Source organism: Kineococcus sp. NBC_00420, assembly GCF_036021035.1.
Classification (GTDB): Bacteria; Actinomycetota; Actinomycetes; order Actinomycetales; family Kineococcaceae; genus Kineococcus.
In genome coordinates this window covers 2871265-2928049 of the sequence record NZ_CP107930.1, presented here as the reverse complement: position 1 = coordinate 2928049, position 56785 = coordinate 2871265, and the positions used below count along the sequence as shown (strand labels likewise).

Here is a 56785-nt window from a genome sequence, read left to right as displayed (position 1 = left end):
AGCCAGTCGCGCCAGGCCCCGGCCTCCTCGACGTGGCCGGAGAGCAGCATGGCCTGCAGGGTGTAGGTGGCGTCGCGCAGCCAGCAGTAGCGGTAGTCCCAGTTGCGGGTGCCCCCGATCTCCTCGGGCAGCGACGTCGTGACCGCGGCCACTATTCCCCCTGTGGGGGCGTAGGTCATGGCCTTGAGCACCACCAGCGACCGCGTGACGGCCTCTTCCCAGTGCCCCTCGACGGTCTCCGCCTGGCTCCAGTCCCCCCAGAAGTCGAGGGTGTCCTGCAGGGCGTGGAAGGGGTCCGGGCGGTGCGGCATCTTCTCGTGGCTCTTGCCCCACGTCAGGACGAACGGGACGCGCTCACCCTCGGTGATGACGAAGTCGGAGACGGACGTGAGGTCGCGTCCCTGGATGTCGGTGGTGCTCCAGAACCAGACCGAGTCCGGTCCGGCGACGGCCTCGAGCTCGTCGCCGCGCCGGCGGACCCACGGCACGATCGACCCGTAGTCGAAGCGGAGGGCGAGCTCGGAACTCATCCGGACCTCGCCCTCGAGGCCCTCGACGATGCGGATGACGTCGGGGTGGTTGCCGCGCGGCGGCATGAAGTCGGTGACGCGGACGGTGCCGTCCGGGGTGTCCCACTCCGTCTCCAGGATCAGCGAGCTGCCGCGGTAGCGGCGGCGACTGCACGTGGCCCCACCGACGGGTCCCAGTCGCCAGCGTCCCGCGTCCGGGGTGTCGAGCAACGCGGCGAAGCAGGCCGGGGAGTCGAACCTCGGGAAGCAGAGCCAGTCGATCGATCCGGTGCGGTCGATCAGCGCGGCGGTGTGGAGATCACCGATGAGCGCGTAGTCCTCGATCCTGGCCATTGGCCCATCTTCTCCCGAGCGGAGCACCCGGATGGACACAGGGCCCGGCGTGTCAGCGCAGGTGACCCGCGGTGATCGAGCGGAGGTGGCCGTCGGTGACGGAGCGCAGGTGGCCGTCGGTGGTCGCGGTGACCTTCGCGGCCGTCTTGACGGTGGTGACGGTGCGCAGGTGACCAGTGGTGCCGGTGGGGTTCCCGGCGGCCGACGCGGCGGGCGCCAGGGCTGCGCCGCCGGCGAGGAGAGCACCGGAGACGAGGACGGCGGCGAGCGTGCGGGGCATGGTCACGTCGAGCTCCAGTCAGTCAGGGCCGGGACTGAGTGTCACCGACAACCCGAGCATCGGCGGGTTCCTGAGCACGCTTGAGCACTGAGAAGTTGTTCTTGAGACTACTCTCCGTGACCTCCGGGAATCTGCGACGTCCTGGCCGGGACGATCAGGTCCCGGAGGGCCCCAGCACCACCTCGGAACCCGGGAACACACGCCGGGGAGTCAGCGGCCGGGGTCGGCGAACTCCAGGCGCATCTCCACCTCGTCCTGCGTCGGGTCGAGGTCGTAGGGAACCCGGACACCGGTGTCGCGGAAACCCCAGCGCCGGTAGAAACCCTGCGCCCTCGGGTTGTCCTCGTGGACGTGCAACGTCATGCGGGTGGCCCCGGGGCGACTGCGCGCCCAGCGCAGGACCTCGGCGAGCAACCGGTCCGCGAGCCCCGCACCCCGATGAGCGGGATCGACGAAGACGGAGACGAGGAACAGTCCCTCCTGCGGGTGGGTGAAGGCGCTCATGGTGCCCACCCACCGTTCGCCGGCCTGGGCGACGACGGTGGAACTCCCCGGTTCGCGGGTGCGGCGGACGCGGAAGCGCCACTCGGCCTCGTCGTGGTGGCGGGCCGTCTCGAGGGTCTCGGCGAAGGCCAGCGGGGTGTCCTCGAGCATGCGCAGACGCAGGTCGCGCCAGCGCCGCCAGTCGGCCTCGTCGACCCCCCTCAGCACCACGTCCACGTTGCCACACTAGAGGTGGCGATCCGTCGCACCGCGTGCCACGCTCGTTCGGAGCGTGATCCTCGGCGTTGAGGAAGGTGCACCGTGAAGGAACGACAGACGACCCGCGTGGCGACGGACGTCGCCACCGAGGCGGAGAACGTCCTGGAACTGCGCGAGGACGGACACCGGGTCGCAGCGGTCGCGGGGACGCGGGTGGCCGACCTGGACGTGCGACGCGTCCTGGCCTGGTGGCGAGGCTTCGAGGAGCAGGTGTCCTCCCGCGGGGAGGAACTGCGCGGCCTCGGCCCGGAACTCGAGGAGGCGGCCCGCGCCGCCGACGCGATCCTGGCGAAGACGCCGCCGGTCCTGGCCGCGGACGTGTTCGACGCCGTCGCGGTCGGGTTCGCCTCCGTCCCCGGCATCCCCACCCTGCTCGGGCCGTGGTTCGCGGAGTTCGCGCGGTCCTGCGGACGCGAGGCCGGCACCCACGAACTGGCCGACGCGGCCTGGGCCGGGATGTTCGCCGTCCAGCGCGCCGGGGCACCCGCACCGGGTGCCGGGTCGCTCGTCGACGCGATGGCGCCGGCCGCCGACGCCCTCGCCGGGGCCGACGTCGCGGACGTCCCGGCGGTGGCCGCTCTGCACGCCGCCTACCGCGCCGCGGCCGACGGGACCCGGCACACCGTGGTCGACGGGGTCGTGGACCCGGGAGCCCTCGTGGTGACCTGGTTCTTCGAACGGGGCACCGTCGTCTGAAGTAGTTGACGCTTGAACGACCTCCGTGTACCGTCACTGGTGAGCAGTTGAAGCTGCAAACACCTAGCGGAGGTCACCATGGGCTGGTTCGGCGGAAAGACCAAGGACGCGGAGTCCACCACCACGACGACGACGGGCGCACTGCCCGTCGTCCCCGGCTACCTGGCCGGGACGTGGACCATCGACGCCTCGCACTCCGAGGTGTCCTTCACCGTGCGCCACATGGCCGTCAGCAAGGTCCGCGGCCGCCTGGGCTCCGTGTCCGGCGAGATCGTCACCAGCCAGGACCCGGCCGGCTCGGCCGTCACCGCCGAGGTCGACGTCACCACCGTGACCACGTTCAACGAGCAGCGCGACGGTCACATCAAGAGCGGCGACTTCTTCGAGATCGAGAACCACCCCACCGCCTCGTTCCGCTCCACCTCGCTGACCCACGACGGCGACGACTTCGTCCTCACCGGCGACCTGACCCTCAAGGGCGTCACCCGGCCCATCACCCTCGGCCTCGAGGTCTCCGGCTTCGGCCCCGACGCCTACGGCGGCACCCGCGCCGGGTTCTCGGCCAAGGGCACCATCAACCGTCGCGACTTCGGCCTCTCCTTCGACGCCAAGCTCGACAACGGGGGCCTCGTCGTCTCCGACAAGGTCGACCTCGAACTCGACATCGAAGCCGTCCTCAACGCCTGACCCTCACCTCCCGCCCGTGATCCTGCGGGGAAACCCAGCGGGACCACGGGCGAGGACGGTGCGGAGCATCGCGGCGCGGGGGGACGTCGCCATCAGGCGGAGGTCCTCGACGGGGCTCGTGGAGCCGTCGAGGAAACCCAGCACGCGGTGGACCGGGTTGCGCCGGAACAGGTCCACGAAGAACCGGGCACCGTCCACCCGGCCGGAGGCCATCGCCTGCAGGACGAGGGAGTCCATGAGCAGGTGCCGCGGCCGGTGCGCCGGCGGCAACCGCAGTCCCTCCCCTCGCACCGCCTGCCGCGCGAGGTCGTCCGCCTGGCGCTGCAGAGCCGTGAACGAGTAGCCCGTCGAGGGACGGACCGAACCGGAGTTCGCCCCCCAGCGCAGCACCCGCGGGTCCCCCGACGTCGGGAACCGCGCGTCGGTCATCGGGATGACGCCCCGCTCCTCCCCCAGCACCTCGTGCGCACCGATCCCCGCGCGCTCCAGGTACGAACCCAGCCTCTCCCGGTACTGCTCGTCGGTGAGCAGGTCGACGGAGAACTCGGTGTACTCGACGAGTGCCTCCGTCGCCGACGTCGGCAGCACGTAGCCGAACGCGACCCCACCCGCGGGCTGCGGCGTGCGGAAGTCCATCAGCGTGACCGTGCGCGGGTCGAAGACCGGGCGGGCGGTGCGGACCCGGTGACCCAGGAAGTGCTGCCACAACAGCGTGCGACCCGTGCGCGGCACCGGAACGGGTCGGGTGTCGACGATGCGGCCCCCCAACGCGGCAGCGTCGTCGACGACCTCCTCCCGCACAGGGACCCCGCGAACCGCGAGGCGCTCGCGGACGGCCCGGTCGAGGTCGGTGGAGTGCAGCATCCGGTAGCGCCACGAGCCGAGGTCGGCGGTGACGGTCCCGTCCTCCCCGACGACGCGGACCCGGGGCCAGGACGCGGCGACGAGGTGACCGAACGGGCCGGGACCGCTCGCCCCCCAGGTGCTCCAGGTGCGGTCCTGGGTCCGCTGGATCGCGCCGCGGGGGGCCTCGACCACGTCGAAGGGGACGTCGGTGCCGGCCAGGCGCCAGGCCAGGCTCGAGCCCGCCGCGCCGAGGCCGACGATCGTGAGTCTGGTGCGGGTGTGATCCACGCCCCTAGGGTCGGTCACGGACCACTGAGCTCGAGAAGGGGACTCTCATGAAGATCGTCAACGGTTTCAAGGACTTCATCCTGCGGGGCAACGTCATCGACCTCGCAGTCGCGGTGGTCATCGGGGCGGCGTTCTCGGGGATCATCAAGTCCATCGTGGACAACCTCATCACCCCGCTCATCGCGGCCATCGGGGGCGCTCCCGACACCAGTCAGTTGTGGATCGTCGAACTCAACAACGCGGAGTTCCGCTTCGGAGCCATCATCGCGGCGATCATCAACTTCGTGGTCATCGCGGCTGCGGTCTACTTCGTGATCGTCCTGCCGGTCAACAAGCTCCTCGCCCTGCGCAAGCGGGGTGAGGTCGCGGAGCCCAAGGCGCCGTCCGAGGACGTCCTGCTGCTCACCGAGATCCGCGACCTGCTCGCCCGCCAGACCGGCGGGACCACGCCGACCCTGAACACCAGGGACTAGCGGGTCCCGGTGGGCCCGTCGTCGCCGGGGACGGCCTCGGCGAGGTCCTCCGCGGAGATCTGCACCCCGGCCGTCGGGTCGCCCGCACCGGTCCCGTCCGCGACGTCGTCCTCGAGGCCGAACGGGTCCTGGGGGTCGCGGGCAGGGCTGGGGATCGGGCCGGAGTCGGAGGAGCGGGCGTTCTCGCGGCTGCCGCCCTCCTCGACGGCGTGGACCTCGGCGTTGTCGAACACGTCGACCTGATCGGTGCTCTCGTTGCTGTCGGTGCTCTCGGTGCTCATCCGCCCACCCTGCTGGCTGGAGCGTGCCCCCGCACGCGGGAGTTCCCACCTCGTCCTGACCCTGTCCTGGGCGAGATCACAGGATCGGTGCCGAACGTCGGAGGACACCACCCGTTGTGGGCGGTGAGCACCGCGTCCGAGGAGTCCCCTGTGAGTGAGCCGTTCCCCCAGCCGATCGCCGGCCCCACCGCGCCGGGCCGGTCGCCGTGGTGGCAGAAGCCGGTCGTCGCGATCGCGACGGTCGTCGTCGTCACCAGCCTGACCGGCGGGGTCGCGTACGCCGCGACCCGCGGGGACGCCGCCGGCGGCACCACCCGGGAGCAGTCCGGGTTCCCGGGAGGTGGCCAGTTCGGTCGTCACCAGCAGGGTCAGACCCCGCGCGGCGCGGGCGCCCCCACGACCTGATCCCGCCGCGCTCCGGCCGCCAGCCAGGCCGCGAACTCCGCCGGCGGCAACGGCCGCGCGTGCAGGTAGCCCTGGGACTCGTCGACGTCGAGACCCCGCAGGACCGTCAGGGTCGCCTCGTCCTCGACCCCCTCCGCGACGACGCGCAGCCCCAGCCGGTGCGCGAGCGCCACGGTGGCCTCGACGATCTCGGCCGTGCGGGGCTCGGCGAGCACGCGCATCGTGAAGGCGCGGTCCAGCTTGAGCTCCGTCGCGGGGAGGTCGGTCAGGTAGGCCAGCGAGGAGTAGCCCGTCCCGTAGTCGTCGATGCTCAGCTGGACCCCGCGGCGGGTCAGCTCGTGGGTGACGGCGAGGGCCAGGTCGGGATCGGCCATGAGGGTCGTCTCGGTCACCTCGAGGACGAGGCGGCCCGGGGCGAGACCGGTCTGCTCGAGGATGCGGTCGACCAGGCACAGCAGGCCCGGGTGCGTCAGCGACGACGCGGACAGGTTCACCGAGATGCGCAGCGGCACGCCGCCGTCGCTCCAGGGCCTCGACTCCTCGACCGCCCGCTGGAGCAGGTGCGCGGTCAGGGCGTCCATCAGACCGTGCTCCTCGACGAGGTCGAGGAAGGTCAACGGGGGCAGCAGTCCGCGCGTGGGGTGCTGCCAGCGGACGAGGGCCTCGACCCCGACCACCCGACGGGTCACCACGTCGAGCTGCGGTTGGTAGTGCACGGCGATCTCGCGCCGCATCTGCTGCTCCCCGGCGCCGACGAGGGCCTTCAGGTCGGCCACCAGCGCGGCCCGGTCGCGCAGCCGGGCGTCGACCTCGCAGTCGTAGAGGCTGACACCCCCGCCGGCGGTCTTCGCGGTGTACATCGCGGCGTCGGCCTGGCGCAGCAACCGGTCGGGGTCGAAACCCCCGGCGGGCAGCGACCGCACCCCGATGCTGAGCCCGATCTCGACCTGCGCGGCGACGGCCCGGTGCACCGTGGCGGCGATCTCGACGGCCTGGTCCTCGTCCCGGCCCGGCATGACGACGGCGAACTCGTCACCGCCGATGCGGGTGAGCACGGCGTCGACGGGCAGGGCCCGCCGCACGCTCACCGCGACGCGACGCAGCAGGTCGTCGCCGGCGTGGTGGCCCTGCCGGTCGTTGACCTCCTTGAAGTGGTCGACGTCGAGCAGCAGCATCGCCGCGGGCAGACCACGCCCGACGAGGTCCTCGAGTTCGCGGACCAGCGCGCGCCGGTTGCCGACCCCGGTGAGCTCGTCGGTGAGGGCCTGGTGGCGCGACTCGGCCAGCTGGGCGAGCTCGCGGACCAGGTGCACGACGCGGAAGGTGATGCCGAGGATGGCGACCGAGGCGTAGGCCGTCGCGTGCCAGCCGCCGGCCCGTCCGTCGGCGACGAGGACCACCACGGCGAGGGCGAGCACGATGAGCGCGCCGACCGCCGGGGCCTGGCTCGTCGCGGCGACGGGGACCGGTCGCCCGCGACGGGTGGAGGCGTAGGCGATGACCAGGAACGCGAGCGTCCACGCGGCCTGGCCGCGGACGGCGTCGCCGGGGTGCCCGCGCAGGGTCGAGCTGACGAGTCCGACGCCGGCGAGCGCCACCAGGATCAGCCACATGCGGGGGTCCCGGGAGAGGCCGCCGACGCCGGCGACCGTCAGGGCGGTCCCGAGCAGGATGACCATCGACCCCGCGACCAGCAGCCACAGCTGCACCTTCCAGTCGGGCCACCCGGCCGGCAGGACGTGGAAGCGCTGCTGGGCGACGATCCCGGCGCCGGTGCAGGCCAGCACCGCGCTGAGGCCGTTGAGGAAGTCGCCGGGGTCGGAGGTGTAGGTGCGGAAGCGGTTCCAGCGCACCAACCCCTGGTAGGCGAGGGGGATGGCCGCGAGGACGCACCCGCCGAGGAGCCCCAGGCTCCGCTCGCCCGTGACGAGGGCGAGCACCGGCTGGACGCCCACGACGACGGCCGCGCCCGCGAACCAGCGCCAGACGACGTCGTCGGTGCGGCGCTGCGCCCCGCGGGCGAGGACCAGGACGGCCACCAGGTGGGCGCCCGCGAGCAGCGCGGAGGACACGGGCCGGTCCACCGGGAGGAGCAGGGCCGCGCCCACGGCGACGCAGGCCAGGGCGACGACCGTCACCCGGGCGTCCGGTCGTGCCGGGCTGTTCGTCACCGGGAAGGGATCGACGGGGTGATCTTGGTTCTGGCTGGGCCGATCGGTGGGTTTGGGGCCCCGGGTCAGCGCAGGTGGCGGACCCGGAGGACGCGGAGCCGGTTGAGGGCGGCGGCCACCTCGTGCCGGCGGGGAACGGCGACGTCGGAGGGCGAACCGTCGACCCAGTCCGCGACCGGACCGGCGAGGTCGGCGTCGAGGAGGTCGAGGACCTGCGCCAGCGTGCGCCGGCCGTCGAGGTGACCGGCCGCGACGGCGTGGTCGAGGGCCAACCCCGCCCCGGTGACCTGGCCGGCGTCGGTGAACTGGCGGACGGCGCGGACGTCCACGTCGTACTCGCCGAAGCGGAGGGTGTCGGTGGCGACGGCCGAGATCCGCCGCCTCCCCTTCGCGGTCGCGTCGACGCTGCCCGGTTCCGGGACGCGGGCGCGGACGGGCGGGAACCGGCCCGCCTCGACGACCCGGCCGGTCGGGCGGGCGGCGACCTCGCGGGCCCGGGCGGTGATGTCGGTACAGCGGTAGGAGTCCATCAGCAGGACCCGGTCGGCGACGTCGAGGTAGTCCCCCGAGGCGCCGACGACGAGGACGGTGGAGACGCCGTGGTCCTCGCCGAGCGAGCGGACGAGGTCGACGAAGGGGTTCAGCGGTTCGGAGGTCTTGGCGACGAGTTCCTGCATCCGGGCGTCGCGGACCATGAGGTTGCTCGCCGCGGTGTCCTCGTCGATCAGCAGCAACCGCGACCCGGCCTCGAGCGCCTCCAGCGTCGCCGCGGCCTGCGACGTCGACCCCGAGGCGTCGGCGGTGGAGAAGTCACGGGGGTCCAGCCCACCCGGGAGACCCGTGACGAAGGCGCCGACGTCGACGCGGGTCACGCTGCGGCCGTCCTCCGCCCGGATCGCGACGGCGTCGCCGGTGGTGACGACCAGGTCGCGACCGTCGCCCGGGACGTGGTCGTGGACACCGCCCTCCAGGGCGCGCAGCAGCGTCGACTTGCCGTGGAAGCCGCCGCCGACGATCACGGTCACGCCCGTGGGGATCCCCATGCCGGTGGTCGCCCCCCGGTGCGGCAGGTCGACGCTCACCCGCAGCGACTCCGGGGAGGCGAAGGGAACGGCCCCACGGGCGGGTCGGTCGTCGACCCCGCTGGCCCGCGGCAGCACCGCTCCGTCGGCGACGAAGGCGACGAGCCCCCGTCCGGGGAGGGCGCGACGCAGGTGGTCGGCGTCCTCGACCGCGTCCACGAACGCGCGGGCGGCAGCGAGGTCGACGCCGAGGACGTGGTCCGCGAGCAGGTCGGGGAGTTCCCGGGCGAGGTCGGCCGCGGCCGTGCGGCCGTCGATCCGACGTCGTGGACCCGGCAGGTGGTAACCGAGGCGCAGCAGCGCACTCCCGTCGACGGAGACCTCGAAGCTGCTGCGCTGCAGCACCTCCTGACCGCCGGCGTCGACTCGGAAGGCGGATCGCGGGGCGGCGGCCGAGCGGGCGAGGAACCCCGCGAGGGCCCGCCGCCGCACCGCGGGGCGCAGGTCGAGCGCCGCGAACGGGGTGTCGACGAGACGCACCTCCCACCGCGACGGCGGTGCGAACGGGTCGGCCTGGGTGTGCGTCAGCGTCGCCGTCATCCCCGGGGCCAGCGGCCAGGGCCGACCGGTCAGCGAGCGGTACCGGGCGTACGGGCCCCCGTCGAGTCGCTCCAGGGTCTCGTGCAGATCCACGCGGGCCAATGATCCTTCCGGGTGGGGCACTGTCAAGGTCAGCCGCCCGTGGTCGATGCTGTCAGGGTGCTGACGGAGCGTGCCCAGGGCGACGCGACAGCGGCCGACGACACGTCGGACCTGCTGGCGCGGTCCGAGGCTGCCCGCACCCGGGGCGACTACCGCGGCGGGCGACTGCTGGCCGAGCAGGCGGTGGTGATCGCCGCCGCCGCGGGGGACGACGCCACTCTCGCCCTGGCCCTGCGGCTCGTCTGCAACCAGGCCCTGCGCCTGGGCGACGTCGAGGACGCCGCCCGCGCCGGCAACGAGGCCGTGCTGGTCGCCGAACGGCTCGGGGACCGGGGCGGGCAGGTGGACGCCCTCAACCTGCTGTCCTTCGCCTACCTGAACCTCGCCCTCTACGACGAGGCGCTGGAGTCGATCGAGCGCAGCATCGAACGCGCCGTCACCCTCGACGACCCGGAACTGCGGTCGGGCACGTTCAACCGCGCCGGGACGATCCGGTCCGCGATGGGCGACTTCGCCGCGGCCGCGGAACTCTTCGACCGGGCCTCGGAGGAGATCGCCGGTGGCGGGGTGTCGAGCGAGACGGTGTTCTGCCTCCTGACGAACACGGCCGACCTCGTGGTGCAGGAGGCGCACTCCGGACGCGAGGTCGACACCGACCGGCTGCACCGCGGGGTCGACCTCTCCCAGCGCGCGCTCGTCCTCGCCGACGAGGTCGGAAACCCCTACCGGCAGGCGTTGTCGCTGCTGAACTCCGGAACCCTCTCGGCGTACCTGGGCGACGCCGAGGTCGCCGAGACGACCCTCGCCACCGCCATGACCCTCACCCGTGAGCACGGGTACCGCGGCCTGGAGGTGGGCGTGCTGGAGACCCTGGCGATGGACGCGCAACGCCGCCGCGCGTTCGCCGAGGCGGTCGAACGGTTCGACGACGTCGTCGTCCTGGCCACGGAGGTCCACGACGCGAGCGTGCTCGCCCGGGCGTTCCACAACACCGCCCAGTGCCACGAGGAACTCGGACAGTTCCGCGAGGCCCTGGCCGCCTACCGCCGCTTCCACGACCTCGAGACGACGCAACGGACCCAGACGGCGGAGGTGCGGGCCCGTCTCCTCGGGCAGACGGTGGAACTCAGCGAGCTGCGCCAGGAGGCGGCGTCGCTGGGTCGTCAGGCCCACGAGGACCCGCTGACCGGTCTGGACAACCGCCGGTCCTTCGACGTCGCCCTGCCGGAACTCCTGGCGGGTGCCTGCGAGCGCGACCTCGTCTGCGTCGCCCTGCTCGACGTCGACCACTTCAAACGGGTCAACGACACGTTCGGTCACGCCGTGGGTGACGAGGTCCTGCGCCGGCTGGGGGTGATCATGCGCGAGGAGGTCCGTCGTCGTGACGTGCTCGCCCGCATCGGGGGCGAGGAGTTCGCCCTGGTCTGCCTGCTGTCCGGCCCCGAACGCGTCGACCACCTCGCCGACGGGATGCAGTCGCGGCTGGACCGGTTGCGCCGCAAGGTCTCCGAGACCTGCTGGGACGAAGTGGCGCCGGGGTTGCACGTCACCGTCTCGATCGGGGCGATCCTCACCGGAGTCGGAGGCGCGCAGGGCGCGGACGACCTGCTGCGCGCGGCCGACGAGTTGCTGTACGCGGCGAAGGCCGCCGGACGCGACCGCGTGCTGACGCGGTACCTCACCGTCCGCTGACCCTCACCGTCCGCCGAGGACGTCCTCGAGGCTGCGCGCGGGGTGACCGGTGACGGCCTCGACGTCGCCCGAGACGACGTCGAGCTCACCCTTCGCGATGGCCGTGTAGGTGCTGACCCACCCCTCCACCATCCAGTCGGGCGCGCCGAAACCCGCCCGCGCGTCGTAGGCCTCCTCCAGCGTCTCCTCGACGTAGGTGACCTCCCGACCCTGGACGCGGGAGATCGTCGCGGCGATCTCGGAGAACGTCAGCGCCTGCGGACCCGTCAGGTCGTAGCTGCGGCCGGCGTGGGCGTCGTCGAGGAGGGCGGCGACCGCGACCTCGGCGACGTCGGCGCGGGCGACCGCGCCCAGCCGGCCCGCTCCGCCCGGGCCGCGCAGCGCTCCGTCGACGACGAACTCCGGGAGGATGTCGGAGTAGAAGGAGTCGCGCAGGAACGTCGTCCCGAACTTCGCCGCGCTCAGCATCTCCTCGGTGGCGAAGTGGTCGCGACCGAAGGTGAACGTGCAGTCCGCGGCGGCGTTGAGGAACGACGTGTAGACGACCCGCTGCACCCCCGCCGCGGCCGCGGCCTCCACGACCGAGCGGTGCTGGTCGAGGCGGTGCTCGTCCTCGGCCGCGGAGGCGAAGAACAGCGTGTGGACCCCGTGGAACGCGTGCTTCAGCGCCTTCGCGTCGCCGTAGCTCGCGGTCCGCACCCCGGCCCCCGGCAGGTCCGGGGCGCGGGAGGCGTCACGCACGACGAGTCGCTGCTGGACACCGGCCGAGGACAGCGCCCGGGCGATCCGGCCGCCGACCGCTCCGGTGGCGCCGGTGACTGCGATGAGGTCCATGGCTCCAGACTGCCACCGCCGGGCGTCGTGTGGTCACCCCACTGCGCTCGGGTGTCGCACCCATCGGTGTCACCACGTGGAGTGAGCCGTGGGTGCGCCGAAGACGTCGCCCTGGCGCCCGGATCGTCACACCCACACGTGCACCCACCACGCGTCCGGACGGGACGCCGCCCCGGGGGTCAGCCGGCCGGGTAGCCGGTGGGGACGGTCGCCACGCCCTTCGACGGCATGAGCACCCACAGCACCGGGTAGATCAGCACCTGGCTGCCGGGGATCACGACGAGGGTCGCGATGAAGACGGCGCGCATCACCCAGGGGTCCAGCCCGAAGCGCTCGGCGAGGCCGGCGCAGACCCCGCCGAGGAGACGGCGGTCCTGGGGGCGGGACAGTCCCTGGCGGGCGAAGCCGGTGTGGATGGCGTTCACGGTGGTGCTCCTTCGTCGTGGCGTTCCGCACCGTACGGTGCCGATGTCTCAACCGTGCCGCCACCGGGTCACCCCGACATCGGGGACGAACCCTGAACGATCCCCGAGTCGACCCTGGCTCCCTACCCCCGGGCCGTCGGGGGCTGGCCGTAGTCGGCGAACCTCGCCACGACGCGTTCGATCTCGTCGGCCGGGAGTGCCGCGGGTTCCGCGACGGCGGCCGCGCGCAGGTAGACGTCGCACAACCACTCCAGCTGCCGCGCCCGGTCGTAGGCACCCCGCAGGTCCCCGCCCGTCGTGAGGGTCCCGTGGTGCTTCAGGATCACCGCGCTCCGACCCTCCAGGGACCGGGAGGCGTTGTCGCGCAATTCTTCCGTACCGAACGTGGCGTACGGGGCGACGAGGACGGAACCGCCGAACATCGCGATCTGGTAGTGCACGGGCGGGAGTTCGTCGCGCAGCAACGACAGCGCCGTCGCGGCCGGGGAGTGGGTGTGCACGACCGCTCCGGCCCCGTGCTCGCGGTAGGCCACGAGGTGCAGCGGGAGTTCCGAGGTGGGTCTGAGCGAACCCGCCACGACCTCCCCGGCGAGGTCCACCACCACGACGTCGGACGACGTCATCGTCCCGTAGTCCGTTCCGCTCGGGGTGACGGCGACGAACTCCCCCGCCCGCACCGACACGTTCCCCGACGTGCCCACCACGAGACCGTCGGAGACCATCCGCCGGGCGAACTCCACGACCTCTCCCCGTTCACGCTCCAGCACGTCAGGCCCGCCCCGCCCGGCGGAACTCCTCGACCTGGGCGAGGTCGACGATCCCGGCGTCGGAGCCGAGCCCGGTGGCGACGAGGCTGCCGCAGGCCAGGCCGCGGTCGGCGGCGGCGATCAGGTCGAGCCCCTCCAGCAACCCGGAGATGAAACCCGATGTGAACGCGTCCCCGCAGCCGGTCGTGTCCACGACGTCGACGTCGAACGCGGGGACGACGGTCTCCGCCTCACCGTTGCGGGCGACGCTGACGCCGTCGCCGCCGAGGGTGAGGACCGTGCAGCCGACCCCCTTGCCGTGCAACCAGGTGATGATCTCGGCGCGGTCCTCGGTGCCGACGAGCCACCCCGCCTCCTCGATGTTCGGCATGAGGTAGTCGACGTGGGGCAGGACGGGTTCGAGGAGTTCGACGGCGTCGGGGCGCGGGCTCATGAGGAAGTCCACGGTGGTGGTCAACCCCAGTTCCTTCGCGCGCTGAAGGATCCGCCCGGCGGGTTCGCCGTCGATGCCCGGCAGGACGAACAACCCGCCGAGGTGGAAGACCTCCGCCTGCGCGACGACGTCCCAGGGGACGTCCTCCTCCCGCAGCCCCGCGTTCGCGCCGATGACGTGCAGCGCCGGCCGGGAACCGTCGGCGCGGATCGGCAGCAGGCTCGCCGAGGTCTGCCGGTCGGGGTCGGTGAGCAGGTGGTCGACGTTCACGCCGTAGCCGGTCATGGTGGTGCGGACGAAGTCACCGATGGTGTCCGCACCGACCCGGCCGACGCTGGCCACGTCGACGCCGAGCTTCGCGAGGTTCACCGCCGGTGCGGCCGCGGTCCCGGCGACGGTGAACCGGATCTGCTCCAGCGGGGCGAGCTGCTGTCCCGGCGGGACGGCCGTGAACGGCCACCCCAGCGCGTCGGCGATGTGCGCTCCGAAGGAGACGACCTGCGGCATCGAACGTCCTCTCGTCGGGACGGTCGACGACGATCCGCCCTCGTGATCTTCCGCGCCAGTCTCGGAGGATCCCCTCCCGCCCGCAAGGCTCAGGAGGGGGTGGTGACGAGGACGGCGGAGTGGTCGTCGCCCCAGGAGGCGGTGAGGGTCTCACCGGCGGGCACGTCGCCGCCGAGCACGCGCTGCACGACGAGGTCACCTGGGGCGGTCGTGATCGTCGTGACCGTGCCGACCGTCGCGACCTGGACCGACGTGATCGTCGGGGCGTCCGACGCCGATCCGCTGCCCCGGGCGGTGGCGAACTCGGGGCCGGGTTCGAACCGCCCGTCGACGGCGACCTGGATGTCCGCCTCGGTGCCCCCGGTGACGATCGCGCGGTGCAGGACGTCGGCGTAGACGGGATCGCCGACGGCGTCGTAGACCCAGCGCGGTCCGAGGACGGAGTGGTCCATCGTCGTGACCAGGAACTCCTCGGCCCCCTCGAGCGGAGCCGCGCGGTAGGTCAGCGGCGCCTGCAGCACCGGGCCCTCCCCGACCCGCACCAGCATCGTCTCGACCCCGACCTCACCGGCGGGGTCGTCGAAGCGGAAGCGGCCGACCTGCAGCAGTTCCGCGCCGGCCGCGACCCCGCTCCACGGCTGCCGCGGCAGCCAGTCGGACAACGCCTCGAGCTTGGTGGGGGTGAGCTGCGCCTGGTGGATGACGGCCATGCGCCGAAGCTACTGCGGCGGCTGCCCGTAGACGTGCCCGACGGGCAGCCGGACGACACGTCGCCGGTCGGCGACCATCGCGCGGCGGTAGTCGTCCCAGTCCGGGTGCTCGCCCGCGAGCGCCCGGTAGAGGTCGACGAGCTCCTCGACGGCCTCGTCGTCCTCGCGCTCGGCGACGGCGGAGAGGGTGACGTCGCCCTCGACGACGACCCAGCTCCAGAAGTCGGGGGAGGTGACGTGCAGGCTGGCGCGCGGGTCGCGTTCGAGGTTCTTGGACTTGGCGCGGCCGGCGGTGACGGAGATGCGGATCAGTCCGGTGGCGCGGTCGACGTGGTGGCTGACGTTGGACAGCTGCGGTCGCCCGTCGCGCTTCAGCGTCACGAGGACGCTGTTGCGGGTGGAGGCGAGGAGGTCGAGCAGGTCGTTCTGCGGGTCCGTCATGGGGGAGGAAGTCCGGAGCGGGCGCCGTTCTTCCCGTGGTCCGGTGGAGCGACCCTCAGAGCCGCGGTTCCCGCACGGAGAGTCCGGCGAGGAAGGTCGCGACGAGTTCGCGGACGCCGGTGGTGAAGTCGATGCGGAAGACGGCGAGTTCGGGGTTCTCCCGGTAGGCCTGCAGCATCCCCTCCGACGGGCGGCACATCGACCACAGCCCGGCGATGGTCACCAGGACGACACCGGTGACGGCCATGGCGCGGGGGCCGTCGTCCGGCCCGACGAGCCGGGCGAGGCGGCGCGCGAGGTGCAGCGACGCCCGCTTGTGGGTGGCGGCGACCTCGGCGGAGACGTTGTGCTCGAGGATCGCGGTCGAGGCGGAGACGAGTTCGCAGAACCGGGGCCGGGCGGCGGCGGTCTCGGCGATGGCGAGGGCCAGGACCTCGGGGTCCTGGTCGCCGTCGAGGCGCTGCTCGAGGGCGTCCAGCCACTCCGCGTGGGCGCGGTCGAGGAGTTCCAGCAGCACGGCCTCGCGGGACTCGAAGTAGCGCAGCAGGTTCGACTTGGCCAGGCCGACGCGGCGGGCGAGTTCGTTGAGGCCGAGGTCGGCGACCCGCACCTCGTCGAGGTACTCCCCCGCGGTCGCGAGGATCGCTGCGCGGCGCGCGGCGCGCTGGTCGTCGGTGCGCGCACGGACGAAGGACTGCTGGGACATGACTTCCTTAGAGACCGTCGGTCTGTTACCTTTCCAACAGACCACCGGTCTGATGGTCCCACGAATCCCCAGGAGTCACCGTGTACGCAGTCCCCGACCAGTCCGGGCGCCGCATCGTCGTCACCGGCGCCAACAGCGGCACCGGCAAGGAGGCCGCGAAGCGCCTCGCCGGCGCGGGGGCCTCCGTCGTCCTCGCCGTCCGCACCCTCGCCAAGGGCGAGGCCGCCGCCCGGGAGATCGCCGAGGCGGTGCCCGGCGCGGACCTCACCGTCCGACGCCTGGACCTGGCCGACCTCACGAGCGTCCGCGAGTTCGCCGACGGGATCCACGCCGACGGCCGCCTCGACACCCTCGTCAACAACGCCGGCGTGATGATCCCGCCGCAGCGCATCCTCACCGCCGACGGTTTCGAGCTGCAGTTCGGGACGAACTTCCTCGGGCCGTTCGCCCTGACCGTGCACCTGCTGCCACTGCTGCTGGAAGGCCCCGCGCCGCGGGTCGCGACCATGTCGAGCGCGGCCGCCGGTTTCGGGCGGCTGCACGTCCGCGACCTCAACTGGGCCGCGCGCTACCGCCCGGCACTGGCCTACGCGCAGTCGAAGCTCGCGGACACGCTCCTGGGTCTGCGACTGGCCGAACTGTCGAGGGAGAACGGCTGGGGTCTGCTCAGCACGATCGCCCACCCCGGCTACACCCGCACGAACCTGCAGACCGCCGGCCGCAACCTCGGACGCACCGTGGACCTCCCGCCCGTGCGGCACACCGTGATCCCCTCGCAGGAACCGTGGCAGGGCGCCGAACCGCTGCTGTTCGCCGCCGCGGACCCGGCGGCCGAGCAGGGTGGCTTCTACGGGCCCTCCCGCCTCGGGCTGGTGGGCCCGAGCAAGCAGGTGGCGATCCCGCGCAGCGCCAGGGGGCAGGACCTGCCGAGGGTCGCGTGGGCGATCGGGGAGTCCCTCACCGGAGTCCGGGTGGGGCCGGGCGCAACGGTCCCCGTGTGAGGGAGGCCGGGAACGACGAAGGCCCCGGTCTCTCGACCGGGGCCTTCGCCATCTGTGCGCGAGGGGGGAGTTGAACCCCCACGCCCTTTCGGGCACACGGACCTGAACCGTGCGCGTCTGCCTATTCCGCCACTCGCGCAGACATCTAAACCGTACCAGCCCCCGGACGGTCCGGAGGACACGGGCGGGACGGCCCATCACGACAGCTCCACCGGCGTGCACCGCGTCCACACCGGCAGGAGGGGGCGTCCCGGCTACCATGCCGAGGGCTGGACCATCGGTGACGATCTTGGGAGGAGGCTCGACGTGGGAGTCCTGGACCGCTTCGAACGTGGCGTGGAACGCGCCGTCAACGGCGTCTTCGCGCGGGCCTTCCGCAGCGAGGTGCAGCCCGTCGAGGTCGCGAGCGCCCTGCGCCGTGAGCTGGACGACCGGGCGGCTGTGCTGTCCCGCGGGCGCACGCTCGTCCCGAACAGCTTCATCGTCGAGCTCGGCCCCGCTGACCACGAGAAGATCGCCTCCTGGCAGGACACCCTCGCCGACGAGCTCGTCGCGGCGGTGACCCAGCACGCCGAGAAGCAGCGCTACTCCTTCGTGGGCCCGGTCCGCGTGGACTTCCACGAGGCCGACGACCTGGAGACGGGCGTCTTCCGCGTCCTGTCCTCCACCGTCAAGGGCCGGGTCGCCCCGTCCACCCCGAAGACCGCCGACGCGGGCCGGCCGCGGCTCGAGGTCGACGGGCGCGGCTACGTGCTGGCGGAGTCGGTGACGGTCATCGGCCGCGGTTCCGACGCGGACGTCGTCGTCGACGACCCGGGCGTCTCACGCCGCCACGCCGAGATCCGCGTCGTGGGCCAGGGTGCCCGGCTGTCCGACCTCAGCTCGACCAACGGCACCTTCGTCGACGGCGAACGGGTCTCCTCGATGGACCTCTTCGACGGCACGACGATCACCGTGGGGCGCACCAAGCTGGTGTTCCACTCCGCGCGCCGGGACGAGGGCTGGACGTGACCCCGGTCGCGGCGGGGGGAACGGCTCCGTGAGCGAACTGACCCTCACCGTCCTGCGACTGGGGCTGTTGATCGTCATCTGGCTCTTCGTCCTCGCGATCGTCAGCGTCCTGCGCGCCGACCTGCTGGGCACGCGGGTCACCACCCGCCGGACGGAGCGGGCGAGGGCGAAGCCGCCGCGCGAGGCCGCCCAGCCCCCGGAACCGGTGCGTCCCAAGCGGGCGACCCTCGTGGTCACCGAGGGTTCGCTGCGCGGGACGACGCTCAGCCTCGGCCAGGCCGCCGTCCTCATCGGCCGCGGCGCCGACTGCACGCTCGTCCTCGACGACGAGTACGCCTCGACCAAGCACGTGCGGATCACCGCGAACCCTGCCGGTGACGGCTGGGTCGTGGAGGACCTGCAGTCCACGAACGGAACCGTCCTCGGTCGCGAGAAGCTGACCACCCCCGCCCCCTTCGAGCCCGGCACGCCGTTGCGCATCGGCAAGACCGTGCTCGAACTCCGGAGGTAGCCCGTGGCCATCGCGCTGAACTACGCCGCGCGCTCCGACGTCGGACTCGGACGCAGCAACAACCAGGACTCCGGCTACGCCGGGCCGCACCTGCTCGTGATCGCCGACGGCATGGGCGGTCACGCCGGCGGTGACGTCGCGAGCTCGCTCGCCGTCGGGGAGCTCTCCGTCCTCGACGGGGAGTCGCACGGCAGCGACGACGCCGCCCAGCACCTGCACACCGCCCTCGACGCCGCCAACGGGCAGTTGCGCCGCCGGGTCGAGGACGAACCCGACCTGTCCGGGATGGGCACCACGGTCACCGCGATCCTGCGGGCGGGCAGCCGACTCGTCCTCGCCCACATCGGCGACTCGCGCGGCTACCTGCTGCGCGAGGGTCAGCTCACGCAGCTGACGAAGGACCACAGCTACGTGCAGAGCCTCATCGACGAGGGCCGGATCAGCCCCGAGGAGGCCGAACGCCACCCGCAACGTTCGGTGATCATGCGCGTCCTCACCGGTCGCGACGACGACGAGGCCGACGTCTCGGTCCGCGAGGCGAAGCCGGGCGACCGCTACCTGCTCTGCAGCGACGGGCTGTCCGGCGTCGTCAGCCACGAGACCCTCACCGAGACGCTCGCCGCGGGGATGGACCCCGACGCGACGTGCCAGCGCCTCGTGGAACTGGCGCTGCGCGGTGGGGGTCCGGACAACATCTCCTGCATCGTCGCCGACGTCGTCGAACTCGGGGGTGGGCCACCGCCCTCCACCACCCCGCAGGTCGTGGGCGCCGCCGCGTTCCACCGTCCCCGCCGCTCCTCCGCCGCCGGGACCCCGGCGGCCCGCGCCGCCGCCCTACGCGCGCGGCAGGAGGACTCCGGCGACGACTCGGAGGACGACGATCAGCCGCCCCTGACCGAGCGCGAACGCCGACGGCGTCGCCGACGCTGGATCGCCGGGCCCGTGCTGCTGGTCCTGCTGCTCGTCGCCGGCGGTTTCGGCGGCTGGCGGTGGAGCCAGCAGCAGTACTTCGTCGGGGTCGACGGGAAGACCGTCGCGGTCTACCAGGGCCTCACCCAGGACATCGGCCCGTTGTCCACGTCGCACGTGCTGGAGTCGACCGACATCTCCGTCTCCGACCTGCCCACCTACTGGTCGACCCGCGTCGAGGCGAGGATCTCGGCGCGCGACCTCGCCGGGGCCCACGACACGGTGCAGAACCTCGAGGACCTCGCCGCCGCCTGCCGCGCGGCCACCACGCCCACGCCCACGACGGCACCCGCGAGCGTGCCGACGACCGCACCCACGACCGCACCCACGAGTTCTCCCAGCGCGACCCCGAGCGCGAGCCCCACGCAGACGTTGACCCCCGAGGACTGCGGAGGTGCCGGCTGATGGCGACCGTGCTGCCCGTCTACCCCACCACCCGCCGCAACGTGGAACTGCTGCTCGTGCTGCTCGCCGTCGTCATCGCCGGCGGCGCCTGGGCCGTCGTCGGGTTGACCATCGACGGGGCGCTACCCCCGAACTTCTTCGCCTACGCCGGCGGTCTGGGGGGTCTCGCGGTCCTGCTGCACCTGGTCCTGCGCTGGCGCGCGAAGCACGCCGACCCGCTGCTGCTGCCCGTCGCGACCCTGCTCAACGGCATCGGGCTGGTGATGATCCACCGCCTCGACGAGGCGCTGGACACCTCCTCGGCGTCCCGGCAGTTCCTCTGGTCGGCGCTGGGGATCATCGCCGCCGGCGTCGTGCTGGTGTTCGTGCGCGACCACCGCATCCTGCGCCGCTACACCTGGACGGCGGCCGTCGCCGGTCTCGTCCTCCTGCTGCTGCCGATGGTCCCCGGCCTGGGCCGCACCGTGAACGGCGCCCGGATCTGGATCGGTCTCGCCGGGTTCACCTTCCAGCCCGGGGAACTCGCGAAGATCTGCCTGGCGATCTTCTTCGCCGGCTACCTCGTCGTGCACCGGGACGCGTTGAGCCTCACCGGTCGCAAGGTGCTGTTCCTGCAGCTGCCGCGCGCCCGCGACCTCGGCCCGATCCTGCTGGCGTGGGTCGCGAGCATCGGCATCCTCGTGCTGCAGCGCGACCTCGGGACGTCCCTGCTGTTCTTCGGGTTGTTCGTCGCGGTGCTCTACGTCTCGACCGAGCGGGTCAGCTGGATCGTGCTCGGGCTGCTGATGTTCTCCGCCGCCGCGGTGTTCGCGGCGCGGACGATGGGCCACGTCGAGGCCCGCGTCGACATCTGGCTGCACCCCTTCACCGCCGAGAACCGCACCGGTTCCAGCTTCCAGCTCGTGCAGGGGTTGTACGGCATGGCCAACGGCGGGCTGCTCGGCACCGGCCTCGGTGAGGGCCGTCCGCAGACCGTCCCGTACGCCAACTCCGACTTCATCTACTCCTCCCTCGGGGAGGAGCTCGGCCTCGTCGGGCTGTTCGCCGTCCTGATCCTCTACGTGGTGCTCGTCGAGCGGGGCATGCGCACCGCGATCGGCGTCCGCGACGGGTTCGGGAAGCTGCTCGCCGCCGGTCTGGCGTTCTCGGTGACCCTGCAGGTGTTCGTCGTCGTCGGCGGCGTCACCCGCGTCATCCCGCTGACCGGTCTGACGATGCCGTTCCTCGCCGCCGGCGGGTCCTCGCTGGTGTCGAACTGGATCGTCGTAGCCCTGCTGCTGCGGGTCTCCGACCTGGCCCGTCGTCCCGCCGCGGAGGTCCGCAACGGCCCCGACGGCGACACGGGTGCGACCCAGGCGGTGAGGATCCCGTGAACCGGCCTCTGCGACGGTTGTCCCTCGTCGTCGCCTTCCTGTTCTTCGCGCTGTTCGCCTCGACGACGTGGATCCAGTTCCTGCGCGCCGACCAGCTCAACGCGATGCCGGGCAACTCGCGGCAGCTCTACGCGGAGTTCGGCCGGGAACGCGGCGCGATCCTCGTCGACGGCGGGGCCGCGATCGCGTCCAGCGTGAAGTCCGACGACCAGTACGACCGGCTGCGCACCTACGCCGCGGGCCAGTTGTACGCGCCCGTGACGGGGTACTACTCGCTGCGCTACGGCACCTCGGGCATCGAGCGGGCCGAGAACGACGTCCTCGCCGGGTCCGCCGACGAGCTGTTCTACCGCAACCTCTCCAGCCTGCTCACGGGCGAACAGCCCAAGGGTGCCTCCGTCACGCTGACGCTGCGGCCCAAGGTCCAGCAGGCCGCGTGGGACGCCCTCGACGGGCGCAAGGGGGCCGTCGTTGCGCTGGACCCGGACACCGGCGACATCCTCGCGATGGTCTCCAGCCCCAGCTACGACCCGAACACCCTGGCCACCCACGACGGGGACGCCGAGGCGCAGTCCTGGAAGTCGCTGAACGCCGACGAGGACGACCCGCTCATCAACCGGGCCACCGGCTCGCTCTACCCGCCGGGGTCGACGTTCAAGCTCGTGACCGCCGCCGCGGCGCTGGAGAGCGGCGACTACACCGCCGACACCCAGCTCGACGGACCGCAGGAACTCGCACTGCCGCAGACCAGCAACACCCTGAAGAACGACGAGGGCACCGCCTGCGGCCCGGGCGACAAGGTGTCACTGGCCGACGCCCTCAAGATCTCCTGCAACACCGCGTTCGGTTCGCTCGGCCTCAAGCTCGGCGCCGACACCATCGAGTCGCAGGCGGCGAAGTTCGGGTTCGGGCAGTCGCTGTCCATCCCGACCTCCGTCGCGACCAGCCGCTACCCCACGGGCGACGCCGTCGCCGGGCCGCTGCTGGCCTACTCCGCGATCGGCCAGGGCAGCGACGTCGCGACGCCGTTGCAGGTCGCGATGCTCTCGGCCGGCATCGCCAACGACGGGGTCGTCATGAAGCCCAACCTCATCGCCAACGTGCGCGACTCCGACTCTGCCGACGTCATCGAGGAACCCGCGCCGGAAGAACTCGGCCGCGCCGTCAGTTCCGGCACGGCGAAGACGTTGCAGCAGATGATGGAGCTCGTCGTCTCCTCCGGCACCGGCACCCGGGCCCAGATCGACGGGGCCACGGTCGGGGGGAAGACGGGGACCGCGCAGCACGGTGCGGGCCTGCCGCCCTACGCCTGGTTCACCTCCTTCGCGGAGAAGGGCGGCAAGAAGGTCGCCGTCGCCGTCGTGATCGAGGACGGCGGGTCGACCGAGAGCGCCTACGGTGGACGGTTGTCCGCGCCGGTGGCCAAGACGGTCATGGAAGCGGCGCTCGATGGGTGAGACGGACGCTCGCCGGGCAGGATCAACAGGAGCAGACGCGGGACGGGGAGAGCTGTGACGGACACGACGACTGGCCAGGGGGTGCCGGCACCGCGCGTGCTCGGCGGCCGGTACGAGGTCGGCTCACTGCTCGGCCGCGGCGGGATGGCCGAGGTCCACGTCGCCCGCGACACCCGCCTCGGACGGATGGTCGCGGTGAAGCTGCTGCGCTCCGACCTGGCCCGGGACCCCTCGTTCCAGGCGCGGTTCCGTCGGGAGGCGCAGGCCGCGGCCGGGCTGAACCACCCCTCGATCGTCGCCGTCTACGACACCGGCGCCGACACGACGGTGGAACCCGGTGGCGGGCGGGTCGAGCTCCCGTGGATCGTCATGGAGTACGTCGAGGGCCGCACGCTGCGCGACATGCTGCGCACCGACCACCCGCTCGCCATCGAGGAGTGCCTCTCGATCACCGAGGGCATCCTGAACGGGCTGGAGTACTCCCACCGGATGGGGATCGTCCACCGCGACATCAAGCCCGCCAACGTGATGATCACGCCCGCGGGCGAGATCAAGGTGATGGACTTCGGCATCGCGCGGGCCGTCAGCGACTCCTCGGCGACGTTGACGCAGACCTCCGCCGTGATGGGCACCGCCCAGTACCTCTCCCCGGAGCAGGCGCGCGGGGAGCAGGTCGACTCCCGCAGCGACCTCTACTCCACCGGCTGCCTGCTCTACGAGATCCTCACCGGCCGCCCGCCCTTCACCGGCGACGCGCCGGTCGCCGTCGCGTACCAGCACGTCTCCGAGCAGCCGCGGCCGCCGTCGGCGCTGGCCCCGCAGATCCCGCCGGCCGTCGACCACGTCGTCCTCATGGCGTTGTCGAAGGACCGCGAGCACCGCTACCAGTCGGCCGCCGACTTCGCCGACGACCTGCGCCGGGCCGTCGAGGGTCGTCCGCTGCGCGGGGCGAGCTTCGCCACCCAGACGTTCGCGGCCGCTCCCCCGACCGCCGCGACCACCGTGACCCCACCCGTGGCGGTTCCGGTGAGCCCGCCGACGGGTGCGTTGCCGCGCGTCAGCGACGGCGACCCGCCCTACGAGGAGGAACCCACCCGCAGGCGCTGGCCGTGGGTGCTGCTCATCGTCGCGCTCGTGCTGGGCATCGGCGGGGTCGGTACCGCGCTGCTGAACAACAACGACGACGGCAGCGGCGGTGGGGAGCAGACGTCCTCCGCGCCGGCCACGGTGGAGGTCCCGGACCTGGCGAACTCCTCGCAGGCCGACGCCGAGCAACAGCTCACCGCGCTGGGACTGACCTCGACGGTGACCCAGCAGGCCGACGACACCGTCGCCGACGGGAACGTCATCAGCACGAACCCGGAACCGGGGGCGCAGGTGACGGTCGGTTCGAAGGTGACCGTCCTCGTCTCGAGCGGGTCCAACTCCGCCGTCGTCCCCGACGTGTCCGGGAAGACGCAGGAGGAGGCCCGCGCGGCCCTCACCGCGGTCGGCCTCAGCGTCGGCGACGTCACCACCGGGGACAGCCCGACCGTGGACAAGGGCGAGGTCATCTCGACCGACCCCGCCGCCCAGGCGTCCGTCCCCAAGGGCAGCGCCGTCGCGCTGACCATCGCCAGCGGCAAGGTGACGGTGCCGGACGTGACCGGGAAGCCGCTCGCCGACGCCGTGAAGCAGTTGCGCGACCTGGGTCTCAGCACGAACTCCACGGAGACGACGGTCCCGACCGACGCCGACCCCGGCACGGTCGTGACCCAGGACGTGTCGCCGGACTCCAGCGTCGACGTCCGGACCCTGGTGAACCTGACGGTCGCGCCGGACCGGACCGCCACGGAGTCGCCGACGTCGTCGCCGACCGACTCCCCCACCGCCAGCGCGTCACCGTCGAGCAGTCCGACGTCCTCGGGTTCGCAGACGGGTGCGGTCGGCACCCCCACGGGGGACGGGAACGGCCAGTGACCCGGATCCTGCACCTGTCCGACACCCACCTGATGGCGGCCGGGGCCCTGCACCAGGGGCTCGTCGACACCACGGCGGCGCTCGGGCACGTGCTGGAGTCGTTGCACGGCACCGGTCCCCTCGACGCCGTCGTCGTCTCCGGGGACGTCTCCGACGACGGGTCGCCGGCCTCCTACGAGACGGCCCGCAACCTCGTCGGTCGGTTCGCGTCCGACCACGGCGCCGTCGCGGTCTTCGCGATGGGCAACCACGACCTGCCCGGTCCGTTCACCGCCGTCCTGGGGCCGACGCGCGCCGTGCACGTCGTCGACGGTCTGCGGATCGTCGTCCTCGACTCCTCGGTACCGCAGCGGGGGTACGGCGAGCTCTCCGCGGAGCAGCTGTCCTGGTTGGGCGCCGAGCTGTCGACGCCCGCCGCACGCGGTTCCGTCGTCGTCGTGCACCACTCCCCGCTGCCGGCGCCGACGGTCCTGCACGAGGCCCTGCGGCTGCAGGACCCCGCGGGGCTGCTGGCCGTGCTCGAGGGCTCCGACGTCCGGGCGGTGCTGTCCGGGCACTACCACCACCCCTTCGCGGCGACCTACCCCTCGGGGCTGGCCGCGTTCGTCGCGCCCGGCGTCGCGAACCGCACCGACGTCCTGGTCGCCGCCGGGCGGGAACGGGCCGTGCGCGGCAGCGGAGCCCTGCTCGTCGAGCTCGACGACGACGGCGTCCGCGCGACCGTCCTGACGGTGACCACGCCCGGGGACGGTCAGGAACTCTTCGTGCTCGACGAGGCGACCGTGACCCGGATCGCCGTGGAGGCGGGCGTCCCCGCCTGACCCCCGATCCCCGTGATCTCGCGGGGATTCCCTGCACGATCACGGGTGGTGGGAGAGGGCGGGTGGCCCAGGGTGCTCCGCTAGCGTGCGGGCGTGCCGGACACCACGCCCCCTCCTCGCGCCCTGGCCCACGGCATCGCGGGCGGGCTGGTCCTGATGGCCGTCTTCACCGCCTGGTGGGCCAGTGACTCGCTCTACGCCGGCCACCGGCCCGCAGCGGTCGCGTTCACCGCGCTGGGTGCGGCGGCGGCGGTGGTGTTCCTGGTGCAGGCCGTCCGGCTGGTCCGGGCCGGGCGCTCGATGCCCCGGGACCTCGACGCCGTCGACCAGGAGCACCGGCGTCGCAGCGGCCGCACCTTCGGGATCGTTTTCGCCGCCGAGGGGTTGCTGATCGGTGTCGCCGCGGGGGTGCTGAACGGCACCGGGCACGCGGAGTACGTGCTCCCGGTCATCGCGCTGATCGTCGGGCTGCACTTCTACCCGATGGCGTGGGTGTTCCAGCGCCGACTGGACCTGTGGCTGGCGACGTGGGTGACCCTCGTCGGCGTCGCGGGCGTCCTCGCGCTGAGCGCGGCCTCGCGCGACCAGGTGTGGGCCTGGGTGGGTGTCGCCACGGCGCTGGCGACCGCGAGCTACGGGACGTACATGGTCCGCTACGGGAACCGGTTGCTGCGCAGCGTTTGAGGGACCCCTCGCCCGGTCGGCGGGGTCTCCACGGGTCCGCGCTGGCAGGGTGGGGCCGTGTCACGCCCCGACCTCACCGGACTGCAGCCGGTCTACCGCGTCCACCTGGGGCGAGCGCTGCGATGGGTCGTCACCGGGGCCGTCGCCCTGATCGCAGCGAGCACGGTCCACCGGTTGCTGAACCACCCCGACGGCTGGGACGTCGGGCTCGCGGTGGGACAGGTGGTCGTCTTCGGCTCACTGCTCCTCCAGCAGTGGCGCCGACCGGACGCCGTGTTCGTCCTCGAGGACGGGCTGGTGTGGCAGCAGTCCTTCCGGCGCCGGACGGCGGTCCCGTGGCACGACGTCCGTGAGGTCCGGCCGGGCAGCCGTCGGAAGGGCTACAGCTCCGCCGTCCTCGCGAACGGCCAGAGGCTCCCACTGGTCGCGATGCCCCTCCCCGACGCACGACGCCTGGCGGACGCCCTGACCGCCTCCCGCTGACCGGGTCGTCGGCGGCGAGGGGCCGCCGGAACCGTTGCACGCGTCCGCGGTGGGGAGCGGCGACCACTCGGCGGGTGCCACGATCGCGGGGTGAGCGCCGAGACGCAGGAGTTCTGGGACGAGCAGGCCGCGGACTTCGACGACGAGGCCGACCACGGTCTGCGGGACCCGGCGGTCCGGGCGGCGTGGGCGGAACTCCTACTGCCGTTGCTGCCTCCCGCCCCGTCCCGCGTCGCCGACCTCGGCTGCGGCACCGGGAGCCTGTCGGTCCTGGTCGCCGGCGCCGGCCACGACGTCCTCGGGGTGGACCTGTCCCCCGCGATGGTCGCGCTGGCCCGCGCGAAGGCAGCCGCGGCCGGCCTCGCGGTGGGTTTCGCCGTCGGGGACGCCGCCCGTCCTCCGCTCGCGCCCGGCTCGCTCGACGTCGTCGTGGCCCGCCACGTGCTGTGGGCCTTCGACGACCCGGCCGCCGCCCTGGCGAGGTGGGTGGACCTGCTCGCGTCCGGCGGTCGGCTGCTGCTGGTCGAGGGCCGCTGGTCGACGGGGGCGGGGATCTCCGCCGAGGACTGCCGACGACTCGTCCTCGGAGTGCGCGAACAGGCCGACGTGCGGTCCCTGTCCGACGCGGCGCTCTGGGGGAAGGAGATCACCGACGACCGGTACCTGGTGAGCAGCTCGCGCTGACGGAGTCAGCGACGCCATCGCGGTGTCCACAGGCCGGTGTCGTCCCCACCCTGGGGATCGGTCTGTGGACGGGGACGGGGGTCGGTGCGGGGGTCGCTCAGGCTGGTCGGCATGTCGATCTCGCACCCCACCGACCTCCCGCCCGTGGTGACTCCCGCGGACCTCACCGACCGCTGGCGCCTCATCGCCGCGGACCTCCTGCCGAGCTCGGAGACCGCCACGGACCTGTGGGTCCAGGTCCTCGACGCGGACGGGCGGCAGCGGCCCCCGTTCGTCGTCGTCGAGGAGGTCCCGGTCCTCCCGGACCGGTCCTTCGCCGACAACCTCGCCGGGGTGCTGACGCACCTGCTGGAGGAGGAGACCGCCGGGATCGGGACGGTCGCCTTCGCCGTCGTCCGCGACGCCCCCGCCGGCGTGCACGCCGCCGACCTGTCCTGGTCGGCCGAGCTGACGGCGGCCGCCGCACGCGAAGGAGTGCGCGTGCTGGGGGTCCACCTCCTGGTGGGTGATGAGCTCACCCGGATCTCGTGAGCTCAGGCGGGTTGGGGCACCGGCGCGCCACGACGTGGCGGCCGGCGGACGGCCTCCTCCAGGGTGATCGCGCTGATCGCGTCGCAGAGTTCCGGCAGCGACTCGAGCACCTGCTCGGCCACCTCCAGCGGAACGGCCTGCGGCGACAGGATCGTCACGGTCACCTTGCCCTTGGCGCTGGGTCCCTGGGACACGAAGCACCCGGGAACGCGCTCGGAGATCCCCGAGATGAACCCGTTGAGGTCGCGGGTGCCGATCGGACGGATCGTCTCGATGGCCAGAACTGTCTTCATCGTGCTCCTCGGCGCCTCGTGCGGGTGGCCGCGACCCGCCGCCGGTCGGCAGGTCACCTGACACCCATCGGCACGCGTCACCCTCGGCCACACGTCGCGGGCCCAGATCACACCAGATGGCCCACGCCATCACCCTCCCGGACAGGCGACCACGCTCAGCGACGTGCGGGCGCGACCTCGGCCAGCAGCGCCAGCAACGACCGGTCGCTCCCGCGCGGGGCGAGCAGGCAGAGCCCGACGGGGAGCTCACCCACGCGACCCCACGGCAGTCCGAGGGCGGGGACACCGGTCTGGGAGGCCAGTGTGGAAAGTTGCAGCGTGCCGGCGCGGGCGGCCTCGAACTCCGCGGGCGTCGCGTCGAGCGCCGGGGCGGGGGTGGCCGTGCTGGGCAGGCCGAGGAACCCTCCGGCCAGCACCGCGTCCAGCCTCGCCCGGGTCCCCTCGACGACCTGCCGGGCGGCACGCACCTGCTCCGTGCTCACGTCGGCGCCGGCGCGGAACCGGGACTCGACCGGGGGCGAGAGCGCGCCGGGGTTGGCGGAGATGAAGGCGCCGTCGTTCGCCCACGCCTCGGCGGCCTGCACGGTGCGGAAGGCCGCCGTCCACGCCGACACCTCCGCCGGGGTGAAGTCGTCGGCGAGGTCCACGACGGGCAGACCGGTCTGGACGGCGAGCGCCGTGAGCGCCGCCTCCACGGCGAGGCGGGTGGGTTCGTCGGCGAGGCCCAGCAGGGTCGCGCTGCGCAGCAGCGCCTGCGGGCGCTGCACGGCGGCCGAGGGCAGCAGCACGTCGGCGGCGTCGGTGAGCAGGGCGGCGTCCCGGGCGAGCAGGCCGACGGTGTCGAAGGACTGCGCGAGCGGCAGGACGCCGCTGATGTCGACGAGTCCGTGGGTGGGCCGCCAGGCGTAGAGGGCGCTGAAGGAGGCGGGCACGCGCAGGGAGCCGGCGGTGTCGGTGCCGAGCCCGAGTCCCGCGGCGCCGGCGGCCACGGCGGCCGCGGAGCCGGAGGAGGACCCGCCGGGGACCCGGCCGGGGGCGGCGACGTTGCGGGGGGTGCCGTAGTGGGCGTTGGTGCCCATGAGCGAGAACGCGAGCTCGTCGGTGTGGGCGATGCCGGCGACGACGGCGCCGGCGTCGAGGAGGCGCTGCAGGGCGGGGGCGTTGGCGTCCTCGACGGGAGCGAGGTCGAGCCAGCGCGGCACGCCCCCACCGATCCGCTGCCCGGCGACGGCGACGAGGTCCTTCACCGCGATCCGCACCCCGGCGAGGGGTCCGCTGCCGCTGCCGCGGACGAGGGGTTCGCCGTCGCCACCGGTGCGCCAGCGGGCCGGGTCGTCCTCGGGGTGGACGGGTGGGGTCGTGGGGGCGCCGGAGACGTGGGCGGCGGCCACCTGCCACCCCTGCTCGCCGAGGTGCCAGAGCTGGGTCTGCAGGCCGCGGCCGCCGTCGAGGCGGTCGGTCTCGGAGACGGTGAGGGCGTCGGTGGGCGAGCTCCAGCGGACGTGGACCCGGCGCAGCCAGCGGCGGGGCGCACCGCCGCGGCGGGCGCGGAACGCCGAGATGGCGGCGTGCCCGACGACGGCGACCCCGCCCTCGGCGCGCAGGGTGGGGTCGCCGGGGGCGAAGAGCCGGTCGAGTTCCTCGAGGTCGTCCTCGCGCAGGGCCTTCTCGTAGGCCGCCGCGGCTGCGAGCAGCCCCGCCTCGTCGAACTCGCTCACGCGTCCTCCGTCGCTCGGTACCTGCCGGAACTGTCCCACGGGGCGGCGGGCAGGATCGGTGGGGTGGACACCATCACCGCCCAGGACGTGCACGACGCCGCGACCCGCATCACCGGCCGGATCCGCCGGACCCCCGTCCTGGGGATCGGCCCCGGACGGTGGCTGAAGCTGGAGCAGCTGCAGCACACCGGGTCCTTCAAGGCGCGGGGGGCGTTCAACCGGCAACTCGCGGCCCGCGAGCGGGGTGAGCTGGACCCCTCGCGGGGGATCGTCGCCGCCTCGGGCGGCAACGCCGGCCTGGCCCACGCCTACGCGGCGGCGCAGCTCGGGGTCCCGGCGACGGTGTTCGTGCCGGAGACGGCACCGGCGGTGAAGGTGGCGCGGTTGGGTGCGCTCGGCGCGGACGTGCGGCTGGTGGGCAGCGAGTACGCCGTGGCCTACGAGGCGGCGGTCGGGTTCGCGGAGGCGAAGGGGGCGGTGTTCTGCCACGCCTACGACCAGCCGGAGATCGCGGCCGGCGCGGGGACGCTGGCGCTGGAACTGCTCGAGGACGTGCCGGACGTCGACACCGTCGTGGTGGCCGTCGGGGGTGGCGGGTTGTTCGCCGGGGTCGCCGCCGCGCTGGAGGGCCGGGTGCGGGTGGTGGCCGTCGAACCGGTCGGCGCCCCGACGTTGCACCGGGCGCTGGCGGCGGGTGAGCCGGTGGACGTCGCGGTGTCCGGGGTCGCCGCCGACTCCCTCGGCGCGCGCAGCGTCGGCGCCATCGCGTTCGACCTGGCGCAGCGGAGCGACCCGGTGAGCCTGCTCGTGGACGACGCGTCGATCACCGCCGCCCGCTCGGACCTGTGGTCGCGGTTCCGGGTCGTCGCCGAGCACGGGGCGGCCGCGGCGTGGGCCGGGGTGAGCGCCTACGGACCCGCCGAGGGCGAGCGGGTGGCGGTCGTGGTGTGCGGGGCGAACACCGACCCCTCGACCCTCTGAGCCTCGCCCCGCGCCACGGTCACTCGCAGGCGACGCCGTCGTGGTCGCGGTCGAGACCCGACCGGTAGCCGGGCTGACCGGAGTAGAGCGGGGCCGCCCCGTGCGCCCGGACGTCGGCGCAGTTCGCGTAGTAGACGGCCGCGGGTGGCGTGCTCGGCGGCGGGGTGGGTGGTGGCGTGCTCGGCGGCGGGGTCGTGACCACCGGCACGGCGGGACCGGTCACGCGCGCGCCGGTCGAGGGGGACCACTCGACGTACCCGTGCTGGAAGTCCACCCGGCGCCCGCCGGCGATGCCGTACTCGTCGCTCGTCGGGTACCCGAGGAACCCGTTCTCGTACCCCGTCGACCCGTAGGCGCGGAGCAGGTCCCCGCAGAGCGCGTGCGCGCCCGAGGACGGCGACCAGTAGGCGACCCCGCCCTGGAACTGCTGGTAGACCCCGCCGTCACGGGACGGGAGTTCCTGCGACGTCGGGTAGCCCAGGCAGCCGTTCTCGTAGCCGAGGGTTCCGTAGAGGTCGCGAAAGGAACCCGACACGGTGTGCGCACCGGACGTGGGCGAGAAGTAGGCCACGCCGCCCTGGAACACCTGGAAGACCCCGCCGTCGCGGACCGGGACCTCCTGGCTCGTGGGGAAACCGAGGAACCCGCTCTCGTAGCCCAGGCTGCCGTACAACGCCAGGAACGCACCCGACACCGAGTGCGCGGCGCTCGCGGGAGACCAGTAGAGGGTCCCGCCCTGGTAGTTCTGGAACACGCCGCCACCACGCGTCCCCACCTCACCGGAGACCGGGTAGTGCAGGGGACCGTTCTCGAAACCCGTCGAGGCCCACAGGTCGCGGAAGGAACCCGAGACGTCCCACGCTCCCGAGGCCTGGCTGTAGTAGATGGCGCCACGCTGGAAGGTGGAGAACCTGCCCCGGCCGTCGGCCGTCGGGAGTTCGCACCCGGTCACGGCCCCGAGGGCACCGGGTGTGCCGCCGAGCGCGGCGTAGCGGTCCGCGACGGGACCCGTCAGGCAGTCCGCCGCCGAGGCCGGAGCCACTCCCTGGACGAGCGAACCCGTCAGCGCCAGCAACCCCATCGTCGCCGCCAGTACCTCGCGCACGCGGTGCACTCCCTCACACATGACGCTGAGCGGTCTCTCAGCTACTCATCGCACTCTAGAACTCCGTGGTCGCGGTGTCCGGCGAACGGGCCGAGGAGGAACGGACGAGTTCGTCGACGGCGTCGAGACCGCCGGCGACGGCTATCTCGTCCCGCAGGCGGGCGGCGGCCCGGCGGAACCGGGGTTCTCCGAGGACGCGGCCGACGGCGTCGTCGATCCGCCGCGGCGACGGGTGGTCGGTGCGCAGGTCGATCCCGGCGCCGGACCAGGCGACCCGCGCGGCGACCTCGGCCTTGTCCTCGGTGCGCCCCGCGACGACGAGCGGCACCCCGTGCGCGAGGGCCTGGGTGACCGTCCCGTAGCCGCCGTTGGTGACCAACGCCGACACCTTCGGCAGGAACGTCGAGTAGTCGAGGAAGCTCGCCGTCCGGACGTTGTCCGGGACCTCGCCCAACGCCTCCCGCAGTTCCGCCTCCGGTCGTCCGCCCGCGGTGAGGACGACGAGCACGGGCCGCTCGGCGAGGGCCCGCACCGCCGGGACGAGGAGGCGGGCGAAGTCCCCGTTCGCCACCGTCCCCTGGGTGACGTGCACGACGGGGCGGCCGTCGTCGAGGTCGTCCCACCACTCCGGCAGGGGCAGGTGCGCAGCAGGGGTCGGCAACGGACCGACGAACCGCACGGTCAGGGGCAGGCCGGGGCGCGGGTACTCCAGACCGGGCGGGCCCAACTGCAGGACGGCGTCCATCGTCAACGGCGCGTCGAACATCGACGTCGCCGGGACCCGGCCGGTGAGCCGGCGGAACTCCTCCACGAGCAGTCGCTGCGGGCTCGCGAAGACCCACCGGTCGATGAGCTGCTTCAGCGCCGCGTTGCGCATCCGGACGAGCGGTCCGCGCCCGGGCGCCAGACCCAGCCCGTAGGGCGCGGTGCCGCCGCCCTCGACGGGCAGCGGACTGATCCCCAGCAGCAGGACGCGCGGACGGTCCTCGCGCACGATGAGCGGGTAGGCGCCCATGAACAGCAGTTCGGTGATGAGCACGTCGGCGGGTTCGTCGGCGAGCGCGGCCTCGACCGCGGCGAACTGCGGGCCGATGTAGCGCACGAACCGCGTCTCGAGGTCGTGGCCGAGGGCCTGCGGACCACTGCTGCCGGGACGCCGCTCGGGGTGGTCGAGGTCGCCCGCGTAGGCGTGCGCGGGGAGTTCCAGGAAGTCGGCGCCGGCCCGCTCGACCCGGTCGCGGTAGGCCGCCCCCGTGAGGACGCGGACCCGGTGACCGCGGCGCACGAGGTCCGCCGCGACGGCCACGACCGGCCCCAGGTGCCCCTGGACGGGAAGGCTGGTCAGCAAGACGGAGGCCACCCCGAGAGCCTTCTCACTCGCCGAGGTCGGGTCAAGGGCCCCGACGTGGAAGAGTTCTCGGGTCCATCGTCGGCAGATGTCGGCAACGTCAGTCAGTACCCGAGGAGCACCGTGCCGGACCGATCCCCCCTCGTCGTCGTGATCACCACCGGCGGGACGATCGCCAGCACCGTCGACGAGGACGGCGTGAGCAGTCCCACCCTGGGCGGCGCCGACCTGCTCGGGTCCGCGGCCGAGGAGCTCGGGGTCCGGGTGCGCGTCGTCGAGGCGCTGCGCGTGGACTCCTCCACGATCACGCTCACCCAGGCGTGGACGATCCGCACGCACGTGGCGGAGGCCCTGGCCGACCCCGCCGTCGACGGCGTCGTGGTGCTGCACGGCACCGACTCCCTGGAGGAGACCGGGTACCTGCTGGACCTGCACCACGACGACCCGCGTCCGGTCGTCCTCACCGGTTCGCAGCGCACCGCCGACCACCCCGAACCCGACGCCCCCGCCAACGTGGCCGAGGCGTTGCGGCTCGCGGTCGACGCGCGGGCCCGAGGCCGGGGGGTGCTCGTCGCGTTCGGCGGCCGGGTACACGCCGCGGCGGGCCTCGCCAAGCGCCACACCACCGACCTCGACGCGTTCTGGGTCCCCGACGGGCCGCTCCCCCGGATGCTCGTCGCGCCGGGCGCCGGCGACTGGCCCCGGGTCGACGTCGTCGCCGTCTCCCCCGGGACCGACGGTGCGCTGGTCGACGCCGTCCGCGGGCTGGGTGGGCGCGGGATCGTGCTGCAGGGTCTGGGGTCCGGCAACGCGACGACGGACGTCGTGGCGGCGGTGGCGCGGGCGGTCGCGCGCGAGGTGGCCGTGGTCGTGACGACCCGCGTCCCGACCGGCCCGGTCGCCTCCAGCTACGGCGCGGGCGGCGGCGGGTCGGAACTCGCCGCGGTGGGCGCCGTCCCCGCCGGGCGGTTGCGGTCCGGGCAGGCGCGGGTCCTGCTGGCGACACTGTTGCGCTCCGGCAGCGGCGACCTCGCCCGGGAGTTCGCGCGGCGCGGTTGATCGCGATCGGAGAAGCCCTCCGTTCCCGCTCCCCGCTAGCGTTGGCGTGGAACCGACGGGGCGAGGGACGGGGACACGATGGCCAGGGTCACGAAGCAGGCCGCGACGAAGGCCGGGACGGAACCCGCCGCGGACACCCACGACGTCATCCGGGTGCACGGGGCCCGGGAGAACAACCTCCAGGACGTCAGCGTCGAGATCCCCAAGCGCCGGCTGACGGTGTTCACCGGGGTGTCGGGCTCCGGCAAGAGTTCGCTGGTGTTCGGGACGATCGCGGCGGAGTCGCAACGCCTCATCAACGAGACCTACAGCGCCTTCGTCCAGGGTTTCATGCCGACGATGACCCGTCCGGACGTCGACGTCCTCGAGGGTCTGACGACGGCCATCATCGTCGACCAGCAGCGCATGGGCGCCGACAGCCGGTCCACCGTGGGGACGGCGACGGACGCGAACGCGATGCTGCGGATCCTCTTCAGCCGCCTCGGGGAACCCCGCATCGGATCGCCGCAGGCGTTCTCGTTCAACGTGGCCTCGGTCTCGGGTTCGGGCGCGGTCACCGTGCAGAAGGGCGCCGCGACGAAGGCCGTGAAGGCGAGTTTCTCCCGCACCGGGGGGATGTGCCCGCGGTGCGAAGGCCTGGGCAACGTCTCCGACCTGGACCTCTCGCAGCTCTACGACGCGTCCAAGTCCCTCAACGAGGGCGCGCTGACGATCCCCGGCTACAGCGTCGACGGCTGGTACGGGCGGATCTTCAGCGGCTGCGGGTTCTTCGACCCGGACAAGCCGATCGCGAAGTTCACCAAGAGGGAGTCGCACGACCTCCTCTACCGGGAACCCACGAAGATCAAGGTCGACGGCATCAACCTCACCTACGAGGGTCTGGTCCCGAAGATCCAGAAGTCGATGCTGTCCAAGGACGTCGACTCGCTGCAGCCGCACATCCGCGCCTTCGTCGAACGCGTCGCGACGTTCGCGGTCTGTCCGGAGTGCGAGGGGACCCGGCTCAGCGAGGGCGCCCGCTCGTCGAGGATCGACGACGTCAGCATCGCCGACGCCTGCCGGATGCAGATCAGCGACCTCGCCGGGTGGGTCCGCGGGATCACCGATCCCTCCGTCGCGCCGCTGCTGGAGACCCTCACGGGAACCCTCGACTCGTTCGCCGCGATCGGGTTGGGCTACCTGTCGCTGGAACGTCCGTCGGGGACGTTGTCCGGGGGCGAGGCGCAGCGGGTGAAGATGGTGCGGCAGTTGGGTTCCGCCCTGACCGATGTCACGTACGTGTTCGACGAACCCACCACGGGGTTGCACCCGCACGACATCGCGAACATGAACGACCTGCTGCGGCAGTTGCGGGACAAGGGGAACACCGTCCTCGTCGTCGAGCACAAACCCGAGACGATCGCGATCGCCGACCACGTCGTCGACCTCGGTCCCGGGGCCGGCACCGGCGGTGGCCGGGTGTGCTTCGAGGGCAGCGTCGACGGTCTGCGCGCCAGCGACACCGTCACCGGGAGGCACTTCGACGACCGGGCCCGGTTGAAGTCCACCGTCCGGACGTCGACGAGTTCGCTGCCGATCCGGGGCGCCTCGCAGCACAACCTCAAGGACGTCGACGTCGACGTCCCGCTCGGGATCCTCACCGTCGTCACCGGCGTCGCGGGATCGGGGAAGAGTTCCCTGATCCACGGTTCGCTGCCGCCGGGGGCGGACGTCGTGTCGGTGGACCAGGCGCCCATCCGGGGTTCGCGCCGCAGCAACCCCGCCACCTACACCGGGTTGCTGGAACCGATCCGCAAGGCGTTCGCGAAGGCGAACGGGGTGAAACCCGCCCTGTTCAGCGCGAACTCCGAGGGGGCGTGCCCGGCCTGCAACGGCGCCGGGGTCGTCTACACCGACCTCGCGATGATGGCCGGGGTGGCGACGACCTGCGTCGAGTGCGAGGGCCGCCGGTTCGACGACGCCGTGCTGGAGCACCTGTTCGGCGGCAAGAACATCGCCGAGGTCCTGGCCATGTCGGTCGCCGAGGCCGAGGAGTTCTTCGGCTCCGGGGACGCGCGGACCCCGGCGGCGCACGCGATCCTCGACCGGCTCGCCGACGTGGGACTCGGGTACCTGACGCTGGGACAACCGCTCACGACGTTGTCCGGCGGTGAACGTCAGCGCCTCAAGCTCGCCGTGCACCTGGGCGGCAAGGGCGCGACCTACGTCCTCGACGAACCCACGACCGGCCTGCACCTCGCCGACGTCGAACACCTCCTGGGCCTGCTGGACCGGCTGGTGGACTCGGGGAAGTCGGTCATCGTCATCGAGCACCACCAGGCCGTCATGGCGCACGCCGACTGGATCATCGACCTCGGCCCCGGCGCCGGGCACGACGGCGGAACCGTCGTGTTCGAGGGGACCCCCGCGGAACTCGTCGCCGACGCCTCCACGTTGACCGGGCGGCACCTCGCGGCCTACGTGGGTTCCTGAGTCAGTCCGGCGGGGTCCGGCCGGCGAGCAGGGCCCCGCAGGACCAGTAGGCGAGGGCGGCGAGACCACCCCAGGCCACGGACCCGAGGGCGACCACGAAGGTGATGACCGCACCCCAGGACACCTCCCCGGTGCCCGCGCTCCCGTTCTGCTGGACGGCCACCGCGATGAACCCCAGCAGGACCCCGAGCACGGTGCCCGCGACGGCCGAGTTCTTCAGCCGGTCGAGGTTCCTCTCCACCGGGTTCGACCAGGCCGCGTCGTCGTCGGTCCAGCCGCGCTCACCGTCGAGTTCACTCATCGGGCCATCGTGGCGGGTCCGGGGAGTCGACGGGGCGGGAACGGCCAGGTCCGCGGCTGACGACGCAGAGGACGACCGCCGCCAGCGCGAGGACGACCGCGAAGAGTTGCGGAGCGGCTCCCGGAGCCCAGTCCACCCAGGTCGTGGGGGGCGAACCGTCCTGGGCCTCCGCGAGTTCACGCGCCGTCGGTTCTCCCAGCGCCGCCCACGCCGAGAGGGTGGCGGTGGCCGCCGTCCACAGCGCGCAGGCCAGACCCAGCGCGGCGACCGCCCACCGCGCCCCGGGCGCGACCAGCCAGCCGGGCCGGCGGCTCGCGACGACCCCGGCCAGGACCACGACGGCGACGGCGGTCAGGGGCCCGGCGGAACCCACGGTCGACAGCGACTCGACGAGCTCCCACCGGTCGGAGAAGACCGCAGAGGGGTAGCCCGGACCCGCCAGGTACGGCGCCATCACCGACGCGTCGGCCCGGAGGTGCTGCACCGAGGCCACCGCGAGGAACAGCGGCAGCGCGGCCGTCCCGAGCAGGACCCAGAAGACCCACGACCACCGGTCGCTCGGGTCGTCCCGGTCGTCCGGCTCGAGGTCCTCGTCGACCGGGGACGGGACGTCGCAGCTCATGCGCCGGGCCGGCGGTAGTGGGCGTACTCCTCGGCCGTCGGGCGGGGGAACGCCGGCGGGAGTTCGACGACGACGGGCTCCCGCTCCTCCGGCGCGCCCTCGTCGGCCGCGCCCACCTCCTCGGCGTCGACCACGACGAGCGCGGGCTCCGGTTCGCCGGGGTCGTCGGCCGCCGCGCGGTCCGGCTCCACCCGCGGGGCGGGAGCACCCAGCAGCACGACGCCGACCACCACCCCGAACACCACGACCGTCCCCAGCGCCGACAGCGGCCACGCGATGTCGAGCAGGGTCGACGTCGTCGAGTACCAGCGTCGGTCGTCCTGCGGGACCTGCAACCGGAGGACGTCCACGACGAAGACCACGGCCGCGCACAGGGCGGACAACGCCCCCGCCCCGACCGCCAGCCGGAGGCAGCCGCGGTGCAGCGGCCACCGCCGTCCCCCCGCGAGGTGCAGGGCCGCGACCACGACGCAGACCGCCACGGAGGCCAGCAGCAGCCGGTCCGGCGGGGCGGTGTAGTCGAGGACGCTCCACCGGTCCCAGAAGGAGATGTCCGGTTGCAGCGACGTCGACTCGTTCCCGGACCCGTCGGAGGTGTAGCTCAGGAAGTAGTTCCGGTCCCGCGCGCCGCTGAGCACGCGCTGGTCGACCACCAGGAGCAGGACGGGCAGCAGGGCGGCGACGACGGCGAGCGCCCACGCCACGACGTGCAGCCCGAGCGGCGTCTTGGGCGGGTCGTGGATCTCCTGGGACACCCTCCGACCCTAGTGATCGTCGGTGGCGAACGGGCCGCTCCGCGGAACTCGACTCAGTCGGTCGCGGGTTCCCCACCGCTCGCCCTCCGAGGCCGGGTGGCGAGGCAGAGCCCGAGCGCCACGAGCGCGACGACGGCCGCGAGGAGCGTGAGGCCGGCCGCCGGGAGCCACTGCAGCGGGACCACCCGCAGGTACCCCTGCGCGTCGCCGTCCTGTTGCCGCGCCGTCGGCCCGCGGAACTCCGCCCAGGCGGACACCGCCGTCGTTCCGAGCGACCACAGCGCGCACCCCGCGGCGAGCGCCCCGACGGCGGCTCGCCGGCGGGCCACGACTAGCCACTCCGGTCGTCCGCTCACCGCGACCGCCGCGAGGACGAGCAGGGTGAACGCGCTGATCGCCGTGGGCCAGCTCAGGGGGTCGTAGGTCAGCAGCGTGCCCCAGCGGTCGGCGAAGACGGAGGGTGGACGCTGCAGGTCGCTGGCCTCCTCGACGACGTCGGGACTGGTGAGGATCCGTTGCGCCGCAGCGACGGACAGGGCCAGCGGTGTCGCGGACGCGGTGAGGAGCAGCCAGAACACCCACGACCAGCGGGAGCCCGACCGTCCCGTCTCGACGTCGTCGAGCTCGTCGGGTCCGAGGGGTCCGAGGTCGGCGCTCATGCGCCGGGCCTGCGGTACCGGGCGTAGTCCTCCGCGCTCGGGCGGGGGAACGTGACGGGGACCGCGACGGGTTCAGGCTCCACCGGCACCGGGGCCTGCGTGAGTTCCAGGGGTTCGTCGAGTTTCGCGGGTTCCTCGGAGTCTTCGGGGTCCTCGGCGTCGCGTTCGACGAACGGGAGGGGACCGCCCACGAGCACGATCACCGCGACCACCCCGAAGACGACGACCGCGACCATCGCCGACACCGGCAGGACCAGCTCCACCAGCCCCGTCGTCGGCGTGAAGTAGCCGCCGTCCTCCGGGGACCGCTGGGAGACGGCGACCGTGACCCCCAGCACCGCGAGCGCGACGAGGGCGGACACCGCACCTCCCGCGGCCGCCACCCACCGGCAGGGACGCGGCACCGGGAACCGGTTCCCCGCCGCGACGTGCACCGCCGCGACGAGGACGCAGACCGCCGTCGCGGCCAGCAGTACCCGGTCGATGGGGACGACGTAGGAGACGAGGGTCCACCGGTCCCAGAAGGTGACCCCGGGGGCCTCGGTGACGATCGAGCTGCCGTACTCGTCGGAGCTCGAACTGGTGAAGTACTGGGCGTCGAGGGCGCCGGCCAGCACGTGCTGGTACACCCCGACGGTCAGCACCGGCAGCGCCAGGCCCACGACGGCGAGCGCCCACACGGACACGGTCAGGGCACGCGGAGTGCGGGGCGGGTGCTCGACGGTCTCCTGCGACACCCTCCGACCCTAGTGATCCGGGGCGCTCGCAGGGGCGGCTCGGAGCAGAGCGCTGCGGAGCGGAGCGCGCACCCGTCACCATCGGGGGGTGCGGACGTGGAGGTTCCCGGCGGTGGGTCTGGTGGCGTTGCTGGTGACGTTGCTGGTGGCGGCGGCGTGTTCGGGCGGCGGCGGGTCCGCCGAACCGCCTGCCCCGGACACCCGCGGCTGGACGGCGCTCCCGGCCCCGCCGGTCCGGGCCCCGGTCCTGCGGCGCGGTCAGGCCGCGGTGTGGACGGGCACGGAGGCGCTGGTCTGGGGTGGACTGCCGGTCGGGACCGACGGCTGCTCCTCCACCCCGCAACCCGACGGGGCGGCGTGGGACCCGGGGACGACGACCTGGACGGCCATGGCGCCGTCGCCCATCGGCCCCCGGCAGGACGCCGACCTGCTCTGGACGGGCAGCGGCGCCGTGCTGGTGGGTGGCCGTGATCCGCTGGCGGAGTGCGAGAGCCGGCCGGGGGACGCGCGGAGCAGCGCGCTGTTCACGCCCGGTCCCGCCGGCGGTCGCTGGACGAGGCTGCCCGACCTGCCGTGGCCCGCGGACGCCGCGGTGGCGACGAGCGCGTGGGCCGGCGACCGGGTGCTGGTGTGGTCGCCGGCGCAGGGCGGGTGGAGTCTGCGGCCGGGTGATCCGGCCTGGACGGCGCTGCCCGCACCGGCTGCGGAGGTGAGCAGGCCGGGGGGCGAGAACGCCTCCGCGAGCGCCCACAGCGTGTGGACGGGTGCGGAGTGGATGGTGTGGTCCAGCGAGACGTCCACCGCGGGGACGGTCGAGGCCGGGCTGGCCTTCGACCCGGCGACGGGCGCGTGGCGGGACGTCGCCGTCGGGCCCGTCCTCGTGCCGGGCAGCGACGTGGTCTGGACGGGGACGCAGGTCCTGGCCTACGACCCGCTCGCCGGGGCGCTGGCCTACGACCCCTCGAGCGACCGGTGGCACCGGGGCGCGGACGGTCCGATCCCGCTGCTGGGCAGCGGAACCGGGAAGGGTGGACCGGTCGTGGTCTGGGCCGGGACCCGGTTGCTGGTGTGGGGTGGCGCGCGCGAGCGGGACCTGGGCCGGTGCACCGACGGCGACGGCTCGGACGACCACTCGTCGGACTACGGCGGCGTCTGCAACCCCGCGACCGGTCCGCTGGGCGCGGCCTACGACTCGGCCGCGGACGAGTGGACGGAGATCACCGACGGTCCCTGGCCGCGCCGGACGGAGACCGCGGCGGTGTGGACGGGTCGCGAACTGCTGCTCGCCGGGGGGATCGACCTGGAGGTGGAACGCGACGGGCGGCCCCGTCCCTACCCCGACGTGCCCGCGGAGGCGGTGGTGACGTTCACCCCTCCCGCGTGACCCGGGGCGGCGCTGCCGTCACCGACGCGCGAGCAGGTCCTCCAGCGCCCCGTCCAGGTGCGGGTGGGTGAAGCGGAACTCGGCGGCGGTGAGCTTCGCGGACACCGCCCGGCGGCCCGTGAGCCCGAGGGCGGGGTCGGTGCGGAGCAGCACGGCGCCCACGTGCAGCAGCGGCGCGGGGGTCGGCGGGGCCGGTGGGCGGTGCAGGACCCGGCGCAGGCTCCGCATGAGTTCGGCGTTGCGCACGGGGTTGGGGGCGGTGACCGCGAGCACGCCCTCGGGGGGCTCCTCGGAACCCAGGCACCAGGACACGACCCGCAGCCAGTCGTCGACGTGGATCCAGCTGAACCACTGCCGGCCGCTGCCGACCCGGCCGCCGAGGCCGATCCGGGTCAGCCACGCGAGCCGGTCCAGCGCGGGGGTCCCCCGGTCGAGGACGATGCTCGTCCGCAGCACCACCTGACGTCGGGCGTTGACGCCGGCGGCGGCGGACTCCCAGGCGGTGGCGACGCCTGCCATCTGCGGCGGGCCGTCAGCGGGCGGGGAGGACTCGGAGATCAGCCGGTCTCCGGCGTCACCGTGGACGGCCAGCGTGCTGGCCTGCACCCACACGGGAACGGGTTCGTCGAGGGTGGCCGCCGCGGCGGCCAGGGCGCGGGTCGGGTCGACGCGGGAGGAGGTGAGCAGGTCGACGTTCGCCGTGGTGGGGCGGCGGTCGACGAGTTCGCCGGCGAGGTTCACCACCGCGGCCCCTTCGAGTTCCCGCGCCCACGGACCGAGCGTCCGCCCGTCCCAGCCGACCTGGCGGTGCGGACCGTCGACGGGTCGGCGGGTGAGGACGACGACCTCGTGACCCGCGTCGGTCAGGTGCGCGCTCAGGCGTCGGCCCAGGGCGCCGGACCCGCCGGCGATGACGATCTTCACCACCGCAGGTTAGGGGAGGTGATCGGATGTGCGCACGACTGCGGAACCTCTGGACCCCCGTCGCTGCCGACGTCAGCGGGTCCGGACCACCGACGGGATCGACGCCTGCGTCGACGGCGTCCACTGCGGGGGGGACCCGTTCCCCGTGGTCCGCGACGCGCTGACGGGCGGGGCCCGACGGTCGCTGCGAGTCGGGCGCGAGAACCGGCCACCCCGCGCCCGGACCCTCCCGAGGTGCTGTCCGACAGCAGGTCAGAGCGTGAAACGGCCCACCAGGGACTGCAGGTCGCTCGCGGCGCGGGACACGTCCGCGGCCGTGGTCGCGGTGTGCTGAGCGCTGGTGGTCGTCTGCTCCGCGGCCGCGGCGATGCCGGAGATGTTCGCGGAGATCTCCTGGGACCCGCCGGAGACCTCGGTGACGTTGCGGACCATCTCCGAGGTGGTGGCCGACTGCTCCTCCACCGCCGCCGCGATCGTGGACTGCAGCCCGTCGATGCTGGCGATGACCTCCCCGATCTGGGTGATCGCCTCGGCTGCGGCGTGGGCGTCGGCCTGGGTGGCGTTCACCTTGGCGACGATCTCCTCGGTGGCCCGGGCCGTCTGCTGCGCCAGTTCCTTGACCTCCCCGGCCACCACGGCGAATCCCTTGCCCATCTCCCCGGCCCGGGCCGCTTCGATGGTCGCGTTCAGCGCCAGCAGGTTCGTCTGCTCGGCGATGGTGGTGATGAGCTTGACCACGTCGCCGATCTCCCGGCTCGACGTGCCCAACCGCTCGATCGTCGCCCCGGCGTCGTCGGCCGCGGCGACCGCCGTCGCCGCGGTCTGGGAGGCCTGTGCGGTGGAGGTGGCGATCTCGTTGATGGCCGCGGTCATCTGCTCACCGGCGGCGGCGACGGTGCCGATGTTGGCGCTGATCTCCTCGGTCGCGGCGGAGACGACCTGGGCCTGGGCGGAGGACTCCGCCGCGCCGGAGGACAGCTGGGTGGCGACGGTGGTGAGCTCCTCCGAGGAGGCCGAGAGGGTGGTCGCGTTGTCGGTGATCTGGCGCACGAGGTCGCTGAGGTGGTCCAGGGAGGTGTTGGTGGCCTCGGCGAGCTGGCCGACCTCGTCCTCGCTCTCGTGCTGGATCCGCCGGTCCAGGCGCCCCTGGGCGAGGCCGCGCATGACGATGACAACCTCGGCCAACGGGATGGCGATGGAGCGGGCGATCACGACCGCGACGGCGACGGCGAAGAGCAACGATGCCGCGCCCAGCCCGATCATCAACGCCACCGCGGAGTGGTACGCGCTCGCTCCGGCGTCGCGGGTGGCTTTCGCGGCCTCGTCCTCGGCGGCGCCCAGCTGGTCGAGGGCGGTGAGGATCTTGTCGGTCAGGGGGTTGAGGTTCTGGGCGCGGTAGGCGATGAACTCGCTGGGGTCGGCCAGCTCGGCGGGGGCGATCGCGCCGGGGCGGGCCTGGTCCTGCTGGTCCAGCAGGTCCCGCGTGGTCTTGCGCAGCGCAGCCGGGGCTCCGGGACCGCTGGCTTCGTAGGCCTTCCAGGCCTTCTCACTCGCCTGGTCGTCACCGGTCATGGCCTGCTCGGCGGCCTGGGTGGAGGCGTCGTCCTCGGCGAGGGCGACGTTGGAGAGGTCCTGGTTCATCTGCAGGAAGCTGGCCTTGACGTCGTCGACGGCACTGACCGAGGCCATCGAGGAGGAGTACAGGTCGGACAGGTGGCCCTGCGCGGTCGCCAGGCGGGTCGTTCCCACGACGATGAGCACCACGAGCAGGACGCAGACGACGCCGAAACCGGCGAACAGCTTCGCCGCGACCTTCAGGTTGCGCAGAGTACGGATCATGACCGGGGACCTCCGACGTCGTCACCCGGTCGGGTGACCCGGTCCACGGTTGCCTCGACACCGCGACGGACGTCCTTGAGCGCCGGAGGAGTTCCATCGTGGCCCGACTACTCGCAGGCGGTGCCGTCCCCGTCGCCGTCGAGGTCGGTGCTGTAGCCGGGGTCGCCGCGGTGCAGCGGGGCGGCCCCGGCGGCGCGGGCGGCGGCGCAGCTCGTGAACGCCACCGGGGGCGCAGAGGTGGTGCTGGTGGCGGTGGAAATGGCGGTGGAAGTGGAGGTGGCGGGGCAGTCGGCGAGGACCCCGGCCATCGCGTCCCGCTCGGCCGGGGTGACCCACAACCCGTACTTGGCCTTCACCTCCACCTGGCGCTGGACGTAGGTGCAGCGGTAACCCCGGTCCGGGGGGAGCCAGGTCGCGGCGTCACCGTCACCCTTGGCCGAGTTGGTCGGGCCGTCGACGGCGAGGAGTTCCAGCGGGTCGTTGGCGAACTCGACGCGCTTCGCGGCGTCCCAGGACCGTGCGCCCTTCTGCCAGGCGTCGGACAGCGCGACGACGTGGTCGATCTGCACGGCCTCGCTGGTGCCCTGACCGCGGGTGAAGGAGATCGTCGCGCCGCCGTAGGGGTCGTCGAGGGTTCCGGTGAGGACGACGCAGTCCTGCGTGCCGGGTTTGAACGTGACGTCGGTGAGGTCGCGGGCGAGGACGTCGTCGCGGGTGTCGCAGCCGTTGTGGTCGGTGTCGACCCAGCCGTTGCCGAACTCCTCGCGGGAGTAGCCGGTCTTGGCGGCGCGGCCCTTCACGGTGAGGGCGTCGAGCGTGGGGTCGACCGGCGCGTCGTCCTTCGCGGTGCCGCACCCGGCGAGGAGGACGCCGGCCAACCCCAGCACGAGGACCCGTCGGACCCGTCGCACCCCCCGGTCACCGGCCCGTGCGCGGCGCACCGTGAGCCTCACGCGGGCCGGGGTCCGGGCGTGCGCAGGTGGCGCTGGCGCTCGGCGTAGTCGAGGACGTCCTCGAGACGGACCCGGCGGTGCGTCCCGGGTTTCGTGAACGGCAGGGCGCCGGACTCGAGCAACCGGACCATCGTGGGCCGGCTGACGCCGAGGACCTCTGCGGCCTCCTGGGTGGTGAGCAGGGCTTCGTGGGGGGTGAGCGTCACGGCCTCGCCGTGGGAGAGGGCGATCACGGCCTCGCGCAACGCGGCGGCGAGTTCCGCGGGCACCGCGGCGGAACGCCGTCCGACCTTCAGCACCAGGGGACTGTCCGGTTGCGCGGCAAGCAGTTCAGCGAGTCCGGTCAGCCCCTCGAGAGCGGGGCGGACGGTGACCTCAGCGCCGTGACAGGCGACGGTGGACGACACCTCGCCACCGTAACAGGATCGTCTCGAATCGAACAGAACGAAAGTTGGGGGTAGGCTGTGCGAACCGACCTGCCCCCCGATCGTGAGGACCGGCCGTGCTCACCCTGCTGATCGTCCACGCTGTCGCCGCGGTCCTCGCCGTGCCCCTGGTGCGGTGGCTGGACCGACGCGCGTTCACCCTGCTCGCCCTCGCCCCGACCGCCACGACCGTCTGGGCCGCCGTCCAGGGCCCCGCCGTCCTGGCCGGGAACGGCCCGGAACTCGTCGTCCCCTGGGTCCCCTCGCTGCACGCCGAACTGGCGTTCCGCCTCGACCCGCTGTCCTGGGTCCTGATCCTGCTCGTCGGCGGCGTGGGCGCGCTCGTGCTGTTCTACTGCGGCAGCTACTTCCACCGCGACGACCCCGGGACCGCGCGGTTCGCGGCGGTCCTCACCGCGTTCACCGGCGCCATGACCGGCCTCGTCCTGGCCGACGACCTGGTGCAGCTGTACGTGTTCTGGGAACTCACGACGGTGTTCTCGTACCTGCTCATCGGCTACGACTCGCACAAGAAGGCGGCGCGCCGCGCCGCCACCCAGGCCCTCGTCGTGACGACGCTGGGCGGGCTCGCGATGCTCGTCGGGTTGATCGTGCTGGGCCAGAGCGCGGGCACCTACCGGATGTCGGAACTGCTGGCGGACTTCCCGACGGGAACGGCCGCGACGGTCGCCGTCGTGCTCGTGCTGGTCGGTGCGGTCTCGAAGTCCGCCCTGGTCCCGTTCCACTTCTGGCTGCCCGCCGCGATGGCCGCCCCGACCCCCGTCAGCGCGTACCTGCACGCCGCCGCGATGGTCAAGGCCGGCGTCTACCTCGTCGCGCGGTTCGCGCCCGCCGCCGCAGAACTCCCCGCCTGGCAGACCACCGTGATCGGGCTCGGGCTGGCCACGATGCTCGTCGGCGGGTACCGCTCGCTGCGCCAGCACGACGTGAAGCTGCTGCTGGCCTTCGGCACCGTCTCCCAGCTGGGGTTCCTCGTCGTGCTCGTCGGGGCCGGTACGCAGGCTGCCGCGAGCGCGGGGATCGCCCTGCTCGTCGCCCACGCGACGTTCAAGGCCGCCCTGTTCCTCGTCGTCGGGATCGTCGACCACCAGACCGGCACCCGCGACCTGCGCGAACTCTCCGGGCTCGGACGGCGGATGCCGCTGCTCGCGGTCGTCGGGACGGTCGCGGCGGCGTCGATGGCCGGGTTGCCGATCACCGCGGGGTTCGTGGCGAAGGAGGCGGCGTACACGGCGTTCACGCACGACCGGCCGTGGATCCTCGCCGTGCTGGTCCTGGGGTCCGTGCTCACCGCGGCGTACTCGGCGCGGTTCGTGTGGGGCACGTTCTGCCGCAAACCCGGGGTCCCCGACTCGACCGCCCCGCGGCCCTCGGCCGGGCTGATCGCCGCACCGCTGGTCCTCGCCGCCGTGACGTTGCTGATGGGCCCGCTCGCCGGGTTCCTCGACCGCCCCGCCGCGCTCGTCGCCCACGAGAACTCCGGGGAGGAGGCCGAGCACCTCGCGCTCTGGCACGGGTTCACGCCCACCCTGGGGTTGACCGTCCTGACGTTCGCGCTGGCCGCCGCGCTGTTCCTGGGGCGTTCCGCGGTGGAGCGGTTGCAGGCCCGGATGCCCCACCCCGTCGGGGCGGACCGCGCGTACCGGCGCAGCGTCCACGCCGTCGACCGCGTCGCCGTCGAGGTCACCGGCGCGACCCAGCGTGGTTCGCTGCCGATCTACCTGGCCTCGATCCTGCTGGTCGTCGTGATCGTGCCGGGCGGGGCGCTGTTCTGGAACCGGCCGTGGCCGGCGGACGTCGTGCTCGCCGACAACGCCGGGCAGGTGCTCGTCGGGATCGTCGTCGTCACCGCCGCCGTCCTCACCGTCCGGGCCCGCCGCCGGCTGCGCGCGGTCATGCTCGCCGGGGTCACCGGCTACGGCGTCACGCTGCTGTTCGTCCTGCACGCCGGGCCGGACCTCGCGCTCACCCAGGCGCTGGCCGAGACGATCACCCTCGTCGTGTTCGTCCTCGCGCTGCGCCGGCTGCCCCCGTTCTTCTCGTCCCGGCCGCTGGTGGGAACGCGCTGGGTGCGGATCGCGATCGGGATCGCCGTCGGGACCTGCACCTCCTGCTTCGCCCTCGTCGCCTCCGGGGCGCGCATCGCGACCCCGACGTCGATCGCGCTGCCCGAGTTCGCGTACAAGTACGGCGGCGGGAAGAACGTCGTCAACGTGACCCTCGTCGATGCCCGCGCCTGGGACACCATGGGCGAGATCTCGGTGCTGCTCGTCGCGGCGACCGGGGTCGCGAGCCTGGTGTTCCGCCGCCGGATGGGTTCGATCGACCGGGCCCTCGCCGCGCACCACGAGGAGGCCCCCGACGCGCCGCAGCGCAGCCGGCTCGCCAACTGGCTCCCGGCCGGCAGCACCGTCTCGCCGGAACGCCGGTCGGTGGTCTTCGAGGTCGTCACCCGGCTCACGTTCCACGCGATCCTCGTGCTGTCGCTGTACCTCGTGTTCTCCGGGCACAACGCCCCCGGCGGAGGTTTCGCCGGCGGGCTCGTGGCGGGGCTGGCGCTCGTCGTCCGCTACCTCGCGGGCGGTCGCTACGAGTTCAACACCGCGGTGCCGATCAACGCGGGCTGGCTGCTGGGCTGCGGGTTGTTCCTGTCGGCCGGCACCGGCCTCGTGGGGATCCTGCTCGGCGGGAACGTCCTGCAGACCGCGATCATCCAGTTCGACGTCGCCGTCCTCGGCCACGTGAAGCTCGTGACGTCCGTGTTCTTCGACGTCGGGGTCTACCTGCTCGTCATCGGCCTCGTCGTCGACGTCATCCGCAGCCTGGGCGCCGAGATCGACCGCCAGATCGAGGAGGAGGTCTCCGCGTGAGCCCCAACCTGACGCTGATCGTCATCTCCGGGGTGCTCGTCGCCAGCGGCGTCTCGCTGCTGCTGGAACGCACGCTGACCCGCGTCCTCATCGGGGTCGTCCTGCTCGGCAACGGCATCAACGTGCTCTACCTCGTGGCCAGCGGCCGGCCCGGCCGCGCACCGATCCTCGGCGGGGGCACGACGGCGGAGAACATGAGCGACCCGCTGCCGCAGGCGATGGTCCTGACCGCCATCGTCATCACCCTCGGGATGGTCGCGTTCGTCCTCGCGCTCGCCTACCGGAGCTGGCAGATCGACGGCCACGACGAGGTCCAGGACGACGTCGAGGACCGCCGCATCGTGCGGCGGGCCGAGCTCGACGAGACGTCCGGCAGCTACGACGACGACACCCACGAGACCAGCGAGGACGAAGGGGAGGGGGTTTCTCGGTGACTCCGTGGACGATCGACCTGGCGACCGAGTGGCCGCGCGTCCTGCTGCCCCTGCCCGTCGTGCTGCCGCTGTTCGCGGCGGGCCTCACGCTGGCCCTCGCGCGGCGGCCGCGGGCGCAGCGCACCATCAGCGTCACTGCGCTGAGCATCGTCGTGATCGCCTCGATCACCATGCTCGTCCTCACCGACCGCGGCACGGGCACCTACTCCATCGACGTCGGGGGCTGGCCCGCCCGCCTCGGGATCCCGCTGGTCGCCGACCGGTTGTCGACCCTCATGCTCGTCGTGAGTTCCGTCGTCACCCTCGCCGTCCTCGTGTACTCCCTCGCACAGGGTGTCGCCGACGGCGAGGAGGGGACACCCGTCTCGATCTACCACCCGACGTACCTGGTGCTCTCGGCCGGGGTGTCGAACGCGTTCCTGTCCGGGGACCTGTTCAACCTCTACGTGGGGTTCGAGATCCTGCTGGCGGCCAGCTACATCCTGCTGACCCTCGGCGGGACGAAGGCCCGGGTCCGGGCGGGGACGACCTACGTCGTCGTCAGCCTGTTGTCGTCGATGGTGTTCCTCACCGCGATCGCGCTGGTCTACATGGCGACCGGCACCGTGAACATGGCCGAACTCTCCGTCCGGCTGCAGGAGATCGACCCCGACGTGCGTCTTGTGCTGCACCTGCTGCTGCTCGTCGGGTTCGGCATCAAGGCCGCGGTGTTCCCGCTGTCGGCCTGGCTGCCCGACTCCTACCCGACGGCGCCCGCGCCGGTCACCGCGGTGTTCGCCGGGTTGCTGACGAAGGTCGGCGTCTACGCGATCATCCGGACCGAGACGCTGCTCTTCCCCGGTAGCTCCGCGGGTGATGTGGCGAACACCCTGCTGATGTGGGTGGCGCTGGCGACGATGGTCGTCGGGATCCTCGGAGCGGTCGCGCAGAACGACGTGAAACGTCTGCTGTCGTTCACGCTCGTCAGCCACATCGGGTACATGGTGTTCGGGATCGCACTGGGGACGACGGCCGGGTTGTCCGGTGCGGTGTTCTACGTCGCGCACCACATCACCGTGCAGACGACGCTGTTCCTCGTGACGGGTCTCGTCGAACGCCACTCCGGCAGCACGTCGCTGGACTCCCTCGGGGCGATGGCGAAGAAGGCCCCGCTGCTGGCCGTCCTGTTCTTCGTCCCGGCGATGAACCTCGCGGGGATCCCGCCGTTCTCGGGGTTCCTCGGGAAGCTCGGCCTGCTCCAGGCGGGCGTCGACGTCGGAACCCCACTGGCCTACGGGTTGGTCGCGGGGGGCGTGGTCACGAGCCTGCTGACGTTGTACGCGATCGCCAAGGTGTGGAACCGGGCGTTCTGGCAGGAACCCCTGGTCGATCCGGACGACAACCCCGACGACGCCGGGAACACCGGTCTGGCGACGGCCACCGAGGTCGGGGTCCGCACGCCGGTCGGGATGCTGGTGCCGACCGCGGCGCTCGTCCTCGTCGGGGTGGGGATCACGTTCGTCGCGGGCCCGCTGTTCGGGATCAGCGACCGCGCGGCGCAGGACCTGCTGGACCGCACGCCCTACACGTCCACCGTCCTGCACGACCGCGTCCCGGAGGTCGCCGAGTGAGCGCGACGGTGACCTCGCTGCGCGAACGCGTCAGCCTGCCGATCCTGGTGTGGCTGGTCGTCCTGTGGTTGCTGCTGTGGGGTGACGTGTCGTGGGCGAACGTGATCTCGGGAACCCTGCTCGGGTTGCTCGTCACGGTCGTCCTGCCGTTGCCGCGGGTGCGTTTCGGGATGCGGATCCGCCCGCTGCGGATCGTCGCGCTGTTCGCCCGGTTCCTGGTCGACCTGGTCGCGGCGAGCGGTCAGGTCGCGTGGCTCGCGGTGCGGCCGGGCCGCCAGCCGCGCAACTCCGTGGTGCGCGTCCCGCTGCACAGCGGCTCCGACCTGTTCGTCGCGATGACGGCGGAACTCGTGTCGCTGGTCCCGGGGAGCGTCGTCGTCGAGATCGGGGCCCCGTCGGCCCGGGGCGGGCAGGGGTCCATCTACATCCACGCGCTGGGCGTCACCGGCGAGGAGGGCCGCGAACGCATCCGCCGCGAGGTCCTGCTCACCGAGCGCCGCATCATGACGACGTTCGCCGAACCCGCGGCCTACGCCGAGTACCTGGACCGCTGCCGCGCCGACGGTTCGGCCGCCCTGTGCGAGAGGAGTCCGCGATGACCGTCGTCGTCGGAGCGTGCCTGGCGATGCTGACGATCGCGGCGCTGCTCGCCCTGCTGCGGGTCGCGAAGGGTCCGACGATGCTGGACCGGGTCGTCGCGCTCGACGTCCTCGTCGCGATCGTCGTCATCGCGCTGTGCGTCGAGGCCGCGGCGAACCGGCACGCGACGACGTTGCCGGTCATCGTCGTCCTCGCGCTGGTGGGTTTCGTGGGGTCGGTCAGCGTCGCGCGCTACGCGTCGAAGGAATCTCCGGAAGAGAGGGGTGAACGGTGAACTGGTCGCTGATCGCCGATGTGGTCTCCGCGGTGTGCCTGCTCCTCGGGTGCCTGCTCACGTTGCTCGCCGCGATCGGGTTGCTGCGGTTGTCCGACGTCCTGGCCCGGATGCACACGACCGCGAAACCCCAGGTGCTCGGGGTGCTGCTGTCGCTGACCGGGGTCGGGCTGCAGCTGCGGCAGGGGACCGACGTCGCGACGCTCGTCGCGATCGGCGCGTTCCAGCTGCTGACCGTGCCGGTCGCGGCGCACATGGTGGGGCGCGCGGCGTACCGGACGGGTCAGGTCGACCCGGGGATGCTCGACCGGGACGAGCTCGCCGAGCGGTTGGCGGAGGAGGAACGCTCATCCTCCTGAGGAACCGCCGCCCAGCAGGCGGGTGGGCCGAGCCCTCTGGCGCGGTCACCCGACCCTGACGTAGCGTCACGTTCGAGGCCCACAGCGAGAGGGAGCGACCAGTGACCGGCGAGCACCAGCTGCCCCTGCTGTCGCGGACCGAAGTCCGCCTGCTCGAACTCGTCGCCGACGGACGCGCCCTGACCACCGCCGGCGCGGAACTCGACCTGTCCCCCACCGCCGTGAGCTCCACCGTCGCCGACCTGCGGAGGCGCTTCGGCGTCGCCAGCACGGCGGCCGTCGTCGCGGCCGCCCGGGACGCGGGGATGCTGCCGGGCAGGTAGCCCGCACGCAGCGTCACAGCAGCGGCGCGAGCAGCTCCCGGACCGGGCCGACGTGGCGCACCAGACCCAGCAGGGTCAACGCCGGGAAGACGAGGTACTGCAGCAGCGGTTCCGGACCGCGCCCCGCGTCGAAGAGCCGCAGGCCGACCGTCCGCTTGCGTCCGCGGAGCCACGTCGTGAAGGGCAGCGGGACACCGTCGGTGGTCAACGCGTCACCCGCGATGTGGACGACGATCCCACCCGCCACCGCGACGGGCAGCCAGGGCAGCACCACCCCCTGCGCGGTGAGCCACCACGCACCCAGCCCCGAGATCAGCAGGTTCCCGAGTGCGGTCTTCTCGGCGTTGCCCGGGACGAGCTGCGCGACGGCGTGCAACGCCAGCCCGATCGCGAGCGCCAGCACCACCAGGGCGGACCAGCGGTGGTCCGCGGCGAGGGCGGCGAGGACCCCGAAGACGAGGGGCGCGACGACCACGTCGTGGGTGCCGCCGCGGTGGCGGACGGCGAGCGCCCCGATCGCGCGGGAGAGCAGCCTCGTCGGCGGACCCCACATGGAGCCCGCGGTGGAGCCCTTCTGGTCGAGGTCGGGCAGGTAGGCGAACCCGCCCCAGCCCACGACCCAGGCGAGTTGCTCGAGGGGGGCGTCGACGCCGACGTGCGTCGCGAGGCCGAGGGTGAGAGCCCCTGCCGCCAACCCGCTGGCGGCGTGCGCCGGGCCCATCACGTGCGTCCAACCTCCAAGATCAGCTGGGGTCAGCTTACCGACGGTGCGTCGAGATCCGCACCGAGCGTGCAGGTCCGGGGTGTCGAGGCGGTTCTGCAGGACCGTGACGTGGCGCCAGGGAGGTCGCCCGACTCGCCACTCGTGCCGAGGAGCTGGAGGTTCCTCGCGAACAAGGCTGTAGGCCGTCATCAGCAGGCATCGTCAGGCAGTCTGGAGGAGTGAGCCACGACCCGCAGACCGCCCCCGAGGGCGTCGCGAGGTACGCCGCCGAGCCTCCGCCGCGACGACGGACCGTACTGCGCACCGGTGCACTCGCGATGCTCCTGTCCCTCTCCGCCTGCGTCGATGCCGACGCCGGCTCGAGCGAGCCCGAAGCCGTGCCTGCCGACGCCGCCGAGGGGGTTCCGGTGACCGACGCCTGGCGTTGGTCTGCAGTGCCTGAACCGCCGACGACCCCGCGATGGAACGCGGTCACGGCGTGGACCGGCAGCGAAGCCTTGTTCCTCGGAGGGTCCAGCGAGCCGGCGTGCCCCTCCGACTCGCACACCCCCTGCTTCAACGCCTACGACTCATCGAGCGCTCACCGCGACGGTGTGGCGTGGAACCCCACCGAGAACCGGTGGCGGCGCACCGCAGCGGCTCCGCAGGGGATCCTGGACAGCCCGCACACGGTCGTCGGCCAGCGGGTCTACGTCCTGGCCGACGACGCACTGCTCATCTACGACGCCGGACGAGACGACTGGACACAACTGCCACTGCCTCCCGGCCACCCGGCGAACTCCAGCCCGGGCTACTCCCTGACCGCCTTCGACGGGAAGCTGCTGGCGCTGGCTCCCGGCTCCTTCGCAGCCCCCGGAGAGACGCCGCCCCCGCAGCTTCCCGACTCCACCTACGACCTCACCCACGGCGACGGCGGCCAGTGGCTCCCCCTGCCCGATGACCCCTTGGACTCCATGGTCTTCCGCGAGGCACTGGCCACCCCCCACGGGCTGCTGCTCGTGGCCAGCGACGTCGCCCGCTCAGGCCCTACCGACCCACCTCCCCTGGCTCACGCGGCCCTGCTGGACTCGACGTCCTCCACCTGGCGACGCCTACCCGACAGTGATCAGCTCTTCGGCGGGAACTGGACGTGGACCGGTGAACGCGCTCTCGACGCCACCCCCGGCGGTGACGCCGGCCTGGACGGCTCCTACGGGCGCCTCGTCCCCTACAGCGGGGCGCTGACCCTGCCCGCCGGCACCTGGACGTCCGTACCCCAACCCCCCGATCCCGGGTCTGTTTCCCGGGGGTGGCCGGTGGAGGCGACCGCTGGGGCGCGCGTGGCCACCCGCGGTTCCACCTACGACGACACCACCCGGACCTGGACACCCGTCCCGGCACCGGAGAAGGACCGCGCCGCTGAGGAACCTGGTCCTGCGGTGTGGACCAGCCAGGGACTCCTCGTCCTGGGCAGCCGCGCCGTGCCCACCGTCGGCGAGGAAGCCATCACGCCCACCCGGAGCGCGTGGGTCTACCACCCCTCGCGTTGATCACCAGGATGAGCTGCACACTCCGCCACGACCTACCGGCCATCCGCTGTCGCGGAGGTCGTCGACCGCCCGGATCTGACGAGAAGCGGATGCTCGCCGAGTACGAGGACCACTGCTTCCTCGTCGACCCGAGCGCGACCCGATCAGGACGGATCAACCAGAACGGAGCACCCTCAATCGAAGAGGCGTCCAGAACGGGCGTACAGGCCCGCATTGCCCAACGCCTTCATCGAGCGACTGAAGCGACCCGCTCGGACATAGCGTTGAAGGAAGACATAACCGTGCTCGCCACTGTCATCGCACCCGTCGACGAACACCGCATCGGTGCGCACGCCGCTGAGGGTCACGTAACCGTCCCAGGCGACGCAAGCCATGCGGAGACCGGCCTGATGCCGGACCCACCACCGTGCCAGCTCCTGCGCCCGCACGAGTTCCTCGACAAATTTGTGCAGACTGCGCCCCTCAGGGCCCTCGGGGCCTTCGTACATCGCGAAGGGAATCAGAGGCCCACCCCGCGGGACGACGTAGGAGGTGGCGCGGTCCAAGGCGGTGAGCAGGAAGTCGGTCAGCTCCTCATGGGGAAGCTGCAGACGAGGCCCGTCATCACCGCTGCCATACGACGTCATCTCCACCCCTGAGCACTTCGTGCGAGCAGCCGAGTGCCGCCCTCTCGAAGTGTCGGTCAGTCCCCCTCGACCTTGAGCGCCGGGCACGCTCCGTTCACTGCTTGGAGCAGCGGGCGGAGCTCGCGCACAGCGTCAGCGTCCTGATCAGGCGCTCATGGCACCGCTCGCGCGAGGCACGCGTCTGACGCGCTCAAGGTGCTTCTGTCGCCCCGTCGATGCGAAGCAGCACCCGGCTCAGGGCAAGGTCCACAGCCGTCGTCACACCCAGCACCTCAACTCCCAGCAAGCGGCCCGCCGCGAGGACGTACCGCTGATCTACCGGTCATCCCGCGATCTGCGCGGTCATGCGCGAGCCGAGGCGTCCACCGAGGAGGTCCTCGCAGTCCTCGCTACCCGCAGCCCACGGCTTGTGTAGTGGCCGTGGACACACTCATGTACAAGAGTTACCTTCGACGTGTACATACGCCGAGGGGGCCCGCCATGAGCAAGACCCACATTGACATCGACGAGGACCTGCTCGCCCAGGTGGCTGCGATCACCGGGACGACCACCAAACGGGACACCGTTGAAGCCGCCCTGCGCACCACCCTGCGCCAAGAACGTCGCCGCGCTGCGGCCGAACGTCTCATCTCCCGCGCCGAGAGCGGCTACTTCGCCCCGTTGCTCCAGGAGCACTCGAAGGCCACCGGAGAGGTCGCCGAAGCACCGGGCACCGACGACCGAGCGCAAGGCGCCGCGTGAGCTTCCTGCTCGACAAGTCCGCCCATGCCCGCTGGGACCAACCGGTCGTGGCCGCCCGGCTGAACGACCTCCTACGCGAGGACCTGTTGAACATCGCTCGACCCAGCGTCCTGGAGATCGGGTTCTCCGCCCGATCCCCCCAGGACTACCGCGAGGTCATCGCCGACGTCACCGAGGCGATGACCGTCATCGAGGTCAGTGCCGAGATCAGCACCCGAGCGCAAGACCTGCAGGAATGTCTCACCCATCGAGGGTGGCACCGGGCACCAGGTCCGGTGGACCTCCTGCTCGCAGCCACGGCTATTGAACACGAGTTGACGCTTCTGCACTTGGACAAGGACTTCGAGCTGATCGCCCAGGTCAGCTCATTGCAGCAAGAGCGTGTCGTCCCCCGGGAAACACCCACTGCCTAGCTTCAACAAGGCCGGCTTCGAATCGATCGGGTCGACTTCACGGTCATCCCGCCGTCCGCGCGAGATCGTGACGTGACGTGGGTGATGCACCACCGTCGAGCCCGCATCGCCCTTCCCGCCGACGACCTTCGGCGCCTCGTCAGTCGCTTTGGAGGGCTGTCCTCATCGCCCTACCCGGCGTAGCCAGAACTGGCTACAGTGGGGGTGTGAAGACCATCACCGCCCGCGAACTGCGCAACGAATACGCACGCATCCTGCGAGAGCTCGAAGACGCGGGCGAGGGCTACACGATCACCAACCACGGACGACCTGTCGCCCACATCACGCCCATCGCCCCCGTCCCCGACCGCCTGCGCGCCTTCAGCGGCATCCCCCTCAGCGCCGCCGCCAGCCTCAACGCCGCCGCCGGCCCCTTCGACCACTCCGAGTTCAACCGCCAGGTGGCCGCGACCCTGGACCCGGTCGCCCGTGATCCCTACGCAGGACGCGACGACGAGCCAGCCGCCGACACCACGCCGCCACGTCGGCCCGAGGAGCCGAACTCCGCGACGAGAGTCCCCCCGACCCGCGACCAGGCGATCGCCGACCGCCATCGGGTCGCCGCTCCTGGCCCACGACTAGATGACCTCACCGGGCAGATCGCCCAGGAGAGGTCCAAGCAGCAGTGACCGCTGGCTACCTCCTGGACACCAACGTCCTCATCGACATCCTGCGCGCCCCGACCGGGTCGACCTTCAGCATCAACTCCGGCCAGCCCACCTACGTCTCACAGATGACGTTCGCCGAACTCCGGTTCGGCATCGCCG

Annotated in this window: 62 protein-coding genes and 1 tRNA gene (2 of these 63 running past the window's edge); 33 read left to right on the top strand and 30 right to left on the bottom strand. The window is 72.7% G+C overall.

The features are described from left to right. From OG218_RS14290 to OG218_RS14280, 3 genes are all read right to left on the bottom strand, one after another. A protein-coding gene (locus tag OG218_RS14290) for a glycoside hydrolase family 15 protein (RefSeq protein WP_328293893.1) crosses the window boundary here: on the bottom strand, positions 1–863 show its 5' end (the start). 982 nt of this gene lie to the left of the window's left edge; the window shows 863 of its 1845 coding nt (coding positions 1–863); its start codon is at positions 861–863; its stop codon lies off the left edge, out of view. 52 nt (positions 864–915) lie between these two features. Further along, positions 916–1149, bottom strand: coding sequence for a hypothetical protein (locus OG218_RS14285; RefSeq protein ID WP_328293892.1), 234 nt, complete (start codon positions 1147–1149; stop codon positions 916–918). A gap of 204 nt (positions 1150–1353) precedes the next feature. After that, positions 1354–1863, bottom strand: a complete 510-nt coding sequence (locus OG218_RS14280; protein WP_328293891.1) for a GNAT family N-acetyltransferase — start codon at positions 1861–1863, stop codon at positions 1354–1356. 84 nt (positions 1864–1947) lie between these two features. Between OG218_RS14280 and OG218_RS14275 the strand changes: the two genes are divergently transcribed. After that, a complete protein-coding gene (locus tag OG218_RS14275) occupies positions 1948–2601 on the top strand; it encodes a DAK2 domain-containing protein (RefSeq protein ID WP_328293890.1) in 654 nt (217 codons plus the stop codon). Positions 2602–2679: 78 nt separating this feature from the next. Next, complete coding sequence (locus OG218_RS14270; protein WP_328293889.1) at positions 2680–3288, top strand: YceI family protein; 609 nt, start codon at positions 2680–2682, stop codon at positions 3286–3288. A 3-nt stretch (positions 3289–3291) separates the two neighbouring features. Here the strand turns inward: OG218_RS14270 and OG218_RS14265 are convergent, their stop codons facing one another. Then, positions 3292–4422: a lycopene cyclase family protein gene (locus tag OG218_RS14265; protein ID WP_328293888.1), complete on the bottom strand. Its 1131-nt coding sequence runs from the start codon at positions 4420–4422 to the stop codon at positions 3292–3294. A 47-nt stretch (positions 4423–4469) separates the two neighbouring features. Between OG218_RS14265 and mscL the strand changes: the two genes are divergently transcribed. Further along, complete coding sequence (gene mscL, locus OG218_RS14260) at positions 4470–4895, top strand: large conductance mechanosensitive channel protein MscL (protein WP_328293887.1); 426 nt, start codon at positions 4470–4472, stop codon at positions 4893–4895. Here the strand turns inward: mscL and OG218_RS14255 are convergent. Then, positions 4892–5176 carry a hypothetical protein gene (locus OG218_RS14255; protein WP_328293886.1) on the bottom strand — a complete coding sequence of 95 codons (285 nt, stop codon included), beginning with the start codon at positions 5174–5176 and terminating at the stop codon, positions 4892–4894. The genes mscL and OG218_RS14255 overlap by 4 nt on opposite strands. Positions 5177–5326: 150 nt before the next feature. Here OG218_RS14255 and OG218_RS14250 point away from each other — a divergent pair, with 150 nt between their 5' ends. Continuing rightward, positions 5327–5581 carry a hypothetical protein gene (locus OG218_RS14250; RefSeq protein WP_328293885.1) on the top strand — a complete coding sequence of 85 codons (255 nt, stop codon included), beginning with the start codon at positions 5327–5329 and terminating at the stop codon, positions 5579–5581. On the opposite strand, the gene OG218_RS14245 is transcribed toward OG218_RS14250, so the two are convergent. Both OG218_RS14245 and OG218_RS14240 read right to left on the bottom strand, forming a co-directional pair. Further along, the gene (locus OG218_RS14245; protein WP_328293884.1) at positions 5545–7752 is read right to left on the bottom strand and encodes a putative bifunctional diguanylate cyclase/phosphodiesterase; all 2208 of its coding nucleotides are present in this window, start codon (positions 7750–7752) and stop codon (positions 5545–5547) included. The genes OG218_RS14250 and OG218_RS14245 overlap by 37 nt on opposite strands. A gap of 65 nt (positions 7753–7817) precedes the next feature. Next, the gene (locus tag OG218_RS14240; protein ID WP_328293883.1) at positions 7818–9467 is read right to left on the bottom strand and encodes an ABC-ATPase domain-containing protein; all 1650 of its coding nucleotides are present in this window, start codon (positions 9465–9467) and stop codon (positions 7818–7820) included. Positions 9468–9533: 66 nt separating this feature from the next. Between OG218_RS14240 and OG218_RS14235 the strand changes: the two genes are divergently transcribed. Beyond that, positions 9534–11168: a tetratricopeptide repeat-containing diguanylate cyclase gene (locus tag OG218_RS14235; RefSeq protein WP_328293882.1), complete on the top strand. Its 1635-nt coding sequence runs from the start codon at positions 9534–9536 to the stop codon at positions 11166–11168. 3 nt (positions 11169–11171) lie between these two features. Here the strand turns inward: OG218_RS14235 and OG218_RS14230 are convergent, their stop codons facing one another. The 7 genes from OG218_RS14230 to OG218_RS14200 all read right to left on the bottom strand — a co-directional run bounded on the left by OG218_RS14230 (position 11172) and on the right by OG218_RS14200 (position 15991). Then, complete coding sequence (locus OG218_RS14230) at positions 11172–12002, bottom strand: SDR family oxidoreductase (protein ID WP_328293881.1); 831 nt, start codon at positions 12000–12002, stop codon at positions 11172–11174. Between the two features lie 179 nt (positions 12003–12181). After that, positions 12182–12427 (bottom strand): PspC domain-containing protein, encoded by a 246-nt coding sequence (locus OG218_RS14225; RefSeq protein WP_328293880.1) that lies wholly within the window; start codon positions 12425–12427, stop codon positions 12182–12184. Positions 12428–12549: 122 nt separating this feature from the next. After that, positions 12550–13194 carry a class II aldolase/adducin family protein gene (locus OG218_RS14220; RefSeq protein WP_328293879.1) on the bottom strand — a complete coding sequence of 215 codons (645 nt, stop codon included), beginning with the start codon at positions 13192–13194 and terminating at the stop codon, positions 12550–12552. 1 nt (position 13195) lies between these two features. Continuing rightward, entirely contained in the window at positions 13196–14134 is a 939-nt protein-coding gene (locus OG218_RS14215) for a carbohydrate kinase family protein (RefSeq protein WP_328293878.1), read from the bottom strand. Positions 14135–14223: 89 nt separating this feature from the next. Beyond that, positions 14224–14844, bottom strand: coding sequence for a CG0192-related protein (locus OG218_RS14210; RefSeq protein WP_328293877.1), 621 nt, complete (start codon positions 14842–14844; stop codon positions 14224–14226). Positions 14845–14853: 9 nt separating this feature from the next. Then, positions 14854–15285, bottom strand: coding sequence for a PPOX class F420-dependent oxidoreductase (locus OG218_RS14205; RefSeq protein WP_328293876.1), 432 nt, complete (start codon positions 15283–15285; stop codon positions 14854–14856). A gap of 55 nt (positions 15286–15340) precedes the next feature. Continuing rightward, the gene (locus OG218_RS14200) at positions 15341–15991 is read right to left on the bottom strand and encodes a TetR/AcrR family transcriptional regulator (protein WP_328293875.1); all 651 of its coding nucleotides are present in this window, start codon (positions 15989–15991) and stop codon (positions 15341–15343) included. Between the two features lie 80 nt (positions 15992–16071). On the opposite strand from OG218_RS14200, the gene OG218_RS14195 reads away from it, so the two are divergent. Further along, a complete protein-coding gene (locus tag OG218_RS14195) occupies positions 16072–16992 on the top strand; it encodes an SDR family oxidoreductase (RefSeq protein WP_328293874.1) in 921 nt (306 codons plus the stop codon). A 55-nt stretch (positions 16993–17047) separates the two neighbouring features. Here the strand turns inward: OG218_RS14195 and OG218_RS14190 are convergent. Next, positions 17048–17131: transfer RNA gene (locus OG218_RS14190), tRNA-Leu, on the bottom strand. 167 nt (positions 17132–17298) lie between these two features. Between OG218_RS14190 and OG218_RS14185 the strand changes: the two genes are divergently transcribed. From OG218_RS14185 to OG218_RS14135, 11 genes are all read left to right on the top strand, one after another. Then, the gene (locus OG218_RS14185; protein WP_328293873.1) at positions 17299–18003 is read left to right on the top strand and encodes a DUF3662 and FHA domain-containing protein; all 705 of its coding nucleotides are present in this window, start codon (positions 17299–17301) and stop codon (positions 18001–18003) included. Positions 18004–18031: 28 nt separating this feature from the next. Beyond that, positions 18032–18514, top strand: a complete 483-nt coding sequence (locus tag OG218_RS14180; protein ID WP_328293872.1) for an FHA domain-containing protein FhaB/FipA — start codon at positions 18032–18034, stop codon at positions 18512–18514. A 3-nt stretch (positions 18515–18517) separates the two neighbouring features. Further along, positions 18518–19888 (top strand): PP2C family protein-serine/threonine phosphatase, encoded by a 1371-nt coding sequence (locus OG218_RS14175; RefSeq protein ID WP_328293871.1) that lies wholly within the window; start codon positions 18518–18520, stop codon positions 19886–19888. Continuing rightward, the gene (locus OG218_RS14170) at positions 19888–21261 is read left to right on the top strand and encodes an FtsW/RodA/SpoVE family cell cycle protein (protein WP_328293870.1); all 1374 of its coding nucleotides are present in this window, start codon (positions 19888–19890) and stop codon (positions 21259–21261) included. Before OG218_RS14175 ends, OG218_RS14170 begins: the two co-directional genes overlap by 1 nt. Next, positions 21258–22718 (top strand): peptidoglycan D,D-transpeptidase FtsI family protein, encoded by a 1461-nt coding sequence (locus OG218_RS14165; RefSeq protein ID WP_328293869.1) that lies wholly within the window; start codon positions 21258–21260, stop codon positions 22716–22718. Before OG218_RS14170 ends, OG218_RS14165 begins: the two co-directional genes overlap by 4 nt. Before the next feature lie 81 nt (positions 22719–22799). Continuing rightward, positions 22800–24677, top strand: coding sequence for a Stk1 family PASTA domain-containing Ser/Thr kinase (gene pknB / locus OG218_RS14160; protein ID WP_328293868.1), 1878 nt, complete (start codon positions 22800–22802; stop codon positions 24675–24677). After that, positions 24674–25498, top strand: coding sequence for a metallophosphoesterase family protein (locus OG218_RS14155; protein WP_328293867.1), 825 nt, complete (start codon positions 24674–24676; stop codon positions 25496–25498). Before pknB ends, OG218_RS14155 begins: the two co-directional genes overlap by 4 nt. A gap of 93 nt (positions 25499–25591) precedes the next feature. Then, positions 25592–26182: a hypothetical protein gene (locus tag OG218_RS14150; protein ID WP_328293866.1), complete on the top strand. Its 591-nt coding sequence runs from the start codon at positions 25592–25594 to the stop codon at positions 26180–26182. 57 nt (positions 26183–26239) lie between these two features. After that, the gene (locus tag OG218_RS14145) at positions 26240–26665 is read left to right on the top strand and encodes a hypothetical protein (RefSeq protein ID WP_328293865.1); all 426 of its coding nucleotides are present in this window, start codon (positions 26240–26242) and stop codon (positions 26663–26665) included. A gap of 90 nt (positions 26666–26755) precedes the next feature. Further along, positions 26756–27349 (top strand): class I SAM-dependent methyltransferase, encoded by a 594-nt coding sequence (locus OG218_RS14140; protein WP_328293864.1) that lies wholly within the window; start codon positions 26756–26758, stop codon positions 27347–27349. Positions 27350–27460: 111 nt separating this feature from the next. Further along, positions 27461–27880: a hypothetical protein gene (locus OG218_RS14135; RefSeq protein WP_328293863.1), complete on the top strand. Its 420-nt coding sequence runs from the start codon at positions 27461–27463 to the stop codon at positions 27878–27880. 2 nt (positions 27881–27882) lie between these two features. Here the strand turns inward: OG218_RS14135 and OG218_RS14130 are convergent, their stop codons facing one another. Both OG218_RS14130 and OG218_RS14125 read right to left on the bottom strand, forming a co-directional pair. Beyond that, the gene (locus OG218_RS14130; RefSeq protein WP_328293862.1) at positions 27883–28173 is read right to left on the bottom strand and encodes a hypothetical protein; all 291 of its coding nucleotides are present in this window, start codon (positions 28171–28173) and stop codon (positions 27883–27885) included. Positions 28174–28328: 155 nt separating this feature from the next. Next, positions 28329–29891: an AtzH-like domain-containing protein gene (locus OG218_RS14125; protein ID WP_328293861.1), complete on the bottom strand. Its 1563-nt coding sequence runs from the start codon at positions 29889–29891 to the stop codon at positions 28329–28331. Between the two features lie 63 nt (positions 29892–29954). Here OG218_RS14125 and OG218_RS14120 point away from each other — a divergent pair, with 63 nt between their 5' ends. After that, positions 29955–30872 (top strand): threonine/serine dehydratase, encoded by a 918-nt coding sequence (locus OG218_RS14120; RefSeq protein WP_328293860.1) that lies wholly within the window; start codon positions 29955–29957, stop codon positions 30870–30872. Positions 30873–30891: 19 nt separating this feature from the next. On the opposite strand, the gene OG218_RS14115 is transcribed toward OG218_RS14120, so the two are convergent. Together OG218_RS14115 and OG218_RS14110 are read right to left on the bottom strand one after the other, a co-directional pair. After that, positions 30892–31977, bottom strand: a complete 1086-nt coding sequence (locus OG218_RS14115) for an excalibur calcium-binding domain-containing protein (RefSeq protein ID WP_328293859.1) — start codon at positions 31975–31977, stop codon at positions 30892–30894. Positions 31978–32032: 55 nt separating this feature from the next. Continuing rightward, positions 32033–33337 (bottom strand): glycosyltransferase, encoded by a 1305-nt coding sequence (locus OG218_RS14110; RefSeq protein ID WP_328293858.1) that lies wholly within the window; start codon positions 33335–33337, stop codon positions 32033–32035. Positions 33338–33448: 111 nt separating this feature from the next. Between OG218_RS14110 and OG218_RS14105 the strand changes: the two genes are divergently transcribed. Continuing rightward, positions 33449–34384: an asparaginase gene (locus OG218_RS14105; protein ID WP_328293857.1), complete on the top strand. Its 936-nt coding sequence runs from the start codon at positions 33449–33451 to the stop codon at positions 34382–34384. Positions 34385–34462: 78 nt separating this feature from the next. Further along, positions 34463–36856 (top strand): excinuclease ABC subunit UvrA, encoded by a 2394-nt coding sequence (locus OG218_RS14100; RefSeq protein ID WP_328293856.1) that lies wholly within the window; start codon positions 34463–34465, stop codon positions 36854–36856. A 1-nt stretch (position 36857) separates the two neighbouring features. Here the strand turns inward: OG218_RS14100 and OG218_RS14095 are convergent, their stop codons facing one another. Genes OG218_RS14095 through OG218_RS14075 form a run of 5 tightly spaced genes read right to left on the bottom strand, consistent with a single transcriptional unit; the run spans position 36858 to position 39930 of the window. Continuing rightward, positions 36858–37157, bottom strand: coding sequence for a hypothetical protein (locus OG218_RS14095; RefSeq protein WP_328293855.1), 300 nt, complete (start codon positions 37155–37157; stop codon positions 36858–36860). Next, positions 37150–37779, bottom strand: a complete 630-nt coding sequence (locus OG218_RS14090; protein WP_328293854.1) for a hypothetical protein — start codon at positions 37777–37779, stop codon at positions 37150–37152. The genes OG218_RS14095 and OG218_RS14090 overlap by 8 nt, the downstream gene beginning before the upstream one ends. Continuing rightward, positions 37776–38534 (bottom strand): hypothetical protein, encoded by a 759-nt coding sequence (locus OG218_RS14085; RefSeq protein WP_328293853.1) that lies wholly within the window; start codon positions 38532–38534, stop codon positions 37776–37778. The genes OG218_RS14090 and OG218_RS14085 overlap by 4 nt, the downstream gene beginning before the upstream one ends. A 53-nt stretch (positions 38535–38587) precedes the next feature. Beyond that, complete coding sequence (locus OG218_RS14080; RefSeq protein ID WP_328293852.1) at positions 38588–39193, bottom strand: hypothetical protein; 606 nt, start codon at positions 39191–39193, stop codon at positions 38588–38590. After that, the gene (locus OG218_RS14075; protein WP_328293851.1) at positions 39190–39930 is read right to left on the bottom strand and encodes a hypothetical protein; all 741 of its coding nucleotides are present in this window, start codon (positions 39928–39930) and stop codon (positions 39190–39192) included. The genes OG218_RS14080 and OG218_RS14075 overlap by 4 nt, the downstream gene beginning before the upstream one ends. Positions 39931–40018: 88 nt before the next feature. Here OG218_RS14075 and OG218_RS14070 point away from each other — a divergent pair, with 88 nt between their 5' ends. Then, positions 40019–41314, top strand: a complete 1296-nt coding sequence (locus tag OG218_RS14070; RefSeq protein WP_328293850.1) for a hypothetical protein — start codon at positions 40019–40021, stop codon at positions 41312–41314. Positions 41315–41332: 18 nt separating this feature from the next. Here OG218_RS14070 and OG218_RS14065 read toward each other — a convergent pair whose 3' ends face one another. The 4 genes from OG218_RS14065 to OG218_RS14050 all read right to left on the bottom strand — a co-directional run bounded on the left by OG218_RS14065 (position 41333) and on the right by OG218_RS14050 (position 45437). Continuing rightward, on the bottom strand, positions 41333–42238 hold the full coding sequence (locus OG218_RS14065) for an epimerase (RefSeq protein ID WP_328293849.1): 906 nt from the start codon (positions 42236–42238) through the stop codon (positions 41333–41335). A 252-nt stretch (positions 42239–42490) separates the two neighbouring features. Continuing rightward, on the bottom strand, positions 42491–44077 hold the full coding sequence (locus OG218_RS14060) for a methyl-accepting chemotaxis protein (RefSeq protein WP_328293848.1): 1587 nt from the start codon (positions 44075–44077) through the stop codon (positions 42491–42493). 107 nt (positions 44078–44184) lie between these two features. Continuing rightward, positions 44185–45030, bottom strand: coding sequence for a GmrSD restriction endonuclease domain-containing protein (locus tag OG218_RS14055; RefSeq protein WP_328293847.1), 846 nt, complete (start codon positions 45028–45030; stop codon positions 44185–44187). Next, on the bottom strand, positions 45027–45437 hold the full coding sequence (locus tag OG218_RS14050; protein ID WP_328293846.1) for a helix-turn-helix domain-containing protein: 411 nt from the start codon (positions 45435–45437) through the stop codon (positions 45027–45029). Before OG218_RS14050 ends, OG218_RS14055 begins: the two co-directional genes overlap by 4 nt. Positions 45438–45532: 95 nt before the next feature. On the opposite strand from OG218_RS14050, the gene OG218_RS14045 reads away from it, so the two are divergent. The 7 genes from OG218_RS14045 to OG218_RS14015 all read left to right on the top strand — a co-directional run bounded on the left by OG218_RS14045 (position 45533) and on the right by OG218_RS14015 (position 51946). Next, positions 45533–48346, top strand: a complete 2814-nt coding sequence (locus tag OG218_RS14045) for a Na+/H+ antiporter subunit A (protein ID WP_328293845.1) — start codon at positions 45533–45535, stop codon at positions 48344–48346. Continuing rightward, positions 48343–48780 (top strand): Na(+)/H(+) antiporter subunit C, encoded by a 438-nt coding sequence (locus OG218_RS14040; protein ID WP_328293844.1) that lies wholly within the window; start codon positions 48343–48345, stop codon positions 48778–48780. Before OG218_RS14045 ends, OG218_RS14040 begins: the two co-directional genes overlap by 4 nt. Beyond that, positions 48777–50390 carry a Na+/H+ antiporter subunit D gene (locus OG218_RS14035; protein WP_328293843.1) on the top strand — a complete coding sequence of 538 codons (1614 nt, stop codon included), beginning with the start codon at positions 48777–48779 and terminating at the stop codon, positions 50388–50390. Before OG218_RS14040 ends, OG218_RS14035 begins: the two co-directional genes overlap by 4 nt. Beyond that, the gene (locus tag OG218_RS14030) at positions 50387–50989 is read left to right on the top strand and encodes a Na+/H+ antiporter subunit E (protein WP_328293842.1); all 603 of its coding nucleotides are present in this window, start codon (positions 50387–50389) and stop codon (positions 50987–50989) included. Before OG218_RS14035 ends, OG218_RS14030 begins: the two co-directional genes overlap by 4 nt. After that, on the top strand, positions 50986–51264 hold the full coding sequence (locus OG218_RS14025; RefSeq protein ID WP_328293841.1) for a monovalent cation/H+ antiporter complex subunit F: 279 nt from the start codon (positions 50986–50988) through the stop codon (positions 51262–51264). The genes OG218_RS14030 and OG218_RS14025 overlap by 4 nt, the downstream gene beginning before the upstream one ends. Then, entirely contained in the window at positions 51261–51623 is a 363-nt protein-coding gene (gene mnhG / locus OG218_RS14020; protein WP_328293840.1) for a monovalent cation/H(+) antiporter subunit G, read from the top strand. The genes OG218_RS14025 and mnhG overlap by 4 nt, the downstream gene beginning before the upstream one ends. Positions 51624–51724: 101 nt before the next feature. Next, a complete protein-coding gene (locus OG218_RS14015; RefSeq protein WP_328293839.1) occupies positions 51725–51946 on the top strand; it encodes a helix-turn-helix domain-containing protein in 222 nt (73 codons plus the stop codon). Between the two features lie 13 nt (positions 51947–51959). On the opposite strand, the gene OG218_RS14010 is transcribed toward OG218_RS14015, so the two are convergent. Then, entirely contained in the window at positions 51960–52667 is a 708-nt protein-coding gene (locus OG218_RS14010) for a metal-dependent hydrolase (protein ID WP_328296241.1), read from the bottom strand. Between the two features lie 221 nt (positions 52668–52888). Between OG218_RS14010 and OG218_RS14005 the strand changes: the two genes are divergently transcribed. Then, a complete protein-coding gene (locus tag OG218_RS14005) occupies positions 52889–54199 on the top strand; it encodes a hypothetical protein (RefSeq protein ID WP_328293838.1) in 1311 nt (436 codons plus the stop codon). 173 nt (positions 54200–54372) lie between these two features. Here the strand turns inward: OG218_RS14005 and OG218_RS14000 are convergent, their stop codons facing one another. Next, positions 54373–54831: a hypothetical protein gene (locus OG218_RS14000; protein ID WP_328293837.1), complete on the bottom strand. Its 459-nt coding sequence runs from the start codon at positions 54829–54831 to the stop codon at positions 54373–54375. A gap of 474 nt (positions 54832–55305) precedes the next feature. Between OG218_RS14000 and OG218_RS13995 the strand changes: the two genes are divergently transcribed. From OG218_RS13995 to OG218_RS13980, 4 genes are all read left to right on the top strand, one after another. Continuing rightward, positions 55306–55566, top strand: coding sequence for a type II toxin-antitoxin system VapB family antitoxin (locus OG218_RS13995; RefSeq protein WP_328293836.1), 261 nt, complete (start codon positions 55306–55308; stop codon positions 55564–55566). Further along, positions 55563–55979, top strand: coding sequence for a PIN domain-containing protein (locus OG218_RS13990; protein ID WP_328293835.1), 417 nt, complete (start codon positions 55563–55565; stop codon positions 55977–55979). The genes OG218_RS13995 and OG218_RS13990 overlap by 4 nt, the downstream gene beginning before the upstream one ends. 206 nt (positions 55980–56185) lie before the next feature. Further along, positions 56186–56647 (top strand): type II toxin-antitoxin system Phd/YefM family antitoxin, encoded by a 462-nt coding sequence (locus OG218_RS13985; protein WP_328293834.1) that lies wholly within the window; start codon positions 56186–56188, stop codon positions 56645–56647. Further along, positions 56644–56785: the 5' end (the start) of a type II toxin-antitoxin system VapC family toxin gene (locus OG218_RS13980; RefSeq protein WP_328293833.1), read on the top strand. 293 nt of this gene lie beyond the right edge of the window; the window shows 142 of its 435 coding nt (coding positions 1–142); it begins with the start codon at positions 56644–56646; its stop codon lies beyond the right edge, outside the window. The genes OG218_RS13985 and OG218_RS13980 overlap by 4 nt, the downstream gene beginning before the upstream one ends.

Bases quoted from the DNA above. Each gene is read 5' to 3' on its own strand.
- OG218_RS14010 (WP_328296241.1), bottom strand. From the start codon at position 52,667: ATGGGCCCGGCGCACGCCGCCAGCGGGTTGGCGGCAGGGGCTCTCACC.
- OG218_RS14090 (WP_328293854.1), bottom strand. From the start codon at position 37,779: ATGAGCTGCGACGTCCCGTCCCCGGTCGACGAGGACCTCGAGCCGGAC.
- mscL (WP_328293887.1), top strand. From the start codon at position 4,470: ATGAAGATCGTCAACGGTTTCAAGGACTTCATCCTGCGGGGCAACGTC.
- OG218_RS14270 (WP_328293889.1), top strand. From the start codon at position 2,680: ATGGGCTGGTTCGGCGGAAAGACCAAGGACGCGGAGTCCACCACCACG.
- OG218_RS14095 (WP_328293855.1), bottom strand. From the start codon at position 37,157: ATGAGTGAACTCGACGGTGAGCGCGGCTGGACCGACGACGACGCGGCC.
- OG218_RS14130 (WP_328293862.1), bottom strand. From the start codon at position 28,173: ATGAAGACAGTTCTGGCCATCGAGACGATCCGTCCGATCGGCACCCGC.
- OG218_RS14100 (WP_328293856.1), top strand. From the start codon at position 34,463: ATGGCCAGGGTCACGAAGCAGGCCGCGACGAAGGCCGGGACGGAACCC.
- OG218_RS14230 (WP_328293881.1), bottom strand. From the start codon at position 12,002: ATGGACCTCATCGCAGTCACCGGCGCCACCGGAGCGGTCGGCGGCCGG.
- OG218_RS14200 (WP_328293875.1), bottom strand. From the start codon at position 15,991: ATGTCCCAGCAGTCCTTCGTCCGTGCGCGCACCGACGACCAGCGCGCC.
- OG218_RS14060 (WP_328293848.1), bottom strand. From the start codon at position 44,077: ATGATCCGTACTCTGCGCAACCTGAAGGTCGCGGCGAAGCTGTTCGCC.
- OG218_RS14215 (WP_328293878.1), bottom strand. From the start codon at position 14,134: ATGCCGCAGGTCGTCTCCTTCGGAGCGCACATCGCCGACGCGCTGGGG.
- OG218_RS14205 (WP_328293876.1), bottom strand. From the start codon at position 15,285: ATGACGGACCCGCAGAACGACCTGCTCGACCTCCTCGCCTCCACCCGC.
- OG218_RS14080 (WP_328293852.1), bottom strand. From the start codon at position 39,193: ATGAGCGCCGACCTCGGACCCCTCGGACCCGACGAGCTCGACGACGTC.
- OG218_RS13995 (WP_328293836.1), top strand. From the start codon at position 55,306: ATGAGCAAGACCCACATTGACATCGACGAGGACCTGCTCGCCCAGGTG.
- OG218_RS14210 (WP_328293877.1), bottom strand. From the start codon at position 14,844: ATGGCCGTCATCCACCAGGCGCAGCTCACCCCCACCAAGCTCGAGGCG.
- OG218_RS14025 (WP_328293841.1), top strand. From the start codon at position 50,986: ATGACCGTCGTCGTCGGAGCGTGCCTGGCGATGCTGACGATCGCGGCG.
- OG218_RS14135 (WP_328293863.1), top strand. From the start codon at position 27,461: ATGTCGATCTCGCACCCCACCGACCTCCCGCCCGTGGTGACTCCCGCG.
- OG218_RS14255 (WP_328293886.1), bottom strand. From the start codon at position 5,176: ATGAGCACCGAGAGCACCGACAGCAACGAGAGCACCGATCAGGTCGAC.
- OG218_RS14170 (WP_328293870.1), top strand. From the start codon at position 19,888: ATGGCGACCGTGCTGCCCGTCTACCCCACCACCCGCCGCAACGTGGAA.